General features: G+C 70.3%; 51 protein-coding genes and 1 pseudogene (2 of these 52 running past the window's edge). 38 read left to right on the plus strand and 14 right to left on the minus strand.

Features of this window, described 5'->3' with window-relative positions:
* The 9 genes from acsF to ACS5RC_RS14555 form a co-directional block, all read left to right on the plus strand.
* Positions 1-843, plus strand: the 3' portion of a protein-coding gene (acsF, locus tag ACS5RC_RS14515; protein ID WP_478344577.1) for a magnesium-protoporphyrin IX monomethyl ester (oxidative) cyclase. The gene continues 261 nt to the left of window position 1, outside the view; the window shows 843 of its 1,104 coding nt (coding positions 262-1,104); its start codon lies beyond the left edge, outside the window; the stop codon is at positions 841-843.
* Between the two features lies 1 nt (position 844).
* Positions 845-1,627, plus strand: a complete 783-nt coding sequence (puhE, locus tag ACS5RC_RS14520) for a putative photosynthetic complex assembly protein PuhE (RefSeq protein ID WP_478344578.1) — start codon at positions 845-847, stop codon at positions 1,625-1,627.
* 126 nt (positions 1,628-1,753) lie between these two features.
* Positions 1,754-2,971: a 5-aminolevulinate synthase gene (gene hemA / locus ACS5RC_RS14525; RefSeq protein WP_478344579.1), complete on the plus strand. Its 1,218-nt coding sequence runs from the start codon at positions 1,754-1,756 to the stop codon at positions 2,969-2,971.
* Positions 2,972-3,174: 203 nt separating this feature from the next.
* Complete coding sequence (gene bchI, locus ACS5RC_RS14530; protein ID WP_478344750.1) at positions 3,175-4,185, plus strand: magnesium chelatase ATPase subunit I; 1,011 nt, start codon at positions 3,175-3,177, stop codon at positions 4,183-4,185.
* Positions 4,182-5,966, plus strand: coding sequence for a magnesium chelatase subunit D (locus ACS5RC_RS14535; RefSeq protein ID WP_478344580.1), 1,785 nt, complete (start codon positions 4,182-4,184; stop codon positions 5,964-5,966). Before bchI ends, ACS5RC_RS14535 begins: the two co-directional genes overlap by 4 nt.
* A gap of 10 nt (positions 5,967-5,976) precedes the next feature.
* Positions 5,977-6,903, plus strand: a complete 927-nt coding sequence (gene bchO, locus ACS5RC_RS14540) for an alpha/beta fold hydrolase BchO (protein ID WP_478344581.1) — start codon at positions 5,977-5,979, stop codon at positions 6,901-6,903.
* 80 nt (positions 6,904-6,983) lie between these two features.
* The gene (locus ACS5RC_RS14545) at positions 6,984-8,510 is read left to right on the plus strand and encodes a phytoene desaturase (protein ID WP_478344582.1); all 1,527 of its coding nucleotides are present in this window, start codon (positions 6,984-6,986) and stop codon (positions 8,508-8,510) included.
* Positions 8,491-9,543 (plus strand): phytoene/squalene synthase family protein, encoded by a 1,053-nt coding sequence (locus tag ACS5RC_RS14550; protein WP_478344583.1) that lies wholly within the window; start codon positions 8,491-8,493, stop codon positions 9,541-9,543. Before ACS5RC_RS14545 ends, ACS5RC_RS14550 begins: the two co-directional genes overlap by 20 nt.
* Positions 9,540-9,689: a hypothetical protein gene (locus tag ACS5RC_RS14555; protein ID WP_478344584.1), complete on the plus strand. Its 150-nt coding sequence runs from the start codon at positions 9,540-9,542 to the stop codon at positions 9,687-9,689. Before ACS5RC_RS14550 ends, ACS5RC_RS14555 begins: the two co-directional genes overlap by 4 nt.
* A gap of 50 nt (positions 9,690-9,739) precedes the next feature.
* On the opposite strand, the gene ACS5RC_RS14560 is transcribed toward ACS5RC_RS14555, so the two are convergent.
* Genes ACS5RC_RS14560 through crtD form a run of 4 tightly spaced genes read right to left on the minus strand, consistent with a single transcriptional unit; the run spans position 9,740 to position 12,836 of the window.
* Positions 9,740-10,132 carry a PIN domain-containing protein gene (locus ACS5RC_RS14560; protein ID WP_478344585.1) on the minus strand — a complete coding sequence of 131 codons (393 nt, stop codon included), beginning with the start codon at positions 10,130-10,132 and terminating at the stop codon, positions 9,740-9,742.
* Positions 10,129-10,419, minus strand: coding sequence for a FitA-like ribbon-helix-helix domain-containing protein (locus tag ACS5RC_RS14565; protein WP_478344751.1), 291 nt, complete (start codon positions 10,417-10,419; stop codon positions 10,129-10,131). The genes ACS5RC_RS14560 and ACS5RC_RS14565 overlap by 4 nt, the downstream gene beginning before the upstream one ends.
* A gap of 30 nt (positions 10,420-10,449) precedes the next feature.
* Complete coding sequence (locus ACS5RC_RS14570; RefSeq protein WP_478344752.1) at positions 10,450-11,307, minus strand: carotenoid 1,2-hydratase; 858 nt, start codon at positions 11,305-11,307, stop codon at positions 10,450-10,452.
* Positions 11,304-12,836, minus strand: a complete 1,533-nt coding sequence (gene crtD, locus ACS5RC_RS14575; protein WP_478344586.1) for a 1-hydroxycarotenoid 3,4-desaturase CrtD — start codon at positions 12,834-12,836, stop codon at positions 11,304-11,306. The genes ACS5RC_RS14570 and crtD overlap by 4 nt, the downstream gene beginning before the upstream one ends.
* Before the next feature lie 139 nt (positions 12,837-12,975).
* Between crtD and ACS5RC_RS14580 the strand changes: the two genes are divergently transcribed.
* From ACS5RC_RS14580 to pufC, 12 genes are all read left to right on the plus strand, one after another.
* Positions 12,976-13,842, plus strand: coding sequence for a polyprenyl synthetase family protein (locus ACS5RC_RS14580; protein ID WP_478344587.1), 867 nt, complete (start codon positions 12,976-12,978; stop codon positions 13,840-13,842).
* A 1-nt stretch (position 13,843) separates the two neighbouring features.
* The gene (locus ACS5RC_RS14585; protein WP_478344588.1) at positions 13,844-15,040 is read left to right on the plus strand and encodes a methyltransferase; all 1,197 of its coding nucleotides are present in this window, start codon (positions 13,844-13,846) and stop codon (positions 15,038-15,040) included.
* Between the two features lie 106 nt (positions 15,041-15,146).
* Positions 15,147-16,085, plus strand: a complete 939-nt coding sequence (gene bchC / locus ACS5RC_RS14590) for a chlorophyll synthesis pathway protein BchC (RefSeq protein ID WP_478344589.1) — start codon at positions 15,147-15,149, stop codon at positions 16,083-16,085.
* Positions 16,082-17,086 carry a chlorophyllide a reductase iron protein subunit X gene (locus tag ACS5RC_RS14595; protein ID WP_478344590.1) on the plus strand — a complete coding sequence of 335 codons (1,005 nt, stop codon included), beginning with the start codon at positions 16,082-16,084 and terminating at the stop codon, positions 17,084-17,086. The genes bchC and ACS5RC_RS14595 overlap by 4 nt, the downstream gene beginning before the upstream one ends.
* Positions 17,087-17,089: 3 nt before the next feature.
* Positions 17,090-18,691, plus strand: a complete 1,602-nt coding sequence (bchY, locus tag ACS5RC_RS14600) for a chlorophyllide a reductase subunit Y (protein ID WP_478344591.1) — start codon at positions 17,090-17,092, stop codon at positions 18,689-18,691.
* Entirely contained in the window at positions 18,691-20,157 is a 1,467-nt protein-coding gene (gene bchZ, locus ACS5RC_RS14605) for a chlorophyllide a reductase subunit Z (protein ID WP_478344592.1), read from the plus strand. The genes bchY and bchZ overlap by 1 nt, the downstream gene beginning before the upstream one ends.
* 92 nt (positions 20,158-20,249) lie before the next feature.
* A complete protein-coding gene (locus ACS5RC_RS14610; protein ID WP_478344593.1) occupies positions 20,250-20,498 on the plus strand; it encodes a hypothetical protein in 249 nt (82 codons plus the stop codon).
* A 171-nt stretch (positions 20,499-20,669) separates the two neighbouring features.
* Complete coding sequence (pufB, locus tag ACS5RC_RS14615) at positions 20,670-20,903, plus strand: light-harvesting antenna LH1, beta subunit (RefSeq protein WP_478344594.1); 234 nt, start codon at positions 20,670-20,672, stop codon at positions 20,901-20,903.
* 15 nt (positions 20,904-20,918) lie between these two features.
* Entirely contained in the window at positions 20,919-21,107 is a 189-nt protein-coding gene (pufA, locus tag ACS5RC_RS14620; RefSeq protein ID WP_478344595.1) for a light-harvesting antenna LH1, alpha subunit, read from the plus strand.
* A 97-nt stretch (positions 21,108-21,204) separates the two neighbouring features.
* A complete protein-coding gene (pufL, locus tag ACS5RC_RS14625; protein ID WP_478344596.1) occupies positions 21,205-22,032 on the plus strand; it encodes a photosynthetic reaction center subunit L in 828 nt (275 codons plus the stop codon).
* 109 nt (positions 22,033-22,141) lie between these two features.
* Entirely contained in the window at positions 22,142-23,119 is a 978-nt protein-coding gene (gene pufM, locus ACS5RC_RS14630; protein WP_478344597.1) for a photosynthetic reaction center subunit M, read from the plus strand.
* Entirely contained in the window at positions 23,116-24,228 is a 1,113-nt protein-coding gene (gene pufC / locus ACS5RC_RS14635; protein WP_478344598.1) for a photosynthetic reaction center cytochrome PufC, read from the plus strand. The genes pufM and pufC overlap by 4 nt, the downstream gene beginning before the upstream one ends.
* Positions 24,229-24,234: 6 nt before the next feature.
* Here pufC and ACS5RC_RS14640 read toward each other — a convergent pair whose 3' ends face one another.
* On the minus strand, positions 24,235-24,945 hold the full coding sequence (locus ACS5RC_RS14640; RefSeq protein ID WP_478344599.1) for a TetR/AcrR family transcriptional regulator: 711 nt from the start codon (positions 24,943-24,945) through the stop codon (positions 24,235-24,237).
* Between the two features lie 98 nt (positions 24,946-25,043).
* Here ACS5RC_RS14640 and ACS5RC_RS14645 point away from each other — a divergent pair, with 98 nt between their 5' ends.
* The 6 genes from ACS5RC_RS14645 to ACS5RC_RS14670 all read left to right on the plus strand — a co-directional run bounded on the left by ACS5RC_RS14645 (position 25,044) and on the right by ACS5RC_RS14670 (position 31,664).
* On the plus strand, positions 25,044-25,787 hold the full coding sequence (locus ACS5RC_RS14645; protein WP_478344600.1) for a PspA/IM30 family protein: 744 nt from the start codon (positions 25,044-25,046) through the stop codon (positions 25,785-25,787).
* Positions 25,788-25,832: 45 nt separating this feature from the next.
* Positions 25,833-26,105, plus strand: a complete 273-nt coding sequence (locus ACS5RC_RS14650) for a YiaA/YiaB family inner membrane protein (protein ID WP_478344601.1) — start codon at positions 25,833-25,835, stop codon at positions 26,103-26,105.
* Positions 26,106-26,292: 187 nt separating this feature from the next.
* Positions 26,293-26,958, plus strand: coding sequence for a hypothetical protein (locus ACS5RC_RS14655; RefSeq protein WP_478344753.1), 666 nt, complete (start codon positions 26,293-26,295; stop codon positions 26,956-26,958).
* Between the two features lie 151 nt (positions 26,959-27,109).
* Positions 27,110-27,967 (plus strand): FAD binding domain-containing protein, encoded by an 858-nt coding sequence (locus ACS5RC_RS14660; RefSeq protein ID WP_478344602.1) that lies wholly within the window; start codon positions 27,110-27,112, stop codon positions 27,965-27,967.
* Positions 27,964-30,732, plus strand: coding sequence for a molybdopterin-dependent oxidoreductase (locus tag ACS5RC_RS14665; protein ID WP_478344603.1), 2,769 nt, complete (start codon positions 27,964-27,966; stop codon positions 30,730-30,732). Before ACS5RC_RS14660 ends, ACS5RC_RS14665 begins: the two co-directional genes overlap by 4 nt.
* Positions 30,729-31,664, plus strand: coding sequence for a glutaminase (locus ACS5RC_RS14670; RefSeq protein ID WP_478344604.1), 936 nt, complete (start codon positions 30,729-30,731; stop codon positions 31,662-31,664). The genes ACS5RC_RS14665 and ACS5RC_RS14670 overlap by 4 nt, the downstream gene beginning before the upstream one ends.
* Before the next feature lie 92 nt (positions 31,665-31,756).
* On the opposite strand, the gene ACS5RC_RS14675 is transcribed toward ACS5RC_RS14670, so the two are convergent.
* Complete coding sequence (locus ACS5RC_RS14675) at positions 31,757-31,960, minus strand: DUF2735 domain-containing protein (RefSeq protein ID WP_478344605.1); 204 nt, start codon at positions 31,958-31,960, stop codon at positions 31,757-31,759.
* 455 nt (positions 31,961-32,415) lie between these two features.
* Between ACS5RC_RS14675 and ACS5RC_RS14680 the strand changes: the two genes are divergently transcribed.
* The gene (locus ACS5RC_RS14680) at positions 32,416-33,456 is read left to right on the plus strand and encodes a glutamine synthetase beta-grasp domain-containing protein (RefSeq protein ID WP_478344606.1); all 1,041 of its coding nucleotides are present in this window, start codon (positions 32,416-32,418) and stop codon (positions 33,454-33,456) included.
* Between the two features lie 217 nt (positions 33,457-33,673).
* On the plus strand, positions 33,674-34,003 hold the full coding sequence (locus ACS5RC_RS14685) for a PilZ domain-containing protein (protein WP_478344607.1): 330 nt from the start codon (positions 33,674-33,676) through the stop codon (positions 34,001-34,003).
* Positions 34,004-34,015: 12 nt separating this feature from the next.
* Here the strand turns inward: ACS5RC_RS14685 and ACS5RC_RS14690 are convergent, their stop codons facing one another.
* The 7 genes from ACS5RC_RS14690 to ACS5RC_RS14720 all read right to left on the minus strand — a co-directional run bounded on the left by ACS5RC_RS14690 (position 34,016) and on the right by ACS5RC_RS14720 (position 41,154).
* On the minus strand, positions 34,016-34,873 hold the full coding sequence (locus tag ACS5RC_RS14690) for a MipA/OmpV family protein (RefSeq protein ID WP_478344608.1): 858 nt from the start codon (positions 34,871-34,873) through the stop codon (positions 34,016-34,018).
* A gap of 149 nt (positions 34,874-35,022) precedes the next feature.
* A complete protein-coding gene (locus ACS5RC_RS14695) occupies positions 35,023-35,355 on the minus strand; it encodes a hypothetical protein (RefSeq protein WP_478344609.1) in 333 nt (110 codons plus the stop codon).
* Between the two features lie 237 nt (positions 35,356-35,592).
* Positions 35,593-36,435, minus strand: coding sequence for a type 1 glutamine amidotransferase (locus tag ACS5RC_RS14700; RefSeq protein WP_478344610.1), 843 nt, complete (start codon positions 36,433-36,435; stop codon positions 35,593-35,595).
* A 128-nt stretch (positions 36,436-36,563) separates the two neighbouring features.
* Entirely contained in the window at positions 36,564-37,304 is a 741-nt protein-coding gene (locus tag ACS5RC_RS14705) for a DUF4336 domain-containing protein (protein WP_478344611.1), read from the minus strand.
* A 709-nt stretch (positions 37,305-38,013) separates the two neighbouring features.
* Entirely contained in the window at positions 38,014-38,586 is a 573-nt protein-coding gene (locus ACS5RC_RS14710) for a carboxymuconolactone decarboxylase family protein (protein WP_478344612.1), read from the minus strand.
* Positions 38,587-38,651: 65 nt separating this feature from the next.
* Positions 38,652-39,572, minus strand: a complete 921-nt coding sequence (locus tag ACS5RC_RS14715) for a KpsF/GutQ family sugar-phosphate isomerase (RefSeq protein WP_478344754.1) — start codon at positions 39,570-39,572, stop codon at positions 38,652-38,654.
* 301 nt (positions 39,573-39,873) lie between these two features.
* Positions 39,874-41,154, minus strand: a complete 1,281-nt coding sequence (locus tag ACS5RC_RS14720; RefSeq protein ID WP_478344613.1) for a right-handed parallel beta-helix repeat-containing protein — start codon at positions 41,152-41,154, stop codon at positions 39,874-39,876.
* 580 nt (positions 41,155-41,734) lie between these two features.
* Between ACS5RC_RS14720 and ACS5RC_RS14725 the strand changes: the two genes are divergently transcribed.
* From ACS5RC_RS14725 to ACS5RC_RS14765, 9 genes and pseudogenes are all read left to right on the plus strand, one after another.
* On the plus strand, positions 41,735-42,742 hold the full coding sequence (locus ACS5RC_RS14725; protein WP_478344614.1) for an AEC family transporter: 1,008 nt from the start codon (positions 41,735-41,737) through the stop codon (positions 42,740-42,742).
* A gap of 229 nt (positions 42,743-42,971) precedes the next feature.
* Entirely contained in the window at positions 42,972-43,175 is a 204-nt protein-coding gene (locus tag ACS5RC_RS14730) for an Arm DNA-binding domain-containing protein (RefSeq protein ID WP_478344615.1), read from the plus strand.
* Positions 43,176-43,268: 93 nt separating this feature from the next.
* Positions 43,269-43,529 (plus strand): annotated as a pseudogene (locus ACS5RC_RS14735) (phage integrase central domain-containing protein); the annotation flags it as partial.
* Positions 43,503-44,156, plus strand: coding sequence for a tyrosine-type recombinase/integrase (locus tag ACS5RC_RS14740; RefSeq protein WP_478344755.1), 654 nt, complete (start codon positions 43,503-43,505; stop codon positions 44,154-44,156). The pseudogene ACS5RC_RS14735 and the gene ACS5RC_RS14740, both read left to right, overlap by 27 nt.
* A gap of 150 nt (positions 44,157-44,306) precedes the next feature.
* Positions 44,307-45,575: a tyrosine-type recombinase/integrase gene (locus ACS5RC_RS14745; RefSeq protein WP_478344616.1), complete on the plus strand. Its 1,269-nt coding sequence runs from the start codon at positions 44,307-44,309 to the stop codon at positions 45,573-45,575.
* 450 nt (positions 45,576-46,025) lie between these two features.
* Positions 46,026-49,181 (plus strand): helicase-related protein, encoded by a 3,156-nt coding sequence (locus ACS5RC_RS14750; RefSeq protein WP_478344617.1) that lies wholly within the window; start codon positions 46,026-46,028, stop codon positions 49,179-49,181.
* A complete protein-coding gene (locus tag ACS5RC_RS14755) occupies positions 49,178-49,969 on the plus strand; it encodes a DUF4391 domain-containing protein (RefSeq protein ID WP_478344618.1) in 792 nt (263 codons plus the stop codon). The genes ACS5RC_RS14750 and ACS5RC_RS14755 overlap by 4 nt, the downstream gene beginning before the upstream one ends.
* A 44-nt stretch (positions 49,970-50,013) precedes the next feature.
* Positions 50,014-51,954, plus strand: coding sequence for a site-specific DNA-methyltransferase (locus tag ACS5RC_RS14760; RefSeq protein WP_478344619.1), 1,941 nt, complete (start codon positions 50,014-50,016; stop codon positions 51,952-51,954).
* Between the two features lie 9 nt (positions 51,955-51,963).
* Positions 51,964-54,993, plus strand: a complete 3,030-nt coding sequence (locus ACS5RC_RS14765; protein ID WP_478344620.1) for a restriction endonuclease — start codon at positions 51,964-51,966, stop codon at positions 54,991-54,993.
* A 442-nt stretch (positions 54,994-55,435) separates the two neighbouring features.
* Here the strand turns inward: ACS5RC_RS14765 and ACS5RC_RS14770 are convergent, their stop codons facing one another.
* Positions 55,436-57,395: the 3' portion of a DEAD/DEAH box helicase gene (locus tag ACS5RC_RS14770; RefSeq protein ID WP_478344621.1), read on the minus strand. 710 nt of this gene lie beyond the right edge of the window; only the last 1,960 of its 2,670 coding nucleotides appear in the window; its start codon lies beyond the right edge, outside the window; its stop codon occupies positions 55,436-55,438.

Genomic DNA, 57,395 nt, shown 5'->3' on the forward strand with positions numbered 1-57,395 from the left:
CACCTGGAGCCGGAACTCCGCAAGGAGTTCATGGACTTCCTCGTCTCCTCGATCACCGCCGAATTCTCGGGCTGCGTGCTCTATGCCGAGATGCGCAAGCGCGCCAAGAACAAGGACATCCGCGAGCTGTTCGGCCTCATGAGCCGCGACGAGGCGCGGCATGCCGGCTTCATCAACGACACGCTGAAGGATTTCGGCATCGGCGTGGACCTGGGCTTCCTCACCAAGGCCAAGAAGTACACCTTCTTCCGGCCGAAGTTCATCTTCTACGCCACCTACCTCTCCGAGAAGATCGGCTACGCCCGCTACATCACGATCTTCCGGGAGCTGGAGCGCCACCCCGAGCGGCGCATCCACCCGATCTTCAAGTGGTTCGAGAAGTGGTGCAACGACGAGTTCCGCCACGGCGAGGCCTTCGCGCTGCTGATGCGCGCCAACCCGAAGCTGACGAGCGGCACCAACGTCCTGTGGATCCGCTTCTTCCTGCTCGCGGTCTTCGCCACGATGTACGTGCGCGACCATCACCGGCCGGCCTTCCACGCGGCGCTCGGCGTCGACCCTTCGGATTACGACTTCACGGTCTTCCGCATCACCTCGGAGATCTCGAAGCAGACCTTCCCGATCACCCTCGACATCGAGAACCCGAAGTTCCGCGCCGGGCTGGAGCGGCTGCTCGCCTGCTCCCGCGGGATCGCGGCGGCCAAGGCGCGGGGCGGGATCGGCGGCAAGCTCGCCCAGGGCTTCCACGGCATCCGCGCGGGGCTCGCCTTCGCGCGGCTCTACCTGCTGCCGGTGCAGAGCCACGCCATGCCCGCCGACATCCGCCTGCAGCCGGTCTGGTAGCATGGTCGAGCTCGCCGCCCCGGCCCTCGTCGCGGCTCTGCTCTGGTGGTCCTCCACCGGGCTGATCCTGGTGCTCGACCATCTGCCCCGGCGCACCCATGCCTGGAGCATGGCGGGCGCCACCCTGGTGCTGGCACTGGCCCTCTGGGCGATCGCGGCGAGCGCCCGGGAGACCAGCGTCGCCGCCGCCTATACGGGCTTCGCGGCCGCGCTCGCGGTCTGGGGCTGGCAGGAGATCAGCTACTACATGGGCTTCGTCTCGGGCCCGCGGCCGCAGGCCTGCCCGCCCGCGCTCCGCGGCTTCGGCCGCTTCCGCGCGGCGCTCGCCACCAGCCTCTGGCACGAATGCGCGATCCTGATCGGCGGCGCGGCGATCCTCGGCCTGGTCTGGGGCCAGCCGAACCGCGTCGCGCTCTGGACCTACGGGGTGCTGGTGCTGATGAACCTCTCGGCCCGGCTCAACCTCTTCCTCGGGGTGCGCAACCTGCACGCCGAGTTCCTGCCCGACCATCTCGGCTACCTCGCGGGCTACCTGACCCGCAAGCCGATGAACCCCCTGTTCCCGCTCTCGGTGATCCTCGGCACCGCCGCCGCGCTCCTGCTCGGGCGCGCCGCCGCCACGGACGGCGCGCTCGCCCACGAGGTCGTCGCCTGGAGCCTGCTCGCCACCCTGATGGCGCTCGCCACCCTGGAGCACTGGTTCCTGATGCTGCCGCTGCCGTCGGCCGCCCTCTGGCGCTGGAGCCTGCCCGCCGGCCCGAAGCTGAGGCCCAGGCAAGATTGAGTCCCGGAACGACCGAGGCGTCGGCAAGACCGAAGCTCCAGAAAGACTGAAGCACCGGGAAGACCGAGGTCCCGAACCCGGGACCGCGCGATCGAGACCACGATCAACACGAGGGGAGTGGAGCCGATGGACTACGAAGCCTTCTTCGGCAGCGAGATCGCCGGGCTCCACCGCGAGGGCCGCTACCGGGTCTTCACCGATCTGGAGCGCCGCGCGGGCGACTTCCCGCACGCCACCCATCACCATGCCGGCGGCACCCGGCCCGTCACGGTCTGGTGCTCGAACGACTATCTCGGCATGGGCCAGCACCCGGCGGTGCTGGAGGCCATGCACGGCGCGCTCGAGCGCTGCGGCGCGGGCGCGGGCGGCACCCGCAACATCTCGGGCACCAACCACGACCACGTGCTGCTCGAGCGCGAGCTCGCCGACCTGCACGGCAAGGAATCCGCGCTGCTCTTCACCTCGGGCTACGTCTCGAACTGGGCCGCCCTCGGCACCCTGGCCGGCCGGCTGCCGGATTGTGCCGTGTTCTCGGACGCCGAGAACCACGCCTCGATGATCGAGGGCATCCGCGCGAGCCGGGCCGAGCGCCACATCTTCCGCCACAACGACCCGGAGGACCTCGACCGCAAGCTCGCGCTGGTCGATCCCGCGCGGCCCAAGCTCGTGGCCTTCGAATCGGTCTACTCGATGGACGGCGACATCGCGCCGATCGACGAGATCTGCGACGTGGCCGAGGCGCACGGGGCGCTCACCTATCTGGACGAGGTCCACGCGGTCGGCCTCTACGGGGCGCGGGGCGGCGGCATCTCGGAGCGCGACGGCGTCGTCCACCGCCTCGACGTGATCGAGGGCACGCTCGGCAAGGCCTTCGGGGTGCATGGCGGCTACATCACCGGCTCCGCGCCGCTCTGCGACTTCGTGCGCAGCTTCGCCTCGGGCTTCATCTTCACCACCTCGCTGCCGCCGGCCGTGGCGGCGGGCGCGGCGGCCAGCATCCGCCACCTCAAGGCCAGCAGCGTCGAGCGCGCCCGCCATCAGGACCGCGTCGCCCGCACCCGCGCGGCCCTGCTCTCGGCCGGCATCCCGGTGCTGCCCAACCACAGCCACATCGTGCCGGTGATGGTCTGCGATCCCGTGCTCTGCAAGGCGATCTCCGACACCCTGCTCGACGAGTTCGGCATCTACGTGCAGCCGATCAACTACCCCACCGTGCCCCGCGGCACCGAGCGCCTGCGCGTCACCCCGTCGCCGCTGCACACCGACGCGGACATCGCCCACTTGGTCGACGCCCTCGCCACGATCTGGGGCCGGATGGGCGTGGCCCGGAAGGCGGCGGAGTAGGACGCCCGCTCCCCCGTCAGGGGGAGGGGCCGCCCGGCGCCGTCGTGCGCATCGGACCTGCAAGGAAGCTCATGGACAGCGCGGCCGTTCGACAGAGGGAGCCGGAGGACATCGAACCCGACCCCGCCCCGCGCCGCCGGGAGACCCGCGCCGCGCCCGGTCCCACCGTGTTCCCCTTCTCGGCCATCGTCGGCCAGGACGAGATGCGCCAAGCCCTGCTGATCGCGGCCGTCGATCCGACGATCGGCGGCGTGCTGGTCTTCGGCGACCGCGGCACCGGCAAGTCCACGGCGATCCGGGCGCTCGCCGCCCTGCTGCCGCCGATGCGGGCGGTGGCGGGCTGCCCCTATGCCTGCGATCCCGACGCGCCGGCCGAGTCCTGCCCGCATTGCACAGGGAAGGGCGCGGGCAAGGAGACCGGCAAGGAGGCCGGCAAGGCCGCGCGCAGCAAGGCCCGGACCGTGCCGGTCCCGGTGGTGGACCTGCCGCTGGGCGCCACCGAGGACCGGGTGGTCGGCGCCCTGGATCTCGAGCGGGCGCTGGCGCGGGGCGAGAAGGCGTTCGAGCCGGGGCTGCTGGCACGGGCCAACCGCGGCTTCCTCTACGTGGACGAGGTCAACCTGCTGGAGGACCACATCGTCGACCTCCTGCTCGACGTCGCGGCGTCCGGCGTCAACACGGTGGAGCGCGAGGGCCTGTCGCTGCGCCATCCGGCCCGCTTCGTCCTGGTGGGCTCCGGCAACCCGGAGGAGGGCGAGCTGCGCCCGCAGCTCCTCGACCGCTTCGGCCTCGCCTGCGAGGTCGGCACGCCGCAGGACATCCCGACCCGCATCGCCGTGGTGCGTGCCCGCGACGCCTACGAGCGCGATCCCGCGGGCTTCTGCGCGGCCCATGCGGGGGCCGAGGCCGCGACCCGGGCGCGGATCCTGGCCGCGCGCGCGCGTCTCCCCGGGATCGCGGTGCCGGACGCGGCCTTGGAGCAGGCCGCCCGGCTCTGCCTCGCCCTCGGCACCGACGGCTTGCGCGGCGAGCTCACCCTGATGCGCACCGCCCGGGCGCTCGCCGCCCTCGACGGGGCGGACAGCGTCGGCGACGACCAGATCCGCCGCATCGCGCCGAGTTGCCTGCGTCACAGGCTCCGCCGCAACCCCCTCGACGAATCGGGCTCCGGCGCCCGGGTGGCGCGGGCGGTGGCGGAGGTGTTCGGCGCGTGACGGGGAGCGGCGCGCCCGCGCGGGACGGCCCGGACCCGGCCTGGACCGCGGCGCTGCGCGTCGCGACGCTCCTGGCCGCCGATCCGCACGGGCTCGGCGGCGTCGTGGTGCGGGCCGGCTCCGGACCCGTGCGCGAGCGCTGGCTCGCGGCCCTGCGGACGGCGCTCGGCCCCCGGCCCTGGCGCCGCATGCCGCCCGGCATCGCCGACGACCGGATGCTCGGCGGCCTCGACCTCACCGCGACGCTCGCTGCCGGACGGCCGGTCACGGCGCGCGGCCTCCTCGCCGAGGCCGACGGCGGCATCGTCGTGGTGCCGATGGCCGAGCGCCTGCCCGCCGCCGCCGCCGCGCGCCTCGCGGGCGCCCTCGACACCGGAATCCTCGCGCTGGAACGCGAAGGCCTCGCCGCACGCCTGCCCGCGCGGTTCGGCCTCGTCCTCCTCGACGAGGGCGAGGGGGAGGAGGCGGTGCCCGAGGCGCTGGCCGACCGCCTCGCCTTCCGCCTCGACCTCGGGGGCATCAGGCCCGGGGCGATCCTGGACACCGCGTCGGGGCCGGGCCCGCGACGCCCGCCCCCATCGGCGGGGGCGGACGGCCCGCCGTCCGAGCCGGACCCGATCGCGGCGCTTTGCACCGCGGCCGCGGCGCTCGGCATCCGCTCGCTGCGCGGGCCGCTGCTCGCCGCCCGCCTCGCCCGCCTCCTGATGGCGACGGAACCCGCGGAGGAGGCGGTGTCCGAGGCCGCCTGCCTCGTGCTCGCGCCGCGGGCCACGCGCCTGCCGCCGCAGGAGAGCCGGGAGGCGGACGACGCGGCCGAGGAGGCGGCCGAGGACGGGCCCGAGCCGGAGGCGGCGCCGGAGGATCCGGGCGCGGAGCCCGACCCGCGGCCGGAGACCGAGCCGGCACCGACGACCGCGCCCCTCGACGAGGTGGTGCTGGAAGCCGCCCGCGCCGCGCTGCCGCCCGATCTCCTCGCCCGGCTCGCGGCCGGCGAGCCGCCGCGCGGCGCCGGAGCAGCGGGCCGGTTCGGGCAGGCGGCGCGCGATCCCCGTACCGGCCGGCCGATCGGCGCGCGCCCGGGCGATCCGCGCCGGGGCCGGCTCGACCTGATCGCGACATTGCGGGCCGCCGCGCCCTGGCAGCGGCTGCGGCCGGCGACGGCGGGGAACCCGGCCCCGATCCGCATCAGGCCCGAGGATCTGCGCATCCGCCGGCTGGTGCGCGCGCCCGAGACCACCACGGTGTTCTGCGTGGACGCCTCGGGCTCGGCGGCGATGGAGCGGCTGGCCGAGGCCAAGGGCGCGGTCGAACTCCTGCTCGCCGACGCCTATATCCGCCGCGACCGGGTGGCCCTCGTGGCCTTCCGCGGGCGCGACGCGGTGCTGGCGCTGCCGCCGACGCGCTCCCTGGTGCGGGCCAAGCGCTGCCTCGCCGGATTGCCGGGCGGGGGCGGCACGCCGCTCGCCGCCGGCCTCGACGCCGCGGCCGCCGTCGCCGGGAGCGTGGGCCGGGGCGGAGGTCGGGCGGTGGTGGTCGTGCTCACGGACGGGCGCGCCAACGTGGCGCGCTCGGGGGAGGGCGGCCGGGCACGGGCCGGAGCCGAGGCCGAGGCCGCCGCGCGCGGCCTGCGGGCGCTCGGCGTCCCGGTCCTCGTGGTCGATACCGGCCTGCGCGGCGAGGGCGCCCGCGCGATCGCCGAGGCCGCGGGCGCGCGCTACTGCCCGCTGCCCTACGCGGATGCGGGCCGGGTGAGCGCGATGGTGCGGGCGGTGCAGGCGTGAGGACGGAGCGGTGAGCGGATCCCAGGACCCGGACCGGCCCCGCTGGGACCGGGAGGGCCGCGACTGGCCGAACCGCGCGGCGAGCCGCTTCGTCGAGGCGGCCGGCCTGCGCTGGCACCTCCAGGAATTCGGCGCGCCCGATGCGCCCGCCCTCCTCCTGCTGCACGGCACGGGTGCGGCGACGCATTCCTTCCGCGGGCTCGCCCCCCGCCTCGCCGAGACGGTCCGGGTGATCGCCCCGGACCTGCCGGGCCACGGCTTCACCGATCCGCTGCCGCCGGGCCGGCTCTCCCTGCCGGGCATGGCCGAGGCCGTCGCCGGGCTGGTGCGCGCCCTCGCCGTCGCCCCGGCAATCGCGGCCGGGCACTCGGCGGGCGCCGCGATCCTCGCCCGGATGGTCCTCGACCGCAGCCTCGATCCGGGCCTGCTCGTGGCGATCAACGGGGCGCTGACGCCGTTCCCCGGCGCCGGCAGCCTGCTGTTCCCGGCGATGGCCCGGATGCTGTTCCTCAACCCCCTCACCCCGAAGCTCTTCGCCTGGAGCGCCGACCGCGCGGCGGTGCAGCGCCTCATCGGCGGCACCGGCTCGCGCCTCGATCCGGCGGGCGTCGATCTCTATCGCCGCCTCTTCGCCAAGGCCGGCCACGTGCGCGGCGCCCTCGGCATGATGGCGAACTGGGACCTCGCCGGCCTCGACCGCGAGTTGCCGCGGCTCGCCGCGCGGACCCTGCTGATCGTCGGCGGCGAGGACCGGGCGATCCGGCCGGACACCGCCTTCGCCCTGCGCGACCGCCTGCCGCGGGCCCGGGTCGAGCTGCTGCGCGGGCTCGGTCATCTCGCCCACGAGGAGGCGCCCGAGCGCGTCGCCGCCCTGATCCTGGCCGAGGCGCGCGAGGCGGGCCTCGTGGCGGCCCTGAGCGAGACCGGCGCGCCGTAGGCGGACGGGCAGGGCGAAATCGGCGCGCAGCCCTCGCCCGGTGCTTGCGCCGGCCGAAAACCCCGGCATAGTGTCATCCTATGTTGACACTGGTCGACAAGCCCGACTCACAGACCAGCCCGGATCGGCGAGCGCACGCCGTGGTGATCGGCTCCGGCTTCGGGGGCCTCGCCGCGGCGGTGCGGCTCGGGGCCCGCGGCTACCGCGTCACCGTGCTGGAGCGCCTCGACCAGCTCGGCGGCCGCGCCCGGGTGCATCGCCAGGACGGCTTCACCTTCGATGCCGGCCCCACCATCGTCACCGCGCCCTTCCTGCTGGAGGAACTCTGGCAGCTCGCGGGCCGGCGGCTGGAGGACGACGTCGCCCTCGTTCCGATGGATCCGTTCTACGAGATCCGCTTCGCCGACGGGGCGACCTTCTCCTACAGCGGCGATCCGGAGCGGATGCGGGCCGAGGTGGCAAGGTTCTCCCCCGGGGACGTCGCCGGCTACGAGCGCTTCATGGCCTTCAGCCGCGAGGTCTGCCGCATCGGCTTCGAGGATCTCGGCCACGTGCCCTTCGGCTCGCTCGGCGCGATGCTGCGCATCGCCCCCGACCTGCTGCGCCTCTCGGGCCACCGCTCGCTCCACGCGGTGGTCTCCCGCTTCATCCGGGACGAGCGCCTGCGCACGGTGTTCAGCTTCCATCCGCTGCTGATCGGCGGAAACCCCTTCCGGGCCAGCGCGATCTACGGGCTGATCGCCCATCTCGAGCGGCGCTGGGGCGTCCATTTCGCCATGGGCGGCACCGGCCGGATCGTGGACGGCCTCGCCGGCCTGATCCGCGGGCAGGGCGGCAGCCTCCTGTGCGACGCCGAGGTGGCCCGCATCCTGACCGCGGGGGGCACCGCCACCGGGGTGCGGCTCGCCGGCGGCCGCGAGATCGCCGCCGACATCGTGGTCTCGAACGCCGATTCGGCCTTCACCTACGGTCAGCTCCTCGGCGGCACGACGCGGCGCTGGAACCCGCGCAAGCTCTCGGCCGCGCGCTCCTCGATGGGGCTGTTCGTCTGGTATTTCGGCACGAACCGCACCTACGAGGACGTCGCTCACCACACCATCGTGATGGGCCCGCGCTACCGGGAGCTTCTGGCCGACATCTTCGACCGCAAGGTGCTGGCCGAGGATTTCAGCCTCTACCTGCACCGGCCGAGCGCCACCGACCCGCTGCTGGCGCCTCCCGGCCACGACGCCTTCTACGTGCTGGCCCCCGTGCCGAACCTCGCGGGCGGGCAGGACTGGGCGGCGCTGGCCGAGCCCTACCGCCGCCGGATCGCGGCCCATCTCGGGGCGAGCCTGCTGCCCGGGCTCGAGGACGCGATCGTGACCTCGCGGGTGAGCACGCCGCAGGATTTCGCCGACGACTTCCTCAGCGTGCGCGGCTCCGGCTTCGGCCTGGAGCCGGTGCTCACCCAATCCGCGTGGTTCCGGCCGCACAACCGCTCGGAGGACGTGGGCAACCTCTACCTCGTCGGCGCCGGCACCCATCCGGGCGCCGGCCTGCCGGGCGTCCTCTCCTCGGCCCGCGTCCTCGATTCCCTGGTGCCCGATGCACGCCACGTCCGCTGACCACGACGCCTGCCGGGACGCGATCCGGGCCGGCTCGAAGAGCTTCTTCGCCGCCTCGCTGCTCCTGCCCGCCCGGGTGCGCCGCCCGGCCTACGGGCTCTACGCCTTCTGCCGGCTCTCGGACGACGCCGTGGACGGGGCCGAGACCGCCCGCTGCCGCCGTGCGGCGGTGGAGCGCCTCGCCACCCGCCTGACCCTGGCCTATGCGGGCCGCCCCGCCGACAACCCGGCCGACCGGGCGCTCGCCGACCTCGTGATCGAGCACCGCATCCCCGAGGCGCTGCCCCGCGCGCTGCTCGACGGGCTGGCCTGGGACGCGGCGGGCCGGCGCTACGCCGATCTCTCCGAGCTCTCGGCCTACGCCGCGCGGGTCGCCGGCACGGTCGGCGCCATGATGACGCTGATCATGGGCTCGCGCGATCCCGACACCCTCGCCCGCGCCTGCGATCTCGGCACGGCGATGCAGCTCACCAACATCGCCCGCGACGTCGGCGAGGATGCCCGCGCGGGCCGGCTCTACCTGCCGCTCGCCTGGCTCGACCGGGCCGGGATCGACCCGGAGGCGTTCCTGCGCGCGCCCCGCCACGGACCGGCGCTCGCCGGGCTGGTCGCCGACCTCCTCGCGGCGGCCGACGAGCTCTACGCCCGGGCCGAAGCGGGCCTCGCGGCGCTGCCGGCCGATTGCCGCCCGGCGATCCGCGCGGCGGGGCTGATCTACGCCGAGATCGGCACGGCCGTGCGGGCGAACGGCCACGACGCGGTCGGCGCCCGCGCCCGGGTCGGCGCCCTGCGCAAGGCGGCGCTGCTCGCCCGCGCCGTGGGCCCGCAGCGGGCGGCGCCCGGCCTCGACGCCCCCGTCCTGCCCGAGGCCGCCTTCCTGATCGCGGCGCTCGGCCGGCCCGCCGGGAAGCACGTGGCCGAGCCGGAGCGCCCCGCGCTGCCCGCCTGGTGGGACCTGCGCGGCCGGGCACTGCACGCCCTCGACCTGATCGAGGCCTGGGAGCGGCGCGACGCCTTCGCCCGCACGCCGTGACCGACCACCTCTTCGCGGCCCTCGACATCGGCCTCGCCTTCGCCCTCGTCCTCGGGCTGGCGCTCTGGCAGCTGGTCGCGGTGAAGCGCAGCATCCGGGCCGACCGGGCCCGCGCGGAGGCGGAGCGGGCGGACCCGGAGGCCTGACCGGGACGCCTGGCGTCAGTCCGGCTGATCCGTCCACGGATCGACGACGGTCAATCCGCATCCACGGATGCCGCCGACGTCGCGGGTGGCGATCTCGGCACCGCTGCACGCGCAGTCGCCGCGATCAGGGCATCGAAGCCCTCGATCGGCAGGCCCGCCTGCCGGCGGCCGGATACGATCTGGGCATAATGCATCGCCGCCCCGGCATCGAACGGCAGGACGCGGCCAGCGAAATCCTCCGCGACCATGGCCTCGACCAAGCCCGATATCATCTCGCGCCTGCGACCGGCGGCCATCGTCGCGATACCGAATAGGATTTCGGCCCGGTTGATGCTCGTCGTATAGAGGCGTCGCCGCGGCTGCGCTGCGGTCCAGGCCAGCACCGCAGGATCGGGCGCTGCCCGCATCAGCTCCGAGATCACGTTGGTGTCGAGGACGATCATCGCCCGAGCTTCGGCGCCGCCCCGATCGGGATGGATGGGTGCGGATCGAGATCGACGCCGCCGACCGCGGCGAAGCGGTGCTTGATGGACTCGGCCAGATTCGGCTCGGCCGCCGGCCCGGACAAGGCGTCTGCCAGGATCGCGCGCACCTCGGCCTCCACCGAGCGACCATTATGCGTCGCCCGCGCGCGGAGGCTGGCGGTGATCGCCGCATCAAGGTTGCGGATCGTGAGCGTGCTCGTCCGGGATCGCGGTCCGTCGAACGGGGTGAGTCCAGCGGAGACGATCTTCGGGTCGCCGACGCGGTCCGTCCAGCCCTATCCCAGCACCCGCGGCATCCGGAACGGCAGCATGAAGCGCACCAGGGGGTTGGTCAGGCGGTCGAGCGAGAGGCTCTCGTGGACCGGGCGCACGGCCTCACCGCCGAGCCGGGCCGAGAGCAGGGAGCGGGCATAGAACGGCGTGTCCTCGAAGGTGCGCAGGATCGTCGCGACGCCGTCGTCGCTGCGGGTGGGGCGGGGCACGCGCCAGAACCGGGTCGCGGGGAGGGCGGCGGCGAGCGGCGGCCGGATGTCGCGGCGGCTGCCGTCGCGGCCGAAGCGGAGCGAGAGGTTCTGGCCGCTGCCGTCGCGGCGGCGCACGTCGTAGAGGATCGCGGCCCCGTCCGAGAGATCGGCCCGGCACCAGTTCCAGTCGCGAAAGCCCCGCTCCAGGGGCTCGTCGCCCGCGTTGGTGTCGAAGTAGCCGCTGCCGCGCCAGGACAGGGCCGGCTCCGTTAGCGCGACCTCGACCGCGGAGGCGGGGGCCATCGGCCACCAGCGGTGGTGCCCGGGGGCGTCGAGGGTGAAGGGCCCCTCGGTGATCCCGTGGGGGCGCAGCCGCACCGTGCCGCGGATCGGGCGCGGGATCGGCGCGCCGCGCTCGTCGATCGTGATCGTCAGCGTCGTGCCGTCCCACGCGAGGGCGTTCGGCCCGATGGCGATGTGGTCGGCCCCGCGGGCGAGCGCGCTCTCGCCCCGCTCGGTCATGGCGAAGCGGCCGGGCGCGCCGTACAGCACCACGTTGAAGGCGCAGTGGGCGAAGGGGTTCCGGCTGCGGTCGATCGCGTAATAGGTCGAGAACACGCTGCCGATGAAGGCGATGATGGTCAGCCCCTGGCGCCCGTCCGCGCTCAGCGCATCGACGTACCACCAGACATAGCCGCCCGGCGCGACCGCGCCGTCGAATCGAGGTCCGCGAGCAGCGCCCGCGCCGCCAGCCGGCCCGATTGCGCCGCCATCGGCACGCCCGGCCCCGGATGCACGCTCCCCCCCGCGAGATAGAGGCCCGGGATCGCCGTCCGCGCGCCCGGTCGCCGGAAGGTCGCGCCCCAGCCCTGAGAGGCCCGCCCGTAGAGCGCCCCCGCCGTCGCCGGGAACAGCGCCGCGAATCCGGCCGGGTCCGTGATCGTTGGCGGGCTCGCATCCGTCAGCGTCAGGCCGCAGCGTTCGAGCTTGGCTCTCAGCACGCTCGCGCATCGTTCGATCTCCGGCGGGGTCGGTCGGTCCGGCCCGTCGGCCGGGGCGTTGACGAGGAGGAGCAGGGATTCGGGGCCGGCCGGTCCGAGGCAGGCATCGTCGCGGTCCTGCGCGCAGACGTAGACCGTCGGATCCTCCGGCAGCCGCCGGCGGCGCAGGATCGTGTCGAACTCGGCCCGGTAATCGCCCGAGAAGAACACCGTGTGGTGGGCGAGCGGAAAGCCCGCGGCGCGCGCCCGCGCGCAGAGCGTCACCGCCGAGAGCGAGCGCTCCGCGGTGGAGAGCCGGTCGCCGACCGGGGCCGCCTCGGGCCCGAACAGGCCCGCCCCGAGGGCGGCCGTGTCGGCGTTGCAGATCACCGCCTCGGCCGGGATCTCGGTGCCGTCCGCGAGCGCCACTCCGGCGACGCGACCGCGCACGTGGAGGATCCGCCGGACCTCCGCGCCGTAGCGGAACCGCGCCCCGCGCGTCGCCGCGAGATCGGCGACCGCCCGCGCGAGCGCGCTCATGCCGCCGGCCACGCTCCAGACGCCCGCCTGCTCCACGTGGGCGACCAGCATCAGGGTGGCGGGCGCGTCGAAGGGCGAGGAGCCGCAATAGGTGGCGTAGCGCCCAAAGAGCTGACGCAGGCGCGGATCGTGGAAATAATCGCCCAGCGCCGACCACAGCGTGGAAAAGGGCTGGATCCGCCAGAGGTCGGCCATGCCCGTGAAGCCCGTGCGGGCGGCGAGCTGGAGCGGGCTCGGCCGGTCGTCGCGGATGAAGGGCCCCTCGAGGGTGCGGTAGACCTCGGCCGCCCGGGCGCAGAAGCGGCGGTAGCCCTCGGCCTCGCGGGGGCCCGCGAAGGCCGCGATCGCGTCCGCCGAGGCCTCGACGTCGGCGAACAGGTCGAGGCGGGCGCCGTCGTCCCAGGCGTGGCGGGCGAGCAGCGCCGCGGGGGTGAGGCGGACATGATCGTCGAGCGCCGCGCCGCACTCGGCGAAGGCCTCGTCGAGCACCCAGCGCATGGTGAAGACGGTGGGCCCCGCCTCGACCGCGGCGCCCCCGACGGCGAGGCTGCGCATCTTGCCGCCGGGCCGGGCGGCGCGCTCCAGCACCGTCACGTCGAGGCCCGCATGGGCGAGGCGCAGCGCGGCCGCGAGCCCGCCGATCCCCGCTCCGATCACCGCGACGCGCTGACCGCCCATCCGGCGAGCCTCCCTCGATCGACACGACGCTCCGGCACCGGCCCCGGAGCCCCTACGCCCGGCTTGATCCCGGCTCGAACAAGTGTCAATCTAAAATGACAGTTGCATCTGACAACTTCAATAAACAGGGAGAGGCGCGATGGATCCCGGCCAACGGATCGAGACGGCCCTCGAAGTGGCTGTGTCCCACGCCGAGGCGCCGGGTGCGCCGCCCCTCCTCGCCGAGGCGATCCGCTACGCGGTCTTCCCCGGCGGGCACCGCATCCGGCCGCGGCTCTGCCTCTCGGTGGCCCGCGCCTGCGGCGACGACGACCCGGCGGCGGCCGATGCCGCGGCCGCCGCCATCGAGCTGCTGCACTGCGCCTCCCTCGTCCACGACGACCTGCCCTGCTTCGACGACGCGCCCCTGCGCCGGGGCAAGCCCGCGGTGCACGCCGCCTTCGGGCCGGCGCTCGCGGTGCTGGCGGGCGACGCACTGATCGTGGCCGCCTTCGAGACCCTGGCGCGGGGCGCCGCGCGCCATCCCCGGCGCCTCGCGAGCCTCGTCGGGCTGATCGCGCGCGCGGCCGGCTCGCCGGCCGGCATCGTGGCGGGCCAGGCCTGGGAATCGGAGGCGCATGTCGCCCTCAGCGACTACCAGCAGGCCAAGACCGGCGCGCTCTTCGCGGCGGCCACCGTGGCGGGCGCGGCGGCCTCCGGCGCCAAGCCGCTGCCCTGGCGCCTCCTCGGGGAATGCCTCGGCGAGGCCTACCAGGTCGCCGACGACCTGCGCGACGTGGCCTGCCGCCAGGAGGAGATCGGCAAGCCCACGGGGCGCGACGTCACCCTCGGGCGGCCGAACGCGGCGGCCCTGCTCGGCATGGGCGGGGCGCTGGAGCGCCTCGCAAGCCTCTCGGGCGAGGCGCTCGCGGTGATTCCGGACTGCCCCGGCGCCGAGGCGCTCCGGGGCGAGATCGCGGCGCAGGCGCGGCTGTTCCTGCCCGCGAGCCTGCGCGTCGCGGCCTGAGATGGCCGCGCGGCCCGAGACGGCCGCCGGGGCGGTGCCCGATTCGGAGCCGGATTCGGGCCCCGTCCGGCGGGACGGCTGGCGCGTGCGCCTCAGGGCGTTGCGCAACCGGCTGGTCGCCGATCCGGCCTTCCAGCGCTGGGCGGCGGGCTTCCCCCTGACGCGCCGCGTGGCCCGGGCCAACACCCGGGCGCTGTTCGATCTCTGCGCCGGCTTCGTCTACGCGCAGGTGCTCCAGGCCTGCGTGCAGCTCGACCTGTTCCGCATCCTCGGCGAGGGGCCGCAATCCGGCCCGGCGCTCGCCCGGCGCCTCGCGCTCCCGCCCGAGCGGATGCTGACGCTGCTGCGGGCCGCCGAATCGCTCAGGCTCGTGGCGGCCCTGCCGGACGGGCGCTACGCGCTGGCCGATCTCGGCGCGGCGATGCTCGGCAACCCGTCCGTCGCCCGGATGATCGAGCACCACGCCCTGCTCTACGCCGACCTCGCCGACCCGGTGGCCCTCCTGCGGGCACCGGCCGGCACGACGCGGCTCGCCCGCTACTGGCCCTACGCGGCCAATGCCACGGACGGTGCTGCGGCGACGCCGGATCCGGAGGCCGTCGCGCCCTATAGCGGGCTGATGGCCGCCTCCCAGGCGCTGATCGCCGAGGACGTGATCGCGGCCTATCCGCTGGCGCGCCACCGGCGCCTGCTCGATGTGGGCGGCGGGGAGGGGGCCTTCCTCGCGGCCGTCGCGAGCCGGGTGCCGGCCCTCGACCTCGCCCTGTTCGATCTGCCGAGCGTCGCCCGCCGCGCGGAGGCGCGCTTCGCCGAGCTCGGGCTCGCGCCGCGGGCGACCTGCCACGGCGGCAGCTTCCACCACGATCCCCTGCCCCGGGGGGCGGACGCCCTCTCGCTGGTGCGCGTGCTGCACGATCACGACGACGGGCCCGCCCTCGCCCTGCTCGGGGCCGCCCGCGCCGCGCTCGCGCCCGGGGGCACGCTCCTGATCGCCGAGCCGATGGCCGGTACGCCCGGGGCCGAGCCCGTGGGCGATGCCTATTTCGGATTCTACCTCCTCGCCATGGGCAGCGGACGGCCGCGCCGGGCGGAGGAGATCCGAGCCATGCTCGTCGCGGCGGGCTTCTCCGCGATCCGCGAGCACGCCACCCGGCGCCCCCTGCTGACCCGATTGATCACGGCCCGGACTGCCCAGTGACGCCGCAGGTCGTGTCACAAACTGTGCATTTCAGTTGACGTTCGATAGTGTCTAGTTAGAATGACAATTCTCGGCGCTTCGGTGCCGGACGCGAAAGATCCAGACCATGGACACCGTCGCCGTCGTTCTCGAGAAACCGGAGCAGCTGGCGCTCACGCGCCTCGCCCTCGCTCCGGCCGGTATCGAGGACGCCGTGGTGGCGGTCTCGTGGAGCGGCATCAGCACCGGCACCGAGCGCCTGCTCTGGTCCGGCCGGATGCCCCCCTTCCCCGGCATGGGCTACCCGCTCGTCCCCGGCTACGAGTCGGTCGGCACCGTCCTGTCGGCCCCCAGGGGGTCGGGCCTCGCCGAGGGCGACAGCGTCTTCGTGCCGGGCGCGCGCTGCTTCGGCGCGGTGCGCGGCCTGTTCGGGGGCGCAGCCTCCCACCTGATCGCCCCGGCCGCCCGCCTCGTGCCGGTCGAGGCGCATCTCGGCGAGCGCGCCTGCCTGATCGCGCTGGCCGCCACGGCCTACCACGCGCTCGCGGGCGTCGGGCCGGGGGCGCGGCCCCTCGTCGTCGGCCACGGCGTGCTCGGGCGCCTGCTCGCCCGGCTGATGCTGGCGGCCGGCGCCGAGCCGACCGTGTGGGAGACGAACCCGCTGCGCGCGGCGGGCGCGTTCGGCTACCCCGTCCTCGACCCGCAAGCCGATCCCCGGCGCGACTACGCCCAGATCACCGACGTCAGCGGCGACGCCTCGGGCCTCGACGCCCTGATCGCCCGGCTCGCGCCCGGCGGCGAGATCGTGCTCGCCGGCTTCTACGCCGCGCCCCTGTCCTTCGCCTTCCCGGCGGCGTTCCTGCGCGAGGCGCGCATCCGCGTCTCCGCCGAGTGGCGGCCGGAGGATCTGGCCGCCGTCACCGCCCTGATCGCGGGCGGCCGGCTGTCCCTCGACGGGCTGATCACCCATGCCGAGCCCGCAACGCGGGCCGAGGCGGCCTACCGGACCGCGTTCAGCGATCCGGCCTGCCTCAAGATGGTCCTCGACTGGAGAGCCTGCTCATGAACGTGCAGCTGAACAAGGCCGCCCTGTCGAGCGCCGCCGCGCTGCGGGCCGAGGCCGCGATCGAGCCGGATCCGGTGGCGACCGCCCCCGTCAAGAAGGAGACGCAGATCATCGCGATCTACGGCAAGGGCGGCATCGGCAAGTCGTTCACCCTGGCCAACCTCAGCTACATGATGGCCCAGCAGGGCAAGAAGGTCCTGCTCATCGGCTGCGACCCGAAGAGCGACACCACCTCGCTGCTGTTCGGCGGCAGGGCCTGCCCGACCATCATCGAGACCTCGACCAAGAAGAAGCTCGCGGGCGAGGCGGTCGCCATCGGCGACGTCTGCTTCAAGCGCGACGGCGTCTACGCGATGGAACTCGGCGGCCCCGAGGTCGGGCGCGGCTGCGGCGGACGCGGCATCATCCACGGCTTCGAGCTCCTGGAGAAGCTCGGCTTCCACGAATGGGGCTTCGACTACGTCCTGCTCGACTTCCTGGGCGACGTGGTCTGCGGCGGCTTCGGCCTGCCGATCGCGCGCGACATGTGCCAGAAGGTCATCGTCGTCGGCTCGAACGACCTGCAATCCCTCTACGTCGCCAACAACGTCTGCTCGGCGGTCGAGTACTTCCGCAAGATGGGCGGCAATGTCGGCGTCGGCGGCCTCGTCATCAACAAGGACGACGGCACCGGCGAGGCGCAGGCCTTCGCGGACGCGGCGGGCATCCCGGTGCTGGCCTCGATCCCGGCCGACGAGGACATCCGCCGCAAGAGTGCGAACTACGAGATCATCGGCAAGCCCGACGGGCGCTGGGGCTCGCTCTTCGCCGACCTGTCGCAAAACGTCGCCGCGGCCCAGCCCCACCAACCCAGGCCCCTGTCCCAGGACAGCCTGCTCGCGCTGTTCTCCGGCTCGGCCGTCGGCCGCGACGTGGTGCTGGTGCCCGCCACCGTCGCGGACATGTGCGGCGCCGCGCCGGTCGCCAAGCCGTCCCTCGAAGTCGTCTACGACGAGGTCTAGGGCATGGCCGTCTCCCTCGACATCGCGGAGCTGCGCGCCCGCCGCGCGGCGCCCGCCCCGGAGGCCCTGCCGCCGGCCCCGTCGCCGGCCGGCCCTCGGTCGGTCCCCCCTGTCGCGCCGGAAGGCGTCGACCTCGCCGCGACCAAGGGCGACGGGCTCGGCTGCCATGCCGGCAAGGACGCGCTGCGGGCGGCCGCCGAGGCCGCCGGGATGTCGCAGACCCTGGAGCAGCTCCGGGCCGACTACCCGACGGGGCCGCACGACCAGCCGCAGAGCATGTGCCCGGCCTTCGGGTCGCTGCGCGTCGGCCTGCGCATGCGCCGCACCGCCACGATCCTGTCGGGCTCGGCCTGCTGCGTCTACGGGCTGAGCTTCACCGCCCATTTCTACGGGGCCCGCCGCAGCGTCGGCTACGTGCCGTTCAACTCCGAGACGCTCGTCACCGGCAAGCTGTTCGAGGACATCCGCGAGGCGGTCCACGCGACGGCCAAGCCCGAGGATTACGACGCCGTGGTGGTGATCAACCTCTGCGTGCCGACCGCCTCCGGCGTTCCGCTGCGGCTGCTGCCAAAGGAGATCGACGGGGTCCGCATCATCGGCATCGACGTGCCGGGCTTCGGCGTCCCGACCCATGCCGAGGCCAAGGACGTGCTCGCCGGCGCGATGCTGCGCGTCGCCCGCGGCGAGGCCGAGCAGGGCCCGGTCCAGGCGCCGCGCGGCGGGCGCTCGGAGCGCCCCACGGTGACGCTCCTCGGCGAGATGTTCCCGGCCGATCCGGTGGTGATCGGCGGGCTCCTCGAACCCCTCGGCCTCCAGGCCGGGCCGGTGGTGCCGACGCGGGAATGGCGCGAGCTCTACGCGGCCCTCGACGGCGCCGCGGTCGCGGCGATCCACCCGTTCTACACCGCCTCGATCCGCGAGTTCGAGGCGGCGGGCCGGCCCATCGTCGGCTCGGCCCCGGTCGGCGTCGACGGCACGGCCGACTGGCTCGACCGGATCGGCGAGGCCTGCGGCGTGCCCCGCGCCACGGTGGAGGCCGCCAAGAACCGGCTGCTGCCCCCGATCCGCGGCGCGCTCGCGGCGAGCCCGATCCAGGGCCGGATCACGCTCTCGGGCTACGAGGGCTCGGAACTCCTGGTCGCCCGCCTCCTCATCGAGAGCGGGGCGGAGGTGCCCTACGTCGGCACCGCCTGCCCGCGCACGCCGCATTCGGAGGCCGACCGCGACTGGCTCGAATCCCGCGGCGTGGCGGTGCGCTACCGCGCCTCGCTGGAGGACGACCTCTCGGCGATGGACGCCTTCCGGCCGGACCTCGCCATCGGCACCACGCCGGTGGTGCAGCGGGCCAAGGAGCGGGGCATCCCGGCCCTCTACTTCACCAACCTGATCTCGGCGCGCCCGCTGATGGGCGCGGCCGGCGCGGGCTCGCTCGCCGCGGTGGTGAACGCCGCCCTCGGCAACCGCGCGCGCTTCGCGGCGATGCGCGACTTCTTCGAGGGCGTCGGCACCGGCCACGCCGCCGGGATCTGGCAGGCGGTGCCGCAGGTCCGGAAGGGCCCGGCGGTGCGCCGCACCCCCGAGAAGCCGATCGGGGAGATGGCCTGATGCTCGTCCTCGATCACGACAGGGCCGGCGGCTACTGGGGCGCGGTCTACGTCTTCACCGCGATCAAGGGCCTGCAGGTCGTCATCGACGGCCCCGTGGGCTGCGAGAACCTGCCCGTCACCTCGGTGCTGCACTACACCGACGCGCTGCCGCCGCACGAGCTGCCGATCGTGGTGACGGGGCTCGCCGAGGAGGAACTCGGCCGCCACGGCACCGAGGGCGCGATGAAGCGCGCCCACGCCACCCTCGATCCGGGCCTGCCCAGCGTCGTCGTCACCGGCTCGATCGCCGAGATGATCGGGGGCGGGGTGACGCCGGAGGGCACCGGCCTGCAGCGCTTCCTGCCGCGCACCATCGACGAGGACCAGTGGCAGGCCGCCGACCGGGCGATGACCTGGCTCTGGCAGGAATACGGCGCCCGCAAATACGCCAAGACCGGCATCCCGGCGCGGCCGGAGCGGAAGCCCGGTCAAGCCCCGCAGGGGAGCGACGCGCCGCGCGTCAACATCGTCGGCCCGGCCTACGGCACCTTCAACGCGGCCTCCGACCTCGCCGAGATCCGCCGCCTCGTCGAGGGGATCGGGGCGGTCGTCAACCTGACCTTCCCCCTCGGCTCGCACCTCGCCGACGTGCCCAAGCTCGTCGATGCGGACGCCAATATCTGCCTCTACCGCGAGTTCGGGCGCGGCCTCTGCGAGGCGCTCGGCCGGCCCTACCTGCAGGCGCCGATCGGCGTGCTCTCGACCACGAAGTTCCTGCGCTCGCTCGGGGAGATCCTGGGACTCGACCCCGAGCCCTTCATCGAGCGCGAGCGCCACACCACGATCAAGCCGGTCTGGGACCTCTGGCGCTCGGTGACGCAGGATTTCTTCGGCACCGCGAGCTTCGGCATCGTGGCGACCGAGACCTACGCCCGGGGCGTGCGCCACTTCCTCGAGGACGAGATGGGGCTGCCCTGCCACTTCGCCTTCGCGCGCCAGGCCGGGCAGAAGCCCGACAACGCCGCGGTGCGGGCGGCGATCCGGGCGCGGCCCCCGCTCGTCACCTTCGGCTCCTTCAACGAGCGGATGTACCTCGCCGAGGCCGGCGGGCGCGGCACCTGGCTGCCCGCCTCCTTCCCGGGCGCGATCGTGCGGCGCCACACGGGCACGCCGTTCATGGGCTACGCCGGCGCGACCTACCTCGTGCAGGAGATCTGCAACGCGCTGTTCGACACGCTCTTCCACATCCTGCCGCTCGCCCGCGACATGGATGCGGTGGAGGCGACGCCGACCCGGCCCCACCGCGAGCTGCCCTGGGACGAATCCGCCCGCGCCCGCCTCGACAGCCTGGTCGAGGCGCACCCGGTCCTGGCCAGGATCTCGGCCGCCAAGCGCCTGCGCGACGCCGCCGAGCGCACCGCCCGCCGGGCCGGCGCCGAGCGCGTCGCCCCGAGCCACGTCGAGACCGCGGAGGCCGCCGCATGAGCGCCCGCGCGACACCCCATCCGGAGCTCCGCTCCGGTGCCCCCTCTCCCTTCGGAGCCCCGCTCCGGTCCCGCGCCCAGAAGGAGGTCCCCATGCCCCGCACGATGGTCTCGACGATGCCCTCGACGGCCCGCCTGCATCAGGACGCGCTCCAGTTCCGGATCATCCTGGCGGCGACCTACCCGTTCTTCCTCGCCGCGGCGGTGGCGCAGCGGATCGTGCCGGGCCGGCAGGCCGCGCGGCCCGCGCTTTCGCCCGGCTTCGCGCCCGCCCGGCGCGGCGTGTTCGGGGAGGCCCGGGCCATGGCGGTCCAGGCGATCCCCTTCGCCTTCATGGGCTGAACCTTCACGGGCTGAGCCTGCGCGGCCCGCGCCGAGCGCCGGCCCGAGGGCGAGGTCCCACAACGCTTCCGTCCGGTGACGGGGGACGACACGCCGCGATCAGGTCGGATCGCGACGGCACCTGCCGCAGCCCGCTCCCGGTCTGCGGCCAACCCAACGGAGGTTCGACCGATGGCAAGCGGAGTGACCCAAGAAAGACCGAGCAGCCTGTCAGGGCTGACGGAACCCGAAGCCAAGGAGTTCCACGCGATCTTCCTGACGAGCTTCATCATCTTCACGGCGATCGCGGTGGTCGCCCACATTCTCGTGTGGATGTGGCGGCCCTGGCTGCCAGGACCGCAGGGCTACGCCGCGCTCGACTCCGTCGGCGATGCGGCCCGCGCCCTCGTCACCCTCGTCGGCTAAGGGAGGATCGCAGCAATGCACAAGGTTTGGCTTCTGTTCGATCCGCGGCGCACGCTGGTGGCGCTGTTCACCTTCCTGTTCGTCCTGGCCCTGCTGATCCATTTCATCCTGCTCAGCACCGACCGGTTCAACTGGCTGGAAGGCCCCAAGCCCGCCAAGGCGGCCAACGCCCAGACCCTGGTCCTGCCGACGATGCCGGCCTGACCGGACCTGCCGGTGCCGCGGCGCAAAGGCCGCGGCACCGTGCCCCGACCCTTCCGACTCCTGAGATCCCGACGGCCTTACCCGGGGGGTGCCCGCCATGGCGATGCTGAGCTTCGAGCGCAAATACCGGATCCGCGGCGGCACGCTGGTGGGCGGCGACCTGTTCGATTTCTGGGTCGGGCCCTTCTACGTGGGCTTCTTCGGCGTCACGACGCTGTTCTTCTCGGTGCTCGGCACCGCGCTGATCCTCTACGGGGCCGCGCTCGGCCCGACCTGGAACATCTGGCAGATCAACATCGCGCCGCCGGACCTGAAATACGGCCTGGCGCTGGCGCCCCTGAAGGAGGGCGGCCTCTGGCAGATCATCACCTTCTGCGCGGTCGGGGCGTTCGTGTCCTGGGCCCTGCGCGAGGTCGAGATCTGCCGCAAGCTCGGCATCGGCTACCACGTGCCCTTCGCCTTCTCGGTGGCGATCTTCGCCTACGTGACGCTGGTGGTGTTCCGGCCGCTGCTGATGGGCGCCTGGGGCTACGGCTTCCCGTACGGCATCCTCAGCCACCTCGATTGGGTGTCGAACACCGGCTACCAGTACCTGCACTTCCACTACAATCCGGCGCACATGCTCGGGGTGAGCTTCTTCTTCACCACGACCTTCGCCCTGGCGCTGCACGGCTCGCTGATCCTGTCGTCCACGAATCCGCCCAAGGACGACAACGTGGTCAAGACGCCCGAGCACGAGGACACCTTCTTCCGCGACACGATCGGCTACTCGATCGGCACGCTCGGCATCCACCGGCTCGGCCTGTTCCTGGCCCTCTCGGCCGGGTTCTGGAGCGCGGTCTGCATCGTGATCAGCGGCCCGTTCTGGACCCAGGGCTGGCCGCAATGGTGGGGCTGGTGGCTCAACCTGCCGGTCTGGCGCTGAGGGCTCGCGAGCCCACGAGCATCGAAACACCGCAAGACACGACCCTGAATGAACGGCGCGCTCCCGGTCCGGGCGCACGCTCCGAGAGGCGAGGGGGACCAGGACGCCCATGGCCTACTATCAGAACATCCTCACACAGGTGCAGGTGCGCCCGCGGGTGCCCGAGCACGGCATCCCGGTCTCGGTCGACGCCCGGGTCGGAAAGCCCTTCAACAGCTACCTGTTCGGGCTGATCGGCAACAGCCAGGTCGGGCCGATCTACGGCGGCTATCTCGGCGCGCTGTCCTTCGCCTGCGGGCTGATCGCCTTCGAGATCATCGGGCTCAACATGTGGGCCTCGGTGAACTGGGATCCGGTCCAGTTCGTGCGGCAATTGCCCTGGCTCGCGCTCGAGCCCCCCCTGCCGAAATACGGCCTGCGGGTGCTGCCGCCCCTGAACGAGGGCGGCTGGTGGCTGATCGCCGGCTTCTTCCTCACCGCCTCGATCCTGCTCTGGTGGCTGCGCCTCTACCGCCGCGCCCGGGCGCTCGGCCTCGGCAACCACGTGCCCTGGGCCTTCGCCAGCGCCATCTGGCTCTACCTCGTGCTCGGCTTCATCCGGCCGCTGCTGATGGGCTCGTGGAGCGAGGCGGTGCCCTTCGGCCTGTTCCCGCACCTCGACTGGACCGCGGCCTTCTCGCTCCGCTACGGCAACCTGTTCTACAATCCGTTCCACATGCTCTCGATCGTCTTCCTGTACGGGTCGACGCTGCTCTTCGCGATGCACGGGGGCACGATCCTGGCCTGCTCGCGCTACGGCGCCGAGCGCGAGATCGACCAGATCGTCGACCGCGGCACCGCCACCGAGCGCGCCGCCCTGTTCTGGCGCTGGACCATGGGCTTCAACGCCACGATGGAATCGGTCCACCGCTGGGCCTGGTGGTTCGCGGTGCTGACGACGCTGACCGGCGGCATCGGCATCCTGCTCACCGGCACCGTCGTCGACAACTGGTACCTCTGGGCGGTCAAGCACGGCGTGGCCCCGCCCTACCCGCAGGTGTTCGGCCCGATCGTCGATCCGCTCAAGGTCCCGGGGGTGAGCCCATGAAGACGATCGTCGCCCTCGCGGCCGGGGTGGTCGCCCTGTTCCTCACCATCGCCCAGTTCGGCACCGCCGGCTGGAACCGTCCGCCGATCCTAGCCCAGCAGCACGGCTTCCGCGGCACGGGCATGGACCAGATCAAGACCAAGGCCGGGGCGGCGGCCCTCAAGGAGGCCAACCTCGCCCCGGCGCCCGCCGACCCGGTCGAGGCGGGCCCCGACAAGGCCGGCACCACCTACGAGAACGTCAAGGTGCTGGGCGACCTGCCGGTCGAGGAGTTCAACCGGCTGATGGTCTCGATCACCGAGTGGGTGGCGCCCGCCCAGGGCTGCACCTACTGCCACAACACCGAGAACATGGCCGACGACAGCCTCTACCAGAAGAAGGTCGCCCGGCGGATGCTGCAGATGGTGCAGCACATCAACTCCACCTGGAAGGAGAAGCACGTCGGCGAGACCGGCGTGACCTGCTACACCTGCCACCGCGGCAACCCGGTGCCGGCCCAGATCTGGTTCGACAATCCGGGTCCGGCCTACAAGTCCGGCTTCATCGCCCGCAACAACAGCCAGAACATGGCCTCGCCCGTCGTCGGCCTCGCCTCGCTGCCCTACGACGTGCTGACCACCTTCCTCGCCAAGCCCGACACCAACGAGAACGCGATCCGGGTCAACGCCACCACGGCGCTGCCGGAGAGCAAGGGCAAGCCGATCCAGTCCGCGGAGAAGACCTTCGGGCTGATGATCCACATGGCGGAATCGCTCGGCGTCAACTGCACCTACTGCCACAACACCCGGGCGGTGGCGGACTGGTCGCAGAGCACGCCCCAGCGCACCACCGCCTGGCACGGCATCCGGATGGTGCGTGACCTCAACGGCGACTACATCACGCCGCTGACGGGGGTGTTTCCGCCCAACCGTCTCGGGCCCACGGGCGACGCGCCGAAGATCAACTGCGCCACCTGCCACAACGGCCAGGCCAAGCCCCTCAACGGCGCCCACATGCTCGAGACCTATCCGGAACTCGCCGCGGCCTCGACCCAGACCCTGCCGGCCAAGCCGGATGCCGCCCCGGCCGCGCCCTCGGCGCCGGCCGCGCCGGTCCCCGCCCCGAAATAGGGCGGCTCAGCGGAGGCCCCGACCCGTCGGGGCCTCCGGTCCTCCCGCCAGGGCCTCCGGTCCCGCCGGGATCTGTACACCCGCCGGGATCTGCACCCGCAGCCCCGCCGCCATCGCCCGCACCACGACGTCGAGCTGCCGCCGGATCACCTCCGGCGGCAGCGCCATGCGTTCCGGGTCGAGCCCGAGCGCCACGATGCCGTGCGTCGCCGAGAACAGGCTGCGGGCGAGCAGCCCGCGCTCCGGCGGGGCGAGGTCCGGCCGCAGCACCGCCAGCGGCGCCTCGATGAAGCGGAACAGGCGGACCTGCTCGGCGACGTACCAGTCGGGCGCGCCCGATCCCCCGGCCGAGCGGTGCCGGAACAGGGCATCCCAGCGCAGGGGCTGATCCCGCGCGAAATCCAGATAGGCGCAGCCGAGGGCGACCAGCGCGTCCGCCGCCGCCGCGGGCCCGTCGAGGACCGTCTCGGGGGCTGCCCGGAGCGCCGCCTCGAACAGGTTCAGGGTCCGGATGTTCACGGCGAGCACCAGCGCGTCGAGATCCGGATAGGCCGTGTAGATCGCGCCCACCGCGCAGCCGGCCGACTCGGCGAGCGCCCGAGCCCGCAGGCCCGCCAAGCCGTCGGCGGCGATCATCCGCTCCGCCGCCGCCAGCAACGCCGCGCGCAGGGCCGCGCGCCTGTCCTCCCGCCGCGTCTCGCCCGTCACGACGCCCACGCCCGCGATCCGCACGAGGGGACGGATTTTACACGACGTGCAAAAACGCACTGAACATCGTTCATGAACATGGGACAACCGCGTTGTGAACGACGTTCATGAAACGGAGAGACGCCGTGTTCAAGCTGTTCGACATCCTGGTCCGGGGCCACGCGGCGCGCGCCGTGGAGGAGATCTTCGACCGCAACGCGCTGCTCGTCCTCGACCAGCAGATCCGCGAGACCCGGGCCGGGCTGGAGCGGGGCCGCCGGGCGCTCGCCGTCGCGGTGGCGGGCGACCGCGCCGAGGCGCGCCGCCTGGAGGAGACCGAGGCCCGCGCCGCCGCCCTGGAGGCGCAGGCCGTGGCGGCCCTGAGGGGCGGGCGCGAGGATCTGGCCGAGGAGGCGGCCCGCGCCATCGCGGATCTCGAGGCCGAGCGCGACGCGCTGCGGGCCGCCCGTGCGACATTCGCCGCCGAGATCGGCCGCATCCGCGAGACCGTCGCCGACGCGACGCGCCGGCAGGCCGATCTGGAGCGGGGCCGACGGGTCGCCGCCGCCAACGAGGCGGTGCGCCGCCTCGGCACGGGCGCCACCCGCCAGGACGCCGCGACGCTGCGCGAGGCCGAGGCGACGCTGGCACGGCTGCGCGAGTTGCAGGCCGAGGCCGCCGACACCGAGGCGGCTCTGGCCGAGGCCGAGCCCGGCCACGGCATCGGCGAGCGGCTGGAACGCGCGGGCTTCGGGCCCCGCAGCCGGGACGACGGCAACGCCGTGCTCCAGCGCCTGCGCCGGCAAGCGGCCGGACAGCCGCCCGAGCACCCGGCCGAACGGGGAGCCGAACCCGCCCCGCACACCGCCTGATCCCGAGACCCCGTCCATTCCCCATCACCGTCAGGAGACACGACCATGCCCCAGGACACCGCGCAGCATTCCTCCGGCTGGGTGACCTTCACCTACGCCTCCTTCATCGGCTCGGTGGCGATGCTCGCCCTCGGCATCGCGTTCATGCCCGTCGACATCTGGCTCAAGGGCTACTTCGCCATGGCGGCGGTGATGCTCGTCCAATCCTGCGTGACCATGACCAAGACGGTGCGCGACGTCCACGAGAGCCGCCGCATGGTCAACCGCATCGAGGACGCCAAGACCGAGCGCCTGCTGATGTCGACCACCAAGGAGTGAGGCGCGGCCGTCTTCCCTGCCGGCCGGCGCCGGCAGGGTCGTCCATCGAGGGGAACACACCGTGACGCTTCCGCAAGCCACCCTGCCGGATCGGCCGATCCGGGTGCCGGATCAGCCGATCCGGGTGCCGGATCAGCCGATCCGGGTGCCGGATCAGCCGATCCGGGTGCCGGCCCCGCCGATCCGGGTGCCGGATCAGCCGGCCTGGACGCCGGCCCCGCCGATCCGGTCGGCGCGGGGCCGGATCCCCCTGCCGGTGAAGCTCGCCTACACGCTGTTCGCGGGCATCCTGGTGCCGGTCTACCTCGCCCATTACGGGCCGACGAACTTCCTCTACTTCTGCGATCAGGCGGTGCTGCTCGCCCTGGCCGGCCTCTGGCTCGAGAGCCCGCTGCTGATCTCGATGTGCGCCGTGGGCATCCTCGCGCCGCAGGCGCTCTGGATCCTCGACTTCCTCGCGACCCTGCTCGGCGCGCCGCTCACCGGGATGACCGCCTACATGTTCGATCCCCGCCAGCCCCTGCTGCTGCGCGGCCTCTCGGGCTTCCACGGCTGGCTGCCGCTGCTCCTCGTCTACCTCGTGGCGCGGCTCGGCTACGACCGGCGCGCCCTCAAGGCCTGGACGCTGATGGCCGTGCCGACGCTCCTCGTCTGCTTCTTCCTGATGCCGCCGCCGAGCCCGGACGCGGGCCTGACCCCCGTCAACATCAACTACGTGTACGGCCCCGGCGACGCGGCGGCGCAGAGCTGGGTGCCGGCCTGGCTCTGGCTCTGCGGCCTGATCGCCGGCCTGCCCGCCCTGCTGTTCTGGCCGACCCACCGGCTCCTGCGCCGGTTCGCACCGCGGGCCTGAGGGGGAACGGCCTCGTCGTCGATCCTGCTCGGTGACCGATGTTGCCCAGTGACCGATCTTGCCAGGTGACTGATCCTGCCAAGGCGCCGATCTTGCCAGGGCGCCGATCTTGCGAGACCACCCGCGGACCGGCCCCACCGAACAGGATCCCATGGACCTGCACACGATCGAGAGCGTGCTGTCGCCCCGGGCACGGGGCGATCTGCCGGATTGGCGAGCGGGGGATGCCTGGCTCGCGGGCGGCACCTGGCTGTTCTCCGAGCCCCAGCCCGATCTCGCCCGGCTGATCGATCTCGGCGGGCTCGGCTGGGCCCCGCACGCGCTCTCGGAGGACGGGCTCTCGCTCGCGGCCACCTGCACCATCGCGGCGCTGGAACGGCTCGAGCTGCCCGCGGCCTGGACGGCCGGCCCCCTCGTCGCCCAGTGCTGCCGGGCGCTGCTCGGCTCGTTCAAGGTCTGGAACACGGCGACCGTGGGCGGCAACCTCTGCATGGCGCTGCCCGCCGGACCGATGATCGCCCTCTGCGTCGCCCTCGACGGGACAGGCCTGATCTGGACGCCGGACGGGGCCGAGCGCAGGGTGCCGGTGCTCGATTTCGTGCTCGGACCGCAGGCGACGGCGCTGGCGCCCGGCGAGATCCTGCGGGCGATCGACCTGCCGGCCGCGGCCCTCCTGCGCCGCACCGCCTTCCGGCGCGTCTCGCTGAGCCCGAACGGGCGCTCCGGCGCGCTTCTGATCGGCAGCCTGGACCGGAGCGGCGCCTTCGCCCTGACGGTGACGGCCGCGACCCGGCGCCCGCTGCAGCTCCGCTTCGCCGGCCTGCCGGACGCGGCCGGGATGGCGGAGGCGGTGGCGGCGATTCCGGACGCCCTCTGGTACGACGACGTGCACGGGGCGCCCGACTGGCGGGCGCATGTCAGCGGTCTCCTCGCCGAGGAGATCCGGCAGGAACTCGGCGGCCGCCATCCGCTTGGCCGCCACGGATCGGGGGACGGAGAGCGCCGATGATCGTCACCGTCAACGGGCAGGCGCAGGCGGTCGAGCCGCGCCCGGGCCAGTGCCTGCGCACCCTGCTGCGCGGGCTCGGCTGGTTCGGGGTCAAGAAGGGCTGCGACGCGGGCGATTGCGGCGCCTGCACCGTCCATCTCGACGGCGAGCCGGTGCATGCCTGCCTGATCCCGGCCTTCCGGGCCGCGGGGCGCAGCGTCACCACGATCGAGGGACTGGCCGGCCCCTGCAGCCCGGAGGACGGGCTGCCCGAGGCGCTGCACCCGACCCAGGCCGCCTTCCTGGGGGCGCAGGGGTTCCAGTGCGGCTTCTGCACCCCCGGCATGGTGATGACGGCCGCCGCCCTCGACCAGGGCCAGCGCCGGGACCTCGACGCCGCGCTCAAGGGCAATCTCTGCCGCTGCACCGGCTATCGCTCCATCCGCGACGCGATCGCCGGGGTGGCGCATGCCGAGACCCTCGAGGCGGGCACCGATCCGGTCGGGCGCAGCCTGCCCGCGCCCGCGGGGCCGGGCGTGGTCACGGGCCGGGCCCCCTACACCCTGGACCTCGCGGTGCCGGGCGCGCTGCACATGCGGGTGCTGCGCGCGCCCCATGCCCATGCCCGCATCCGCGCCATCGACGATGCGGCGGCGCTGGCGCTGCCGGGCGTCGTGGCGGTGCTCACCCACGCGGACGCCCCGCCCCGGCGCTTCTCCACCGCCCGCCACCACGACCCGGCCGACGACGCCGCCGATACCCTGGTGCTCGATCCGGTGATCCGCTTCGTCGGGCAGCGGGTCGCCGCCGTGGTGGCCGAGACCGAGGCGGCGGCGGAGGCGGGGCTGCGGGCGCTGCGCGTGACCTACGAGGTGCGGCCGGCGCTCCTCGATCCGGAGGCGGCGCTGGCCCCCGACGCGCCGCTGGTGCACGACCCGGCCGACCGGCCGCCCGCCGAGCCCGGCGCCGACGCGCCCCCGCTCGGGCCCCATCCGAACCTCGCGGCCGAGGCGCACGGGGCGATCGGCGACGTGGATGCGGGCTTTGCCGAGGCCGACATCGTGCACGCGGGCACCTACCGCTCGCAGCGGGTGCAGCACGCCCATCTCGAGACCCACGGCGCGGTCGGCTGGCTCGACGCCGCCGGCCGCCTCGTGATCCGCGCCTCGACGCAAGTGCCGTTCCTGACCCGCGACGCCCTCTGCGCCCTGTTCGACCTGCCGCGCGAGCGGGTCCGCGTGGTCTGCGGCCGGGTCGGGGGCGGCTTCGGCGGCAAGCAGGAGATGCTGACCGAGGACCTCGTGGCCCTGGCCGTGCTGAAGCTCGGCCGGCCGGTCTCCTACGAGATGACGCGCAGCGAGCAGTTCACCGGCACCACCACGCGCCATCCGATGCGGGTCGGCGTGCGGCTCGGCGCCCGGGCCGACGGCACGCTGACGGCCATCGCCCTCGACGTGCTGGCCGATACGGGCGCCTACGGCAACCATTCGGGCGGGGTGCTGCACCACGGCTGCAACGAGGTGATCGCGGTCTATCGCTGCCCGAACAAGCGCGTCGACGGCTACAGCGTCCACACCCACACCCTGCCGGCGGGGGCGTTCCGCGGCTACGGCCTGAGCCAGACCATCTTCGCGGTGGAATCGGCGATGGACGAGCTCGCCCGGAGGCTCGGCATCGATCCGTTCGAGCTGCGCCGCCGCAACGCGGTGCGCCCGGGCGACCCGATGGTCTCCACGAGCCTGGAGCCGCACGACGTGGAATACGGCTCCTACGGCCTTGACCAATGCCTGGACCTCGCCGAGCGGGCGCTCGCCGGCCTGCCGCCCGCGGCGGTGCCGGGACCCGGCTGGCGGGTGGGGCAGGGCATGGCCATGGCCATGATCGACACGATCCCGCCCCGCGGCCACGTGGCCGAGGCCCGCATCTGCCTGGAGCCGGACGGGGGCTACGCCCTCTCAGTCGGCACCGCCGAGTTCGGCAACGGCACCGCGACGGTGCACGCCCAGTTCGCGGCCTCGGCGCTCGGCACCGCGCCGGACCGGATCCGGATCCGCGCCGCCGATACCGACGCCGTCGCGCACGACACCGGCGCCTACGGCAGCACCGGCACGGTGGTGGGGGGGCAGGCGAGCCGCCGCGCGGCCGAGGCGCTGGCGGCCATGCTCTGCCAGACGGCCCGGGCCCGCACCGGGAGCGGGGCCGGAACCTGCCGGCTCACCCGCGACGGCGTGGCGCTTCCCGGCGGCCAGGTCCTGCCGCTCTCCGAGTTCGCGGGGCTCGAGGCCGTGGGCCGGGCGGACGGCACGCCCCGCTCCGTCGCCTTCAACGTCCAGGCCTTCCGGGTGGCGGTGCATCCGGGCAGCGGCGAGGTCCGCATCCTCGACAGCATCCACGCGGCCGATGCGGGCCGGGTGATCAACCCGATGCAGTGCCGCGGCCAGATCGAGGGCGGCGTCGCCCAGGCCATCGGCGCCGCGCTCTACGAGGACGTGCGCCTCGCCGACGGGCACGTCGTGACCAGCACGCTGCGCAACTACCACATCCCGGCCTGCGCCGACGTGCCCCGCACGACGGTGCTGTTCGCCGCCACCCACGACGCGGTCGGGCCGCTCGGGGCCAAGTCCATGAGCGAGAGCCCGTTCAACCCGGTCGCGGCGGCCTTGGCCAGCGCCATCCGGGACGCCACCGGCCACCGCCCGACCGCGACGCCCTTCGCCCCCGACCGGATCTTCCGCGCTGTCATGGCGGCCTGCGCGGCGGCCCCATCCCCGGCCGTGCCCGCATGAGCGCGGCGGAGCTCGATCGGGCGGTCCGCGAGATCGCCGAGGAGATGCGTACGCGGCCCGACCGCGGCACGGTCGCCGACTACATCCCGGAACTCGCCCGGGTCGACGCGCGCCAGTTCGGCCTCGTGGTGATCGACAACGACGGCCATGTGGCGGCGGGGGGCGATGCCGACACGCCCTTCTCGATCCAGAGCATCTCGAAGGTCTTCACCCTGACGCTGGCGCTCGGCATGGTCGGCGACCGGCTCTGGCGCCGCGTCGGGCGCGAGCCCTCCGGCAGCCCGTTCAACTCCATCGTCCAGCTGGAGCGCGAGCGTGGCATCCCGCGCAACCCCTTCATCAACGCGGGCGCCATCGCGGTCACCGACGTGATCCTGTCCGGCCACCAGCCGCGCGAGGCCCTGGGCGAGATCCTGCGCTTCATGCAATTCCTGGCACAGGACCCGTCGATCGTGATCGACGAGGCGGTGGCGGCCTCCGAGCAGCGCACCGGCTACCGCAACACGGCGCTCGCCAACTACATGAAGTCCTTCGACGTGCTGGACAATCCGGTGGTCTACACGCTGGGCGTCTACTTCCACCACTGCGCCATCGCCATGTCCTGCCGCCAGCTCGCCGCGGCCGGGCGGTTCCTGGCCCATTCCGGGCGCAACCCGGCGACGGGCCTGTCGGTGGTCTCGGCCGAGCGGGCGCGCCGCATCAACGCGATCATGCTGACCTGCGGCCACTACGACGGGTCGGGCGAATTCGCCTACCGGGTCGGCCTGCCCGGCAAGAGCGGCGTCGGCGGCGGCATCCTGGCGGTCGCGCCCGGCAAGGCCTCGATCGCGGTCTGGTCGCCCGGCCTCGACGCCGCGGGCAATTCCCATCTCGGCCGCATCGCCCTGGAGGCGCTCACGAAGCGGATGGGCTGGTCGATCTTCGGCGTGTGAGCGGGGCGACCGCTCTCCGCCGCGGGGGAGGGCGGGGCGCGCATCGCACGCCGTCCCCCCACGCCCCCCGCGTCCCGCTGCATCTGCGCGGCTCAGCGGGCCTGGGGCTTGCGGGCCCGCTCGGCCTCTTCCTGGATCGCGGCGTCGTGGTACCAGCCGCCGCCCGCGACGGTCGGCACGACGGGAGCGGCGCTCGGCGCGATCGAGCCGAGGCTGCGAAAGCCCCCGAGCGCGGCGCGGCCCCCGGCGGGGAAGGCATAGATCTTGGCGGTGGGATGATGAAAACCGGTCTGCATGATCGTGAAACTCCCGTGCTGGGCCCGCCGTCCGACAACGCGGTCGGGGGCCCGTTGAGAGAAAGATGCCTACTCTTTGCGCGATCTGCACCCTCAAAATCACTCTTTGCTGATAATATGCGCAGCGCAGCACTTGCGAGATCGGGTGATGTTTGATCGCTCACGAATCTGCGAAGCGGTGCCCGATCGATAGGCGTTTCAGCCTCATCCGCGACACTGCCTAGATGCTATGCATCTGTGCGTCCCGGCCGCCTTCCCGCCTGCCGGAGGGCCGAGATAATGCGGCGCCCACCGGACGGTTCCGCGACCCGCCGCGGAAGAGTGTGGACACGCGAGCCCGAAATTGCGATCCCGGCGCCCGTGGCATGGCCCGTGCTAGAGGCCGCCCAGCCGTCGCCGGCGCGTGAGGTCCGTTCCCTTCAGGACTTTTGTCAGTACATGACGAGAGAATCGCGATGACGAAATACAAACTCGAATATATCTGGCTGGACGGCTACACGCCCGTGCCGAATCTCCGCGGCAAGACGCAGATCAAGGACTTCGACAGCTTCCCGACGCTGGAGCAGCTTCCGCTCTGGGGCTTCGACGGCAGCTCGACGAAGCAGGCCGAGGGCGGCTCGTCCGATTGCACGCTCAAGCCCGTGCGCCACTTCCCCGATCCGGCCCGTACCAACGGCGTGCTGGTGCTCTGCGAAGTGATGATGCCGGACGGCGTCACCCCGCACGAGTCGAACAAGCGCGCCACGATCCTCGACGACGACGGCGCCTGGTTCGGCTTCGAGCAGGAGTACTTCTTCTACAAGAACGGCCGCCCGCTCGGCTTCCCGGAGACCGGCTACCCCGCTCCGCAGGGCCCCTACTACACGGGCGTCGGCTACGCGAACGTCGGCTCGGTGGCGCGCCAGATCGTCGAGGAGCACCTCGATCTCTGCCTCGCGGCCGGCATCAACCACGAGGGCATCAACGCCGAGGTCGCCAAGGGCCAGTGGGAATTCCAGATCTTCGGCAAGGGCTCCAAGAAGGCCGCCGACGAGATGTGGATGGCCCGCTACCTGATGCAGCGCCTCTGCGAGAAGTACGAGATCGACATCGAGTACCATTGCAAGCCGCTCGGGGACACCGACTGGAACGGCTCGGGCATGCACGCCAACTTCTCGACGGAGTACATGCGCACCGTCGGCGGCAAGGCCTATTTCGAGGCCCTGATGGCGGCCTTCGGCCGGAACATCGAGGATCACATCGCCGTCTACGGCCCGGACAACCACATGCGCCTCACCGGCAAGCATGAGACCGCGCCCTGGAACAAGTTCAGCTACGGCGTGGCCGACCGCGGCGCCTCGATCCGCGTGCCGCACTCGTTCGTGAAGAACGACTACAAGGGCTACCTCGAGGATCGCCGCCCCAACAGCCAGGGCGACCCCTACCAGATCGCCTCGCAGATCCTGAAGACGATCTCCGAGGTTCCCACCGAGTCGTCCGCCTCCGCGGCCGCCTGACCCGTTCCGGCGACAGGCCGCCGGAACGTTCCGTGAAGGGCCGGCGCTCCCGACAGGGCGCCGGCCCTTCGCCGTTCGTGGCATCCGCAAGGACCGTCCCGCGCCGCGCACCCGCCGACGGGCGGGAGCGGCGTTAACCCTGTCCCGAGATCGCCCATGCGCGGAGGCGCGCGCTCCGCGTTGGCCCTGTGATCTCGCGAGGCGCAGGAGGGCCGGCATGATCGAGCGGCGACGAGCCCCGCGCGGGCGGACCTATCTGGGCGGCACGGTCACCTTCAACCATCGCAGCCAGACGCTGGACTGCCTGGTGCGCGACCTGTCGGCCGACGGCGCCCGCTTCGCCTTCAGCGATGCGGTGCCGCTGCCGCAGGCGCTCGACCTGACGATCCCGATCCTGGGCCGGACCCTGCACGCCCGCGTGGTCTGGCGGCAGGACGATACGGTCGGGGTGGCCTTCCTCGGCTCGGCGACTTCGGGCGGCGTGGTCGGCCGCGCGGAGGCCCGGACCCGACGCCCGCGCGACCACCGGACGCCGCCCCGCGGGTGAGGGCCGGACGCCTCAGAACAGGGCCGGCGTGGTGAACGAGTAATCCACCTTCAGGCCGAACAGGAACTGGTCGGGATCGCCGAACGGACGGCGGACGAGGGGGCTGTCGGCCGAGGCGCCGAGGATCCGGTTGTAGCCGGCGAACGCCGTGTAGGCCCAGGTCGCGCTCTGCCGGAAGGTCACGGCGCCCAGGACGCCGGCCGCGTAGAAGCTCGCCGGGTCGTACGGGGTGACGCGACCGTTGAGGGCCGCCTCGGCGGGACTGACGCCGAAGTATTTCCGCGCGAAGCTCGCATCGCCGATGTTGAAGCGCGGCCCGATCGAGACCTGCCAGCGGTCGAACGGCAGGATGTAGTCGGCGCCGACCGACCCCACGGTGCCGTGATGGCCGTAGACGCCCTGGCGGACCTCGCCGCGCAGGCGGATCGTGGGGATCGGGTAGATCTCGACGAACAGGCCGGGCTCGGCCGCGAAGCGGGCGTCGCGGAACCCGAACAGGTGCCGGCGGTCGTCGCCGTAGTAGCGGCCCGGCACGATCCGCACGGTCGGGCCGAGGCGGACCATGTCGCTGTCGTAGAGCGACACGCTGAAATTGTCGTCCGGGGCCGAGAAGCGCCGCGGCTCGCCGGCCCGGCGGATGTCGATCCCCGGATAGCCGACAGCCGTGTACTCGGCCGCGCCGGGATAGCGCGGGATGCCCTGGATCGTCCCGCTCAGTGTCACGACCCAGGTGTTCGGGTCGATCTGGGTGAAGGCCGGCTGACGCATGGGCATCAGCGCGCTGAGGTCGGCCGCCGTGACCGGACCGGCTAGACCCAAGATGAGCGGCAGACCAAGGAGGCTCGCACGCCGTGTCGAGGTGAAGTCCACCGTTTAATCCGCAGCCAAGGTCATAAAACCCTTGTGGACGTTGCGCTGCAACGCCGCTAGCCGCCGCCGGATAAATTCAGTCTCTGTGCCGCGGCTGCAACGCGGGCGACGCGGATCGACGGGCCGCCCCCCCGCGCCCCGCGCCCCGCTCAGCAGCCGACGCAGATGCCCGTGTCGAGGGACCGGTCGATGCCGGTGCGCCCGCGCCGGACGCCGCGCCCGCTCGGCCCGGCCGTGTTGAAACCGTGGCCCCGGCGGAGGATCACCGGCGCATAGGTGTCGGCGGGGCGCAGCTGGACGTTGCGCATGTTGTCGAGGCGCAGGGCGTTGAGGCTGCTGTAGTTCTGCTGCTGCAGGGAGCGGATCTCGTTCTGCTGGATCAGGCTTTGGTTCCAGCTGTTCGGATTCGGCTGCGTCGAGACCTGGGCCTCGGCCCCGGTCACGGCGAGGGTGGCGATGGCGGCGAGCGCTAGGCTGCGCATGGACGATCTCCGGTTGCATGGCCTTTGCCGGAACGACGCGGCGGCCGCGCACCCGGTTCCCCCGCCGAGGCTGCGGCACGCGCCCGCAATCCGACCCCCTCGTCCCCGCTCGGCGCGGGGCTTCATCGCCGCTCGGCGCGGGGCCTCATCGCCGCTCGGCACGGGGCCTCATCGCCGCTCGGCACGGGGCCTCATCGCCGCTCGGCACGGGGCTTCATCGCCGCTCGGCGCGGGGCCTCATCGCCGCTCGGCGCGGGGCCTGGCCAGATAGTCGAGGAAGTTCGCGATCTCGCGCCGACGACGGTCGGGCTCGACGATCTCCGGGCCGACGCCGTGGCGCCACGCGAGGTCCGGCCGCTCGGGGATCTGCTCGATCTCGGCGGCGTAGGCCGCCACCGCCTCGGCATCGGGGCACAGGCCCGCCTCGACCACGTCGTCCGCGCTCAGCCGCAGCATCGCGGCGAGTTCGTCGGGATCGAGTTCCGGATGGTACTGCGTTCCCCAGAACAGGCCCTCGCCCAGGGGAATGGCCAGGGCCTGGACGTCGAGGAGCCCGTTGCCGGCGAGCACCTCGGCCTGCGGCGGCGGCACCAGCACCACGTCGAGATGCATCGCCGGGGCATCCCAGGCCGGCGGACGGCCGGCCAAGAGCGGATGCGCGCGGCCCGCATCGGTCGGGGCGATGCGGCGGGCGAAGCCGTATTCGGGACCGCACGGATTACGCCCCGGCTTCCCCCCCGCCACCGCCGCGGCGACCTGGACACCCCAGCACGATCCGAAGACCGGCAGCCCCGCCTCCAGGCTCGCCCGCATCAGGTCGAGCTGGCGCTGAACCGGCGGGCCGCCATCCGTCACGTGCAGCATCGAGCCCGTGAAGACCACGCCGTCGTAGCCGGCCAGCGCTGCGCCCGCCGGAAGGGCAGCCTCGGCATCGGCGGGGTTGAGCAGGGTGCAGGCGGCATCCGGGGCGAGCGCGCGGAGAATCGCCGCGTAGGCCTCGGCCGAGGTCCGCCCCGTCGCCCGGGTATGGGCCCGACGGGCCTCGGCGATGTTCCCGTCGGCCACCAGGATATGCATCATCGCTCTGTTCGGATCGGGGGACCGGCAGCGCGGCCGAGACTGCAGCCGGTCGGGGCAGGGGCGAACGGGCGGGATCCCGCGGCCGTTCCGACCGCGCGGTAGGTCGGGTCGTCGCAGGCCCACGCGCCTCAGGCCCGGTCGAGGAGCCACCGGAGGGAGTGCCGCAGGGCGGGCGTGGCGGCGCGGGCGAACCATGCCCCGTGCGCGAAGATCACCCGCTCGGGCGCCATGTCCACGAGGACCCGCGCCGCGCGCGCCGCCTCCGCCCGCCGCATGCGGATCACCGCGCGCAGGTAGATCGGCGCCCGTCCGTCCGGCGCCGTGATCCCGGCGAGCCGCGCCAGCGGACGCATCGCCGCCGGCAGCCGGGCCGGCTCCAGGTTCAGCACGAGATCGGTGAGGAGCAGGCTGCGCGAGGCCGCGTGGAAGAACGCCACCTCCCGGAAGCCGAGGCCGCCCGGCACCACCACCTGGGCCAGGTCACGCGCCCATGCGAGCGGCGCGGCCTCGTCGAGGTCGCGGTCGATGTGCAGGCCCGCGCGCCGCGGGGGCCCGCGGCGGCGCAGGTTCGGAGCGGCCCAGGTCGTCGCTTCGGGACACTGCTCCTGCCACGCCCGCACGAAGCTCCAATGCGCGACGTTGGGCGCCACGATGTGGCGAACCGGCCCGATCGCGGCGATGGCCCGGTGCAGTTCGGCGTCGTAGCGCGTCGGCGAGTGCAGCCAGATCGCCCCGTCCGAGAGGCGCACCACGCTCATCCGCACCGGCAGCGGCATGCCCAGGACCCTGAGCGGCCCGCTATCCACGATCCAGAGATCGCGCCCCACGGGCTTCAGGACGTCGAGAGGCGGGTAGGTCGGGTTGCTCACGAACGTCTCGAGCCTCCGCAGGATCGGCCGGGCCCGGGGCGGCCCGCCTCCGGGCAATGGGCCCGCGCCCCCGAGGTTTCCCGATCTCCGCGAACCGCGCCCGCTCCGGGTCGCCCGCGCGGCGACGCCAGCCATCGGGACGGCCGAGCCGCGCATTCGGCCCGGGTCCTGCTGCCCGGAGCGACCGCCGGTCGACGCGCGGTCCGCCGCGACGCAAGCCGGTTCGCCGGGACGCTCCGCCCTCCGGCGCGGGCCTTGCGCCCCTCCGCGTCGCGACGCGATCGCGCGCGGCGCCGGCGGGAATCGCGGGCGCCGCGGTGCGGCGGCCAGTAGATCGATCTTCCTAAGGCCGCCCTCACGGCGCGAACGCCGGCATGAAAAAGCCCGCCCGGCCGGGGCCGAGCGGGCAGGATAGGGCCTGAACCCTTGGGAGGAGCCCATACTTTAGCCAGCACTGAGTCCTGCACAATTTCGCGCCGCGCTGGGCAGGTATGCCTGTGCCGCTTGGGTGGAGGCGCGATCGGCCACGGGCCTGCGTGGCCCGGCCTCGAACGCGCCCGCTGGAAGGTTCGGGACGAATCACCCGACGGGCCCCATCCCGGCCGGTCGAATCCTCCCGCACGGCGGCTCGGCCTCCGGCCGGGGCGAATCGCGGGTGCCGGACGGGCTCGGCCGCCCCGGCGTCAGCTCCGATTCGGCGGACGCCGCGTCACGCCCGCACCTCGTCGGGCACCGGCACGTCGAAGCCGTTGAGGGTGGTCGAGACGAGCCCGTAGAGGCCGACGAGATAGATCAGCTCGGCCGCGCCATGCGGTCCGAAGGCCTCGACGCTGCGCCGGTAGATGACCGCCGGCAGGACCCCGCCCGCGTTGAGGGCGGCCGCGACGTCGTAGGCCAGTGCCTCGTCCGGCGTCAGGTCCGGCGGGCGCTGGCCCGCGGCGATGGTGGCGATCTTGTCCTCGGGCAGGCCGTCCCGGCGCGCCACCAGCACGTGGGCGTAGATCTCGTAGGCCGCCCGGTAGGCCGCCCCGGTGACGAGGATCGCCACCTGCCGCACGGGCTCGGGCAGGCTGGCGCTGGCCGACAGCGCCTTGGTGAGGTTCCAGATCGCTCCGCCGATCTCCGGCTCGTGCAGCCAGGGATTCCACGGACCCATCAGGGCGCCGTCCTCCCGCATCGCGGCAAAGCCCTGGAAGCCCGATTCGATACCGGTCCGCATGTCGTCGTAGAGCGGGCGCTGCGCGGGCGAGAGGTCGCCGGGGGCGATGAGCGGAAGGCGCATGGATCGGATCTCCGGTGGCCGGGGACGAACCTGCCGCGCCGTGCGGAGTTCCGGTCTTATCGGGGCTAGACCACGCCGGCGCGCAGCAGGTCGTGCACGTGGACGATGCCGAGCGGGCGGCCGTTCTCGACGACGAAGATCGCCGTGATGCGCTTGCGGTTCATCAGTTCCAGGGCGGAGCCGGCGAGGCTGTCGGGCTCGATCGTGATGGGGCGGCGCGTCATCACCTCCTCCACCGGCATGCCCAGGAGGGCCGGCCCCATGTGGCGGCGCAGGTCGCCGTCGGTGACGATGCCGCGGATCACGCCGACCGCGTCGACGACGCCGGCGCAGCCGAAGCGGTGCTCGGCGATCCGCACCAGCACCTCCGACATCGGCGTCCCGCTGGCGACGACCGGCATCGCCTCGCCCGAATGCATGAGCTGACGCACGGTCTTCAGCCGGGCCGCGAGCGTGCCGCCGGGGTGCAGGATCTTGAAGCGCGAGCTGGTGAAGCCGCGCAACTTCAGCAGGGAGACGGCCAGCGCGTCGCCGAGCGCCAGCTGGATCAGGCTGGAAGAGGTCGGCGCGAGGTCGTGCGGGCAGGATTCGCGCACGCGCGGCAGGGCGAGCACCACGTCGGCGGCGCGGCCCAGCGTGCTCTCGCTGCGCGAGGTGATGGCGATCAGCGGGATCGAGAAGCGGCGCGAGAAATGGGTGAGGTCGCCGAGTTCGGCCGTCTCGCCGGACCACGACAGGGCGAGGATCGCGTCCTGCGGGGTGATCATGCCGAGGTCGCCGTGGCTCGCCTCGGTGGGATGGACGAAGAAGGCGGGCGTGCCCGTCGAGGCGAGCGTCGCGGCGATCTTGCGGCCGATATGTCCGCTCTTGCCGACGCCGCAGACGATCACCCGCCCCTCGACCGCCAGCAGGCTCTGCACGGCGGCGTCGAACGCGGCCCCGAGGTCGCCCCGGAGCGCGTCGGCCACCGCGCGCATCGCCTCCATGCCGATCTCGAGGCTGAGGAGGCCGGCGGCGCAGCTCTCGGTCGGCGGCGCGGATTCGTCCACGCCGCCGGGCTGTTCCCGGAAGGTGTCACGGACGATCTCTGGACGCACCACCATGCGGATCTCACTGCGGGGAAGGGCGCGGCGGCCCGAGGCTCTCACGCCGCGCGCCGGCCGCATCCGCGTTCTAGCGCATCCAATACGGCCGTTTGATGGTTCGCCCCGGCCGTTCCGGGCCGGGGCGCGATGGGTGCGGCCGCCCTGTCGCGGCGGCCGCCCGTCCCTCAGGGGCGCTCTAGGTTCAGGCCCACGAGAAGGTGTTGTGGTAGCCGGCCATCGGCGTCTGGCCGGTGATCTCCGTCGCCGCGAACGTGCCCTTGAAGGCCTCATCCTGGATGCCGCCGCCATACACGACGTTGTTCGGGCTGGCGGGGTTCTGGTAGGCGGCGTTGGTGACGGTCGTGTCGTCCGCCAGGCTGAAGATCAGGCCGCCCGAGAGCGGGGTGCCCCGGCCGGCGTGGCTGTCCACGAAGTTGTCGAACGAGCGGACGTGGTCGAAGGTGTTGCCGCTGCCGTAATCCGAGAACGCGCCGTCGCCCATGTGGACGGTGTCGACGTTCCGGACGGTGACGCCGCTCGAGCTCTCCGTGATGACCCCGACGCCGCTCGGCGAGTTGTTGCCGTCGATCAGGCCGTTGCTGACGGTGACCCCGTTGCTGCCGCCGATGTTGATGTTGTCCTCCGTCCACGAGGTCTCGAGGTTGTTGTAGACGGAGAAGTCGGTGAGGCTGCTGTCGCCGGAGCGGTTGAACTGCACCAGCTGCCCGCGGGGGAACGGCCCCCGCATGTCGTAGCCTTCGATCCCCTCCAGCACCGCCTGCGGCGAGTCCTGCAGGTAGATCCCCGTCGAGGCGTCGCGGACCGTGACGTGGCTGATCGCGGCGCCCGGGGAGTTGAACAGCCCGATGCCGTACTGCTCGGAATCGGTGTTGGGCCCGGAGGCCGGCGCGCCGGCATTGATCAGTTCCACGCCGTCGATCGTCAGGTGGCTGGCATCGACGCCCGAGATGCCCGCGCCGCCCTGGTCGGCCCCGTTGTAGTGGATCCGGACGTTGCGGATGGTGACGTTGGCGTCCTCCTCGAGCTCGATCCCGTAGCCGTCGGCGTAGATGTCGAGGTTCTCGATGACGTCCCCGCTCTGCGCGTAGATCGTCCCGTCGTGGCGGGTGAGCGCGGCCGGCGTCGCCGCCGTGCTCGCGGCGGGCGCGAGCGGCAGCGGATCGCCCGTCACGAGGGCGGCATCGGTCGCCGCCGTCTGGGGGGCCACCGGCACCGGCGCGCTCGCGACGACCGTCGTCGGGGTGGGCGAGAGACTGGGGGTGGGCGAGAGGCTGGGGGTAGGCGAGAGGCTGGGGGCGGAGGTGAGGTCGGGTGTGAGCACGGGTGTGGTCGGCGTGGTCGGGACCGGGGGCAGGTCCGTGGACGAGGGGGTCTCGATCGGGTCGGGGGCCGGCATCAGCGCGTCGGACGCGTCCGGCTCATACCAGTGCCGGGTCCTCCCAGAGGTGACGTCATGGTTCATGCGGGTCTCGTGCTTGGAGGTGGGGTGCATCGTCTCTGCTTTGTGGCTTGGCGTGCAGCCCCGGCCGTAGGGCCGCGGGCGTTCATCCCGGCCGCTGGGTGCGACGGGGTCCGGATCCGTGCTTCGCGCACGGCGCTCCGACCGAGGCCGACCGTGCAGGCCGGCCTCGCATCGAACGGGGGGAGGCGGGATGGCACGCACCTGGAAGCGGTACGGCCAGAATGTATTGGTTAGTACAAAACGGAGTGTGGTACGATTTTGTACGAACTAATCAGCGGTTATCAAAGATTAATTCGTATTCGTTACGGCCGAGATCAAACGTCAAATTGCGGCGAGATTGTGTCATTAAACATGTGTTGAATTTTGACTTGACGGACTGCATTCCTGACCGGGATTATCTTCGGCGTCGCAACGAAAACCGGGGACTGATCGCCACCGGACCGCGACCCCGGGGCCAAGACCTGAACTCTCGCGCCGAGGATCCCGCGGCCCGCCTTGGTGGCGGAGCCGGTCCCGGCTACAGGACGGGCCGTCCCCGGCCGAGCGCCAGCTCCCCCTCGCGTGTCTGAGTCTCCTGCCCATGCTCACGACGCTCGCGGTCGTGCTGCCGATCTTCGCCCTGATCTTCGTCGGATGGCTGGTGCGCCGGACGGGCCTTCTCGGGCCCGCCGCCAGCGGCGAGCTCAACCGCTTCGTGGTCTATCTCGCCCTGCCGGCCCTGCTGTTCGACGTGATGGCGCATGCGGTCGGCCCCGAAATCTGGCAGCCGGGCTTCATGGCGACGTTCGGGGCGAGCAGCCTCGCGGTCCTCGGGCTCACCGTGCTCGCGGCCCGCGCCCGCGGGCGCCCGCTCCCGGACGCGGCGATCGACGGGCTGAACGCAGGCTACCCGAACACCGGCTTCATGGGCTTTCCCCTCGCCCTCGTGGCGCTGGGGCCGGCCGCGCTCGCGCCGACCACCATCGCTACCATCCTCACCGTCTGCCTGATCTTCGCCGCCGCGATCGTGCTGATCGAGGTGGGGCTGCAAGACGAGGCGAGGCGGCAAGACGAGACGAGGCGGCACGGGGAGACGGGACTGCGCGCGGGCGGCGCTGCGGTGCCGGGCCGGCGCGGGGCGCTCGCGCGCAAGGTCCTGCTCTCGCTCGCCCGCAACCCGCTGCTGATCGCGCCGGCCGCGGGGGCGCTCGTGCCGGCCGTCGGCCTCGGCGTGCCGGCCCCCGTCGAGACCTTCCTGAAGCTCCTCGGCGCAGCGGCCTCGCCCTGCGCCCTGGTGGCGCTCGGCCTGTTCCTGGCCGAGAAGCGGGGCGCCACACGCCGCGCCCCCCGGGCGACCGCGATGCTGGTCGCCCTGAAGCTCGTGGTCCACCCGGCCCTGACCTACGCGCTCGCCCGCTACGTCTTCGACCTGCCGCCGCTCCTGCTGCACACCGCGGTGCTGATGGCGGCGCTGCCCACCGGAACGGGACCGTTCATGCTGGCCGAGTTCTACCGCCGGGAGGCCGCCATCACCGCCGATACGGTGCTGATCTCGACGATCCTCTCGATCGCCACCGTCTCGGGCTATCTCGCCCTGGCCGCGGGCTGAGGTCGGAATCGGCTGACGGGCAGGGCGGCGCGCAAGGCGCCTTGGCGGAAGCGGATGTCCCTCATACCAGGGTCCGCGGGGGTTCGCGGCGGTCCGCCGGCGTCGCGCATCGCATTGATTTTAGTGTGTTTTGTCGATCTCCCGATCTGGCGACGTTCGCCGAGATCCGCTACGATCCGCCGCTCAAGTTGGGGCCCGCGTTAGGGCCGGATAGTTCGACGGAGCGCTCTTGGCCCGCCTCCTCAACCGCCTGAATGCCAGAAAGGTCGCGTCGCTTGAGACTGCGGGCCGACACGCCGACGGGGGCGGCCTCTATCTGTCGATCTCAGGGGACGGGCGGCGGCGCTGGGTCTTTCTGTACCGTTGGCATGGGCGCTTGCGTGAGATGGGCCTCGGCAGCCCTCGGGACGTCGCACTGGCCCGCGCGCGCTAGGCGGCGGCCCGAGCGCGCGAGCTCGTCGCACAGGGTCAAGACCCGCTCGAGGCGCGCAGGACGGCCCGTACGGTCAAGACCTTCGGAACGGTCGCCGACGAATTCATTGCCACCATGCAGGTGCAATGGCGTAACGAGAAGCACGCAGCCCAATGGCAGACCACGCTGCGCGAGTACGCAGCCGGCCTCCATTCCTTGCCCGTCGATGCGATCGGCACAGAGGACGTGATGCGCGTCCTGCGCCCGATCTGGCTGGAAAAGCAGGAGACGGCCTCCCGCCTGCGCGGACGCATCGAACGCGTGCTCGATGCGGCGAAGGCGCAGGGGCTGCGCACAGGTGAGAACCCGGCGCGGTGGCGCGGGCACCTCGACCTCCTCCTGCCCAAGCGCCAGAAGCTCTCGCGCGGTCACCACAAGGCAATGGCCTACAAAGACGTCTCCGCCTTCATGCGGCGCCTGCGAACCGCTGCAGGCGTGAGCATCCGCGCGCTCGAGTTCACGATCCTGACTGCCGCCCGCTCGGGCGAGACCCTCGGGGCACTGTGGTCGGAAATCGATCTCGATGCGAGCGTCTGGACCGTGCCGGCCACGCGGATGAAGGCTGGCCGTGAGCACCGGGTGCCGTTGGTTGGCCGGGCCGCGGAGATCTTACAAGAGATGCAGGCCCTTCGCCGCGCCGACAACCCGCACGTCTTTCCCGGCCAGCGGTCGGGCAAAGGGCTCTCGGTCATGGCCCTGGAAATGGTTATGCGCCGGGCTAAGCTGACTGAGACCCCGCATGGCTTTCGATCCGCATTTCGGGACTGGGCCGGGGAAGAGACGGACTACCCTCGCGAGATCGCGGAAGCGGCGCTTGCGCATCAGTCGGGCGATGCCGTCGAGCGCGCGTACCGCCGGGGCGATGCCCTTGAGAAACGACGCTTGATGATGAAGGACTGGGATAAACACTGCCTGCAAGAGATGAAGCCGTTTTCGCCTTGAAAGAGTGGTAACGGGGCATTTTGCGGCCTTCAGCGAACGTCGGCGAACCCCTAATTCACTCTGTGATCATCATCTTTCGTCCTTGCGAGTTCGCTGACATCCGCCTACGCCTTTTCCGTACGATTTCCGTACAGAAGCGGGGAGGGCGCCATGGCCCGCACGGTACGCAATGCCAAGCTCGACACGCGTTCGGGGCGTGCCAAACTCGCTGCTCGGCGCGAACCGTACTGGACCGTCATTTCGGCCGGTTGTGCCGTCGGTTACCGGCGCGGCGCCAACGGCGGCACGTGGGTCGCGCGGATGCGTGATGGGGCCAAGCAGCACTACGACGCGCTCGGCGCCGCAGACGACAACCGCGATGCCGACGGCCTGACCGTGTTCTCGTTCGCTCAGGCTCAAGAGCGGGCGCGTGTCTACTTCTCTCGGAAGGCGCGCGAGCTCGCCGGCTTCGATGAGGAGGCGGTTGAAGTCCCCTGGACGGTCGCGACGGCGTTGACCGACTACCTCGCCGCACGAGAGCGCCGCGGGTCGAAGGGCGTGCGGGCAGACCGCTACGCAGCTGAGGCACGCATCCTGCCGGTGCTCGGCGCGCTCGAATTGACGGCGCTGACGACGAAGCGCATCCGCGACTGGCACCATGACCTCGCCGAGGCGCCGAAGCTGCGCCGAACCGCGTCTGGGGTAGAAACACGACGTTTGGCCGCGGTCGATGCGACGGATCCGGAGGCGGTGCGGGCGCGGCGTGCGACAGCCAACCGAGTGCTGACGATCCTGAAGGCCGCGCTCAACCATGCGTTTCAGGAGGGAAAGAGCAACTCGGACGAAGCTTGGCGCCGAGTAAAGCCCTACCGCGAGGCTGACGCCGCCAAGATCCGTTACCTCACCGCGGCCGAGTGCCGGAACCTGCTCGACGCCTGCGATGGGGCCTTCCGCGATCTCGTGCGCGGCGCGCTGGCGACAGGGTGCCGATACGGCGAGCTCGGGCGGATCCGGGTGTCCGATTTCGACGCGCATGCGCGCACCGTGCTGATCGCCAAGTCGAAGCAGGCCAAGCCGCGCCATATCGCGCTAAGCGACGAGGGGACCGCCTTCTTCGCATTGCTCACCGCCGAGCGGCCGAGGACAGCGCGCGTGTTCTCCCGAATTAACGGAGAACCTTGGGGAGCATCACACCAGCAGCGGCCGCTGATCGAGGCTTCGGCGCGGGTAGGGTTTGAGCCACCGTGCACCTTCCACATACTGCGCCATACCTACGCCAGCGCGTTGGCGATGAAGGGCGTGCCGATGCGCGTCATCGCCGACCAGCTTGGGCATGCCGACACGCGCGTCACCGAAAAACACTATGCTCACCTTACGCCGTCATACGTCGGCGAAGCGGTCCGGCATGCACTGCCAAAGCTTGGTTTAGATCCATCGTAGCCGTTTAAGCGTTTTCGTGTTCGAAATCGCTTAAATCAACTACAGCTATGCACGACATATCATAATAAGTCCGCTTTTTCCCAAGAAATGACACTTGAGCTACTCAACGCGCGATTGGCACGCAAGCAACGCCAGAGCAGCAACTCCGCGCCTGATTCTGGACGTAGAGAGTCGACGGCATGGTGCGGCGGCCGCCCTTGTGGGAGAAGCACTGGCCGTCGAACGCGCTGCTGAGCCCCGCGGTTGCCAGGATGTTTCCGACGACGGCCGTAATCGCGTGGCGAAGAGGTCGTTGGTGGCGCGCGCGAGTCGATATGGCCAAGGGCTCGATTAGAAGCAGCACGACCCCGCGGCGTTGACTGCACGCTGCCGACCAGCCTTGATGTCCGGTTCGTGCGCCAGGAGGACTAAGCGACCTCACAGACGCGGATGAGCGGGCAAGAAGGATGTATGCAAGTGCGGCTTGTTGCAAACACCGGCAGCAATCGAACTGCCGATATTTTAAAAGACGTCGAGGGCGACTCACTTGATGTCCTCACTGATCAGCTCTCAATCTTCGGTGCACGCTCCGCCATTGAGGTTGGTCCCCGTAGACTGGGACGTGTCCTGCTTGGTCTTGCAACAGACGCGCTTCTCGGGGGTGACGACACGGACCGCGTCCGTCGCAATCGGCTGCAGAACCGCGCGGTGTCCTCCGCGTTTGCTCGAGCACTGGCCGGTGCAGAAATCCGGCAAACGCGCCTTCCGTCTTCCCAATCTGTGCTCCTAACCCAGCGCGGCGCCATCGTTGGGAATTGCAGCCTGACGACCGGCGGTCTCGGCCTCGCGCCGCAATCGCGGCTCGGCTTCGTCCAGCAGACTGAGAGCGATGCCGAGCTGGCGATGGTCAGCCAATGGTTCGAGACGGAATGGAACGCCGCCAATCCGCAGGGGCCGGCCGTATCGGCGCTAACCGAGGCTGTCACCGCCGCCGCGGCCGATCACGCCCCCGGCGCTGTCTATACGCAGGCCCTGCACCAGCTCTTCGCCGAAATGGAGGCGAGCACTGACGAGTCGCGCATCGTCGATCCCGCGACCGGCATCCGAGAGACACAGATCTGGTCCAAACTCTACCGTTTCCAGAAAGACGGCGTCATCGGCACTATAGACAAGTTGCAGCGCTTCGGCGGCTGCATCATCGCCGACAGCGTGGGGTTGGGCAAAACCTTTGAGGCTTTGGCGGTCATCAAATATTTCGAGCTGCGGAACGCCCGCGTGCTGCTGCTTGCGCCCAAGCGTCTGCGCGAGAACTGGACGTTGTGGACGCGCAACGATGTCCGCAACATGCTCGCCGCCGACCGCTTCGCTTTCGACGTGTTGAACCACACCGATCTGTCGCGCGAGGGCGGTCAATCCGGCAACATCGACCTCGGCCATATCAGCTGGGCCAATTACGATCTGGTCGTCATTGACGAGAGCCATAATTTCCGCAATCGCCCCGCCAGCAAGGGCGAGCGGGAGAGTCGGTACGATAAGCTGCTCAACACTGTGGTGAAGGCCGGCGTCAAGACCCGAGTGCTGATGCTGTCGGCCACCCCGGTGAACAACCGTCTCAATGACCTGAAGAACCAGATCGCCTTCGCGACCGAGGGTCACGATCAGGCCCTGGCCGGGCACGGCATCGCCAGTATCGCAGGCACGATCCGCATTGCGCAGGGTCAGTTCAACCGCTGGCAGCAAATGCCAGCGGCAGCCCGAACGCCGGTCAAACTTTTAGAGATGCTCGGCTTCGACTATTTCCGCCTGCTCGACCTTCTGACCATCGCTCGCAGCCGCAAGCATATCGAGCGTTACTACGGGACCGCCGATACGGGCTCGTTCCCGGAGAAGCTGACGCCGGTCAACATCAAGTCGGACGTCGACCTTACCGGCTCGTTCCCGCCAATCGTCGAGGTCAACACCGAGATTCGCCGGCTGAAGCTCGCGGCTTTTGCGCCACTCCGATACGTGCTGGACGACCGCCGCGCGGCCTACGAGCGGCGCTACAATCAGGATGTTGCCGGCGCTGGCGGCGGCGCTAGTGTGTTCCGCCAGCTTGACCGCGAGGAAAGCTTGATCGCGCTGCTGCGGGTCAACCTGCTAAAGCGGATGGAGAGCTCGGTCCACGCCTTCACGCTGACAATCAGTCGCCAACTGGAGATCGTCGAGGCGTTGATTGCGCGAATCGATGCGCATGATAACAGCGTCGCCGCGCCCACGATCGACGATCTTGATGATGATGATCCCACATTCGATCAACTCGGTGTTGGACGCAGCGTTCGCGTACTGCTCAGCGACGCTGATCTCGTCCGCTGGCGTCAGGATCTGGCCGAGGATCGGGATCGTCTCGCGCGCCTGCACACACAAGCCAAAAGCGTTACGCCAGAACGGGACGCCAAGCTCGCCGACCTTAAGAAGCTGATCGCCGACAAGCTAGCCGAGCCCTTCAACCCCGGCAATGTCAAGCTGCTCGTGTTCACCGCCTTCGCTGAAACTGCTGCCTATCTCTACGACGCGGTCCGGGCGGACTATCCGCATCGGATGGCGCTGGTAACGGGATCGGGGCGCAATAGGACGACCCACCCCAAGCTGACGGCAGACCTCGGTTCGATCCTCACTGCCTTCGCGCCGCGCGCCCGATCGCGGCCGGAGGCGCTGGCGGGCGAGGAGGAAATCGACCTCGTCATCGCCACCGACTGTATCTCCGAAGGCCAAAACCTGCAGGATTGCGACTGCGTGGTGAACTACGACATCCACTGGAACCCGGTCCGCATCGTCCAGCGCTTCGGCCGCGTCGATCGCCTGGGGTCGCCCAACGCCGTCATCCGCCTGGTCAACTTCTGGCCGAACATGGACCTAGACAGCTATATCGGCCTGGAACGCAGCGTCTCGGGTAAGATGATTCTGCTCGACGTCTCCGCGACCGGCGAGGAAAACCTGATCGAGACGCAGGCCGGCAACCAGATGAATGATCTAGAATATCGCCGCCAACAGCTTGAAACCCTGCAATCGCGGGTGATCGATCTTGAGGATCTGTCATCAGGCGTATCCATCACCGACCTGACGCTTAACGATCTGCGGATGGATCTGGCGCGCCTGTCGCCGGACGAGCGCGCAACTCTCAGCAAGCAGCTGCTCGGCACCTACGCACCAATCTTCGCCAGCGACGACTTTCCGCCCGGCGCGCTGTTCGTCCTTCGCGCCGAGACGTCGGCGGCCGAGCGCTCGATCGCCAAGGGCGACCCGCTCTTCCCGCATGCACTGATCTACGTCGGCATGGATGACCGCATCATCCTGCCGCACAGCCAGCCGAAACGGATACTGGACGTGCTCCGCCTCGCGGCGGCAACTCCGGCTGGGCGGCAAGCCGAGGCCTGGGCGCGGTTCGATGTCGAGACGCGCGGCGGCGAAGCGATGGAGACGTGGCAGTCGCTGCTCGCCGCCGCCATTCGTGGCGTCACCGGCAAGGCTGAGGAACGCGCGGTCGAAAGCCTGTTTACCACCGGGGGAATCGAGGGACCGGGGGGCGAGAGCGGGTTGGACGATTGGGAGGTGGTCTGCTGGCTGGCGATCCTGCCGCGGGCATGACGATTACGCCCGTCGACATCCGCGTCGCGCTGGCCTTGCCGCCTATCAATACCCCGGCGCGCCGACTGCCGAAGGAGGTGCTGGCGCAGCATGGCGCCGCCAACACTGCCGACCGTAAGCTGATCGACAGCGCGATCGAGCGGCTGGACTGGTGGGCGACATTGTCGCCAACCACGATCGGTGTCGCGGCAGGCACGGATGACGAGCGGCCCGTCCCCGCCATTCAGCTGCTGGCGATGACAACGCGGGTCGAACCGACTCAGCGGCTTCTGGCCCTGGTCCACCGCGCCATCCCGGTGCCTGTCGTCCTCGCCTCGGCACTGCCTGGAAACGCTGGCACCCGTTTAAGCCTCGCGCCGCTGCGCAGGGCTGAGCGGATCGCAGACCGGATGGTCGTCGAGCGGCTGGTCGTTGTGCCTGACTTGGTTGCGGAGGCTGAGCCGGCATCGGCGGCGTTCCTCGCCAGCTTGGCGCTGCCCGGGCTGCCGCAGACGACACTGGCTGCGCTCTACGGCGCGTTGATTGAGCGGACCGAGGCGCTGTCTGTCGCGTGCTTGGTCGGCGCACCTTACCAGCTTCTCCCCGATGCGGCGGCGGTGGTACGGCGCCGTGATGCGCTCGCCCGTCATGAGCAAGCGGAAGCGGAATGGCTCGCCGCCCGCGCGGCGGCGAAGCGGGAAAAGCGGCTTGCCGAGCAGGTCGTGCTTGGCAATCGAGTGCGTGCGCTTAAAGATAGGCTTAGAGCCATTGAGGGGGAGTTGACTGGTACTCCCATCGCTCGCCCTTAGTGTTTTCCACGAGATGCGTGCCTATGGCGTGCATGGAGAGATGTGTGACGAACACCAACGATCCCATACCGAAGATCACTTGCGATGACGATTCGGCGAGCAGCGGTAACCTTGTCTTAGGCAATGTCACACGGCTGAAGGCGCTGTTTCCCCAGATCGTAACGGACGGCAAGGTCGACTTCGACGTGCTGCGGAGCGTGCTTGGAGACGCGGTGGAGGATGGCGAGGAACGCTACGGACTGAACTGGAAGGGAAAGCGTAAAGCGCGCGCGTTCGCGTTGACGCCCAGCCTCGGGACGTTGCGTCCGGCGCCGTCAGACAGCGTCGATTGGGAAACAACACAAAACATAGTCGTTGAAGGCGACAACCTCGAGTCTTTAAAATTACTTCGTCGATCTTATTCTGGAAGAATAAAATTAATATACATAGATCCTCCATACAATACAGGAAAAGACTTCCTTTATCCCGACGACTACAAGCAATCTATAAAATCTTATCTCTCACTAACAGGTCAGGTCGGAAAGGATGATGAATTACTCACCTCTGATAGCGATGAGGGCGGGCGATTTCACACAAACTGGCTCAACATGATGTATCCTCGCCTCATGCTGGCGCGCGAGTTATTAAAGGATGATGGAGTTATATTCGTAAACATCGATGACGAGGAAATGGCAAATCTGAAAGCGATGCTTGATGAGGTTTTTGGCCAAGAGAATTTTGTTGCCGATGTTATATGGCAGAAGAAGTATGGCGTATCTGCAGATGCTAAGGGCATACCTGCCATGCAGGACCACATACTAGTATATCAAAAGAGCGGAAAATTCGAGCCCGGTCTGCTGCCGCGCAGTGAAAAGCAAGACGCAGCCTATCAAAATAGGGACGATGATCCGCGAGGTCCATGGAAGTCCGGCGATCTTCTTAGAATGGAATATCGTTCGCGTGATCAATACAAAATTATATCTCCGACTACAGGAAACGAACACATTCCACCGCAGGGAACTAGTTGGCGTCATCCGGAGCAGCAAGTTCTCGATATGATTGCCGACAATAGAATCTATTTCGGTCGAGATGGGATGGGCGTTCCAAGCGTTAAGCGCTTTCTTAGCGAAGTGAAGCAAGGAGTCGTTATATCGTCGTGGTGGCCACATAGCGACGCGGGACATACAGACGAAGCAAAAAAGGAAGTATCACAACTTATTGGCGGAGGAGTCTTTGATACTCCCAAGCCAATTAGACTTTTGGAGCAGGTCTTTCGGACCGCAAACGTGGGTGACGGCGATATAGTGATGGATTTCTTTGCAGGATCGGGAACAACCGGTCATGCTGCGCTTAAGTTAAGCGCAGCGACTGGAAAGCAGATAAGATACATACTTGTCCAAATTCCTGAGCTCCTTTCCCGCGACAATAAGGATCAGCGCGGTGCTGCGGAATTTTGTGCATCCATTCAAAAGCCGAGCAACATCGCTGAGATCACTAAGGAGCGACTGAGGCGAGCAGGTAATAGGGTCCGCGAGGATAACCCTAAAACGAAGATTGACGCCGGCTTCCGCGTCTACAAGCTGGCCACGTCAAATCTTAAGCCGTGGCAGCCGGACGCACAGGATCTTGAGGCGAGCATCCTCGATGCCGTCGACAACGTCCTGCCCGGTCGCACTGAGGACGACTTGCTCGTCGAGCTGTTACTTAAGACCGGTATTGACGTGACCCTGTCGGAAGAAAAGCGCAGCATCGCGGGTCGGACTGTCCACGCGCTGGGCGGTGGTACGCTGATGGTATGCCTAGGTAATGTCAGCGCCGACGACGCTGAGGCACTGGGTCAAGGCATGGCGGATTGGATCGATGCGCTCGATCCGGTTCAGACCACGATCTATTTCAAGGACATCGGACTGGGCGCCGACGGCTACCGCGCGGCGACCAAGGCGAACCTCGCAGCCATCCTGCGCCAGCGTCTGGGCGATCGCATCGCCAAGATCGCCAGTATCTGAGTGGGGCCGATGAAATTCGTCTTCGAAGCCGAGCTGCCGCATCAGGTCGCCGCGATCGACGCCGTGATCGACCTGTTCGCCGGTCAGGAGGAGCGCCAGTCGCTCTTCACGATCGCGCCGCGCCAAATTGCGGGCGAGCTGCAATATAACGAGAAGCTGCTGGGCTACGCCAATCGCTTCGACTTGCTGGAGGAGGCGGTGCTGGACAACCTGCACATCGTGCAGAACCGCCACGCGCTGCCAGCCTCACCGCAGCTGCACGTCGCATCGAAGAGCAAGAAGGATGCCGGCGGCGATTTCGGCATGGATTTTACGGTCGAGATGGAGACGGGCACCGGCAAGACCTATGTCTACCTGCGTACCATTTTCGAGCTGAACCGCCGATATGGCTTCACCAAGTTCGTCATTGTCGTCCCCTCGGTTGCAATCCGAGAGGGTGTGAAAAAGACGATCGAGCAGACCCGCGACCATTTCCGCCAAATCTATGACGGCGTGCCGTTCGAGAGCTTCGTCTATGACAGCGCAGACCTGTCGCGGATCATCGAATTCGCCACGTCCTCATCGATCCGGGTGATGATCGCCACCGTGCAGTCGCTCGGCACCAGGACTGCCGTGTTCCAGCAGGCGCGCGAGCAGACGCGTGACATCCCCGGCGTGGAATGGGTGAGGAGCACCCGGCCGATCATCATCGTCGACGAGCCGCAGTCGGTCGACGCCAACCCCAACGGCGCCGGCCGCCAGATCATGCGGGCGATGCAGCCGCTGGCGACAATCCGCTATTCCGCAACCCATGTGGCCAAGTTCCATCCGATTTATCGCCTTGATTCCTTCGATGCGCACGACCGAGGGCTGGTAAAGTCGATTGAGGTCGACGGGGCCCAAATACAAGATGCAGACAACAGTCCATATTTGAAGCTGCTGGAGATCGAGTTCAAGAAGGGCCAGCTTCCGCGCGCCCGGGTCGAAATAGCTAAGCAGATGAAGGGGGGAGTGTCGCGCCAGTCAGTCTGGGTATATGACGGGACCGAACTGACGGAGGATCAAGCGTCCGGCGGTCGGACCATCTATGCCGGCTATCGCATCGGAATAATCCAGAAGATGCGCGGTACTGGCTCGATGCAGTTAGTCGTGCCCGGCGATGGCGTGAAGACGCTGGAAGTCGGCGACAGTTGGGGCGGTGTTGATGCAGCGTCACTCACTCGCGCCATGGTGCGTCAGACTATTGAGCACCATTTCCGCAAGGAGCTGCGAAATCGGCCACTAGGCATCAAGACCCTCAGCCTGTTCTTCATCGACGCGGTGGCCGACTACCGCCGGTACGACGGAGCCGGAAACGCGCAGCTAGGCCCACTCGCGATCATATTCGAGGAAGAGTATGCAAAGCTGGCTGCACAGCCGCGCTTCCAATCGCTCTTCATGAAGATGCTGCCCGACGCAGCTCGTGCGCATGAAGGCTACTTCTCTCAGGACAAAAGGGGACGCTTCACGGAGCCGGCGCTGAACAATGACGGCGAGTTCTCGAACCAGAAGAGTCGCGAGGAGGCCGAGCGCATCTTCGACTTGATCATGAAGGCTAAGGAGCGCTTGCTCGATGAGGCAGAGCCGCTGCGCTTCCTGTTTTCGCACTCGGCTTTGCGCGAAGGCTGGGATAATCCAAATGTCTTCCAGATCTGCTCACTGCGCGAGATGGCCAACGAGACGCGGCGACGCCAGTCAATCGGTCGCGGCCTGCGCCTGTGCGTCGACCAGAGCGGCCAGCGCCGCCGCGACGAGGGACTAAATGTCCTCACTGTCATTGCGCAAGAGGGATATAAGGCGTTCGCCGCGGGCCTTCAGAGTGAGATGGAGCGGGACTTGGAGGTCAAGCTGGGCGTTGTTACCACCGATCTATTCGCCGGCCTGACATACGCTCTTCCGAACGGCGGCACGGCCGTAGTCTCGGTAGTGGAAAGCCGCGCCATTTTCGACGGTCTCATCAAAGCGAACCTGATCGACAAGAAGGGATATGCCAAGCCGGAGCTTCGCACCGCGCTCGCTCAGAACATTGTGCCGCTGCCGGCCTGCCTGCCGGAGCAAGCGGCCAAGCTGGTCCGTGACATGCTCCACCGCTTGGCACGCAAGGTGCCGGTCAGTGATGCGCGGGCGAAGGGCCGGGTGAAGCTGAACCTCGCGGTGCTCGAAGGGCACGATTTCAAGGCGCTTTGGGACCGGATCAGCCGCAAGACGACCTACCGACTTGATTTCGACGACGCAGCTCTGGTCGCGCGGTGCGTGCAGGCGTTGCGGGATATGCCACGTCCCGGCGAGGCCCGCGTCACCTTTGAGCTGGCCGAGATGCTGATCGGTCGCGACGGCGTGACACCGGAGAGGGTCAGCACCTCGGTCCCGCAGCGGCTGGCCACCGCGAGCCTCGACGTGCCAGATCTGCTGAGCGAGCTGCAGAATCGCACCGAGTTGCCTCGGAAGGTGCTGGCCGACATCCTCGTCCAGTCTGGACGGCTGGCGGACGCATCAATAAATCCCTCCGCGTTCGTCGATGCAGCGACGGCGATCATTCAGGCGGGCAAGCGGCTGATAATGACCAATGGCATAGTCTATAAGCCGTTGGATGAATGGTGGGCACAGAGCCTGTTTGCCGCTGAGACGGACGTGCCACTCGACCGGCTAGTTGCGGTCGAGCACGCACCGCTAGATCACATTGTCATAGACTCGAGCATTGAGGCCGAGCTGGCCAAGGCATTAGACATCAGCGGCGCGATCAAGGTATTCGCCAAGCTGCCGCAGAGCTTCAAAATCACCACGCCGCTCGGCACCTACAATCCAGACTGGGCCATCGTCCGCCAGCATGACAACCGAGAGGACGTTTACCTGGTAAGCGAGAGCAAAGGCGACCTAAACACGCTCCGCGAAGCCGAGAAGGCGCAGATCGCCTGCGGTAAAGCGCACTTTACGGCGCTGCGGGTGCCCTTCGTGACAGCCACGAATTTAGACCAAATTCTCAGCCAGGACAGCGGAACTAATCCGCACGAGGCGGCGTGAGTTGCCAAAGCAGGTGCTCCCATTTCGTTCTGTCTTAATTTGGGATCATCCAAGTTTGGAAATTGCTGGCGCATCAGGTTGAGCGGTTTGAGATAGCGGGCGTTTTTGGATCGGGGATGTCTCACCAGTCTACGCTTGGCACCGACTGCCCCTGGCGGCTAGCGTTGATTACGCTTCTGCAGTTCTCCTAAGATTTGTCCGACCGTCGCACGTCCCTTGCCGCACGACTTCGCAACACTGGAAGTACCTGATCAGTCTCGCCACAACTTACTCATGCCTCAACATCTTATTCTGAGCGAGTTTTACTGCTTTCTCTTGGCCGACGGCGCCGAAGCGCTGCTGCTCGACACTCCGCTGAACCTCTGCCGCGAGCGCGGCCCCCGGCCAGCTGGCATTAAGTGGAATGGCGGCCGGCAGATGCTTTCTGGCATTCCATACACACTCACCTCGGGGTTCCGGTGCGCATCGCTGCGTCGCTCGGTATGAATAGCATCTCGGCGCGGGCGGTCGGGCGGAGGAAGATCGCCGTCGTCGGCGGCATAGCTCGCCGGAAAGCCGCTAGGAGCTGGTCGGCGGCTGCGATTGCCACGTCGTGGCGATCGTCTTCCTCGCTGGTCCGTACCGGTTGCAGTATGCCGCGCGCGAAATCGTCAAGATAAACGAGGAGCTCCCAGTCCTGAAATAAGCTCACAGCCCCTTGCGACTGCTTGACTCCAAATATAAGCCGTCGCGCCGTGCTGCCCGTGCCCGTGATTTCATCCTCGACGCTAACGATCAAAAGCGGGGCGTCCAGGCCGTGAATCGTGGCCAATCGCGCTGGAAGATCGGCCGTCTCTCGGATGGCGAGATCCATGAGCTGATGACCAACCCCGAGAACGCGGCTGGCCGCGTTCTCGCCCTTGAGCGTGCGGTCGAAGACGAGGCCCTCGTAGCGTTCGTCGACGCTCCACGACTTGGCCCGCCACGCTGACGGCGTCTTGAAGGCCAGGCCGCCGTCCTCTCCTCGGCCGACACGCCGGCCGTGCCACTGCAGAACCGCCGTAAAGAACGGTTCGAGAGCGGGTAGGTCGACCTTCGGCACGTCGCGCCCGACCTCCTGAAAGTCGAAACGGGCGACGTTGCCAAATAGGTCGCGCGCGGTGTCGATCACGTCGCGCCCGCCCAGCGTCGCTGTCTTCTCGTCGAACCAATCCGTCAATCGACCGCCGCGCCGCCCCTCTGCGCCTGCGTATAGATCGTTGAAGAAGCTCTCGCCGGCGATGCCGATGACCAGGCGCGCGATGTCCTCCCGCTCCTCCATCGCGTTCGACAGCGCGGCCTGGATGCGCTCGAGCTTCGCGGTCAGCAGATCCCAGATCCGTGACTCGACCGTGGCTGGGTTGCGCAGCAGGAAAACGCGCACCTCCTCGCGCTGACCGTAGCGAGAGAGGCGCCCGACACGCTGGTGCAGCCGCATCGGATTCCAGGGCATGTCGACGTGGATCAGCGTCGAGCAGCGTTCCTGGAGATCGATGCCCTCGCCGCCAGCCTCCGTCGAGATGAGGAAGCGAACCCTGCCCGCGTTGAAGGCGTCCGCGGCCGCTTCGCGGCCGACGGAGACGGTCTGCGGTCCGCTTCGCGAGACCACACAGTCGAGCCGCTCGTCGCCGTTGATGAAGGTCCCGGTGTCTGCCCCGAACCGCGCGTGCAGTGCGTTCAGGACCAGAGCCTGCGTGGCCTTGTACTCGGTGAAGAACAACACCTGCTCATCGGGTCTGAGCTCGCCTTCGATCAGGTCGAGCAGGCGCGCGATCTTGGTCTCCGGCGACGCGGCGGCGGCGAGCGCGATCAGCTCGTCGAGCCGGGCGATCTCGTTCTCCATCAGTAGTGCGGCGAAGTCCGGACCCGCGTCCTCATCCTCGCCGGGCTCCCCCGTGTGCGCCGGGAGCTCTTCGCGTCCACGGCTCGCGGCCAGCACCCCCTTCAATTTGTCCCGCCGCCGGGTCAGGGCATGCGAGATGGCGGCGATCGAGCTCGCGGCGAGCTTCTGCAGAGTGATGAGGACCAACATGCGGGCCGTCTGCGCCCGTCCGGTCAAGCTGTCCGCGTAGGCGCGCCCGTCCAGAATGAAGTCGCTGAGCGTGCGGTAGAAGAGATCCTCGGCCTCCGAGTAGGCGTAGTCGCGGCTCTCGGTGACGACCGGCAGGAACAGGCGCTCGCCCCTGAGGTCCGTGACCGTCGCCTTGTTGTTGCGGATCATCGCCTGCGGCAGGGCGGCGAGCTGGCCCTCCCGGTCCGCGTCGGGATCGAACAGGTCGGGGCGCAGCAGCCGCATCAGGCCGAAGAAGCCGTAATCCTTGCCCCGGTGCGGAGTGCCACTGAACAGCAGCAGCGAGGCGATGCAGCCGCGCTCCTGCATCTCC

The sequence above is a fragment of the Methylobacterium sp. HJ2 genome (genome assembly GCF_056431005.1).

Excerpts from the sequence above, each read along its gene's own strand:
- pufB (WP_478344594.1), top strand. The coding sequence starts at position 20,670 with ATGGCAAGCGGAGTGACCCAAGAAAGACCGAGCAGCCTGTCAGGGCTG.
- crtD (WP_478344586.1), bottom strand. The coding sequence starts at position 12,836 with ATGGGCGGTCAGCGCGTCGCGGTGATCGGAGCGGGGATCGGCGGGCTC.
- puhE (WP_478344578.1), top strand. The coding sequence starts at position 845 with ATGGTCGAGCTCGCCGCCCCGGCCCTCGTCGCGGCTCTGCTCTGGTGG.
- hemA (WP_478344579.1), top strand. The coding sequence starts at position 1,754 with ATGGACTACGAAGCCTTCTTCGGCAGCGAGATCGCCGGGCTCCACCGC.
- pufL (WP_478344596.1), top strand. The coding sequence starts at position 21,205 with ATGGCGATGCTGAGCTTCGAGCGCAAATACCGGATCCGCGGCGGCACG.
- ACS5RC_RS14745 (WP_478344616.1), top strand. The coding sequence starts at position 44,307 with ATGGCCCGCACGGTACGCAATGCCAAGCTCGACACGCGTTCGGGGCGT.
- bchC (WP_478344589.1), top strand. The coding sequence starts at position 15,147 with ATGGACACCGTCGCCGTCGTTCTCGAGAAACCGGAGCAGCTGGCGCTC.
- pufM (WP_478344597.1), top strand. The coding sequence starts at position 22,142 with ATGGCCTACTATCAGAACATCCTCACACAGGTGCAGGTGCGCCCGCGG.
- ACS5RC_RS14710 (WP_478344612.1), bottom strand. The coding sequence starts at position 38,586 with ATGCGCCTTCCGCTCATCGCCCCCGGCGACCTCTCGCCCGCGCAGCGC.
- ACS5RC_RS14670 (WP_478344604.1), top strand. The coding sequence starts at position 30,729 with ATGAGCGCGGCGGAGCTCGATCGGGCGGTCCGCGAGATCGCCGAGGAG.
- ACS5RC_RS14550 (WP_478344583.1), top strand. The coding sequence starts at position 8,491 with ATGCACGCCACGTCCGCTGACCACGACGCCTGCCGGGACGCGATCCGG.
- pufA (WP_478344595.1), top strand. The coding sequence starts at position 20,919 with ATGCACAAGGTTTGGCTTCTGTTCGATCCGCGGCGCACGCTGGTGGCG.
- bchZ (WP_478344592.1), top strand. The coding sequence starts at position 18,691 with ATGCTCGTCCTCGATCACGACAGGGCCGGCGGCTACTGGGGCGCGGTC.
- ACS5RC_RS14715 (WP_478344754.1), bottom strand. The coding sequence starts at position 39,572 with ATGGAGGCGATGCGCGCGGTGGCCGACGCGCTCCGGGGCGACCTCGGG.
- ACS5RC_RS14765 (WP_478344620.1), top strand. The coding sequence starts at position 51,964 with ATGAAATTCGTCTTCGAAGCCGAGCTGCCGCATCAGGTCGCCGCGATC.
- ACS5RC_RS14560 (WP_478344585.1), bottom strand. The coding sequence starts at position 10,132 with ATGATCGTCCTCGACACCAACGTGATCTCGGAGCTGATGCGGGCAGCG.
- bchI (WP_478344750.1), top strand. The coding sequence starts at position 3,175 with ATGCGCCAAGCCCTGCTGATCGCGGCCGTCGATCCGACGATCGGCGGC.
- ACS5RC_RS14750 (WP_478344617.1), top strand. The coding sequence starts at position 46,026 with ATGCAAGTGCGGCTTGTTGCAAACACCGGCAGCAATCGAACTGCCGAT.
- ACS5RC_RS14680 (WP_478344606.1), top strand. The coding sequence starts at position 32,416 with ATGACGAAATACAAACTCGAATATATCTGGCTGGACGGCTACACGCCC.
- bchY (WP_478344591.1), top strand. The coding sequence starts at position 17,090 with ATGGCCGTCTCCCTCGACATCGCGGAGCTGCGCGCCCGCCGCGCGGCG.
- ACS5RC_RS14665 (WP_478344603.1), top strand. The coding sequence starts at position 27,964 with ATGATCGTCACCGTCAACGGGCAGGCGCAGGCGGTCGAGCCGCGCCCG.
- ACS5RC_RS14650 (WP_478344601.1), top strand. The coding sequence starts at position 25,833 with ATGCCCCAGGACACCGCGCAGCATTCCTCCGGCTGGGTGACCTTCACC.
- ACS5RC_RS14595 (WP_478344590.1), top strand. The coding sequence starts at position 16,082 with ATGAACGTGCAGCTGAACAAGGCCGCCCTGTCGAGCGCCGCCGCGCTG.
- ACS5RC_RS14695 (WP_478344609.1), bottom strand. The coding sequence starts at position 35,355 with ATGCGCAGCCTAGCGCTCGCCGCCATCGCCACCCTCGCCGTGACCGGG.
- pufC (WP_478344598.1), top strand. The coding sequence starts at position 23,116 with ATGAAGACGATCGTCGCCCTCGCGGCCGGGGTGGTCGCCCTGTTCCTC.
- ACS5RC_RS14700 (WP_478344610.1), bottom strand. The coding sequence starts at position 36,435 with ATGATGCATATCCTGGTGGCCGACGGGAACATCGCCGAGGCCCGTCGG.
- ACS5RC_RS14585 (WP_478344588.1), top strand. The coding sequence starts at position 13,844 with ATGGCCGCGCGGCCCGAGACGGCCGCCGGGGCGGTGCCCGATTCGGAG.
- ACS5RC_RS14545 (WP_478344582.1), top strand. The coding sequence starts at position 6,984 with ATGTTGACACTGGTCGACAAGCCCGACTCACAGACCAGCCCGGATCGG.
- ACS5RC_RS14610 (WP_478344593.1), top strand. The coding sequence starts at position 20,250 with ATGCCCCGCACGATGGTCTCGACGATGCCCTCGACGGCCCGCCTGCAT.
- ACS5RC_RS14660 (WP_478344602.1), top strand. The coding sequence starts at position 27,110 with ATGGACCTGCACACGATCGAGAGCGTGCTGTCGCCCCGGGCACGGGGC.
- ACS5RC_RS14725 (WP_478344614.1), top strand. The coding sequence starts at position 41,735 with ATGCTCACGACGCTCGCGGTCGTGCTGCCGATCTTCGCCCTGATCTTC.
- ACS5RC_RS14755 (WP_478344618.1), top strand. The coding sequence starts at position 49,178 with ATGACGATTACGCCCGTCGACATCCGCGTCGCGCTGGCCTTGCCGCCT.
- ACS5RC_RS14580 (WP_478344587.1), top strand. The coding sequence starts at position 12,976 with ATGGATCCCGGCCAACGGATCGAGACGGCCCTCGAAGTGGCTGTGTCC.
- ACS5RC_RS14720 (WP_478344613.1), bottom strand. The coding sequence starts at position 41,154 with ATGAACCATGACGTCACCTCTGGGAGGACCCGGCACTGGTATGAGCCG.
- ACS5RC_RS14685 (WP_478344607.1), top strand. The coding sequence starts at position 33,674 with ATGATCGAGCGGCGACGAGCCCCGCGCGGGCGGACCTATCTGGGCGGC.
- ACS5RC_RS14675 (WP_478344605.1), bottom strand. The coding sequence starts at position 31,960 with ATGCAGACCGGTTTTCATCATCCCACCGCCAAGATCTATGCCTTCCCC.
- ACS5RC_RS14645 (WP_478344600.1), top strand. The coding sequence starts at position 25,044 with ATGAAACGGAGAGACGCCGTGTTCAAGCTGTTCGACATCCTGGTCCGG.